This window comes from Vreelandella arcis, assembly GCF_900103865.1.
Taxonomy (GTDB): Bacteria; Pseudomonadota; Gammaproteobacteria; order Pseudomonadales; family Halomonadaceae; genus Vreelandella; species Vreelandella arcis.
Genome location: NZ_FNII01000004.1, coordinates 1 through 57,671, shown reverse-complemented (window position 1 = coordinate 57,671; position 57,671 = coordinate 1). Strand labels below are relative to the sequence as shown.

Genomic DNA, 57,671 nt, shown 5'->3' with positions numbered 1-57,671 from the left:
GGCTGAAAAATAGCGCTAAAACCAGTGCCGCCAGAATCATCTGGCGGCGAAACACTTGGCTGCGATAGAAGGCGCGCCCCTGAGAGGCGCGCTCGGTGGCAATGCTTTCAGTCGTCATTTAATGACACCCAATAGCCCGGCGCGTAGTCGATGGGCAAGAAGCGTTCGTGCAGTTCAGCCATGGTGGCTTCCGGCTCCAGGTCGATAAACAGGTCAGGGTGTAGCCACTTCGCCAATTGCTGGATGGCGACAAAATAATAGGGGCTGTTGTAGAACTGGTGCCAGATGGCGTGGACATTATCCGACTCGACCGCCTGAATGCCGGTCATGGCAGTGCGCTCAGTGAGGGCCTCGAGCTTGGCCTGCGCCTTCTCCATGTCAGCGCCAGGCCCGACGCCGACCCAATCACCGCCCGGCACGTAGGCATCCCAGCTGCCGCCGGTTACGACCATGTGGTCTGGATTGGCGGCGATAATTTGCTCGGGATTCAACGTTCCGAAGGTGTTGGGGATAATATCCGCGGCAATGTTGGTACCACCTGCCAGGGCGACGTATTCTCCAAAGTTGGCAGGACCAAAGCTCATGCAGCACTCGTCCGAGTAGCCGCCTGCCCGGTCAATGAATACGCTGGGACGCTCGGGGTTGGCCTGCTCGATGACATCAGTGACCCTTGCCAGCTGTTCCTCGGCGAAGGTGATGAATTCCTCGGCGGCGGCTTCTTCGCCCATTAGCTTACCGATGATCCGCATAGAGGGAATGGTGTGCGCGATGGGATCTTCGCGAAAATCCACGTAAACGATGGGAATATCCAGCTCGGCCAACTTGTCGTCGTAGCCGGCGTCTTCGGTGGCGGCCTTTGCTTCAAGGTTCATCAGCACGACGTCGGGTGTCAGTGACGCGGCCTGCTCCACATCGAAGGTGCCGTCCTTGAACCCGCCAAAGGTGGGGATCGCTTCAATTTCCGGGAAGCGCTCAGCGTAGCGAGCATAGTTGTCAGGGTCTGCCTGGGAAAAGTCTTCCCGCCAGCCGACCACATGGGCAAACGGGTCTTCGGGTTCGAGTAACCCTAGCAGATAAATTTGCCGACCTTCGCCTAAGATAACTCGCTCGGCGGGGGCATCTAACGTGACTTGGCGACCGGTAACGTCGGTCACGGTGATGTCGTCAGCGGCAGCGGTGGCGCAACTCAATACGGATAGAGCACCGAGCAGAATTTTAGAGATGTGGGTAGCCATAAATGCCTTTATAACCAGTTGATAAATTAAGCTGATGGGAGAGCGTCTGCGCCATCCATCCAGACGAGCAGGTAATAAAATATGTTCTGCGTATAATTCGCATTCTCAAGGGTTGCCATTATTGCGGAAACCTCTGCGACTGTCGAGATGCGTCTTGAGGGCTGCTTCGCCGTGCATGAGCACGATCGTGAACACTTTGTTGCAGCGAACGCCCATTCGTTACTTGGCTCTTGAGTGCGCGCGCATTACGCTAATGGGTACTAACTCGCTACCGATGCGGAGAATCCCTATGCCTCTATCCCGTGCTGAAATTGCCACATCTTCTGGCGAGCGCTTGATTAACCGCTTATGCAAGCACTGGGCGCATAAGCTTGAAGTTGAACACTCAGCGCAAGAGGCAAAGATCACTTTTGCCTCGGGTACCTGCCTGATGCGGGCCGAAGAAGACTCGCTGGCGGTGGCGATTGAAACGCTTGAAGAAGAGCACCTGGATGAGTTGGAAGGCGTAGTGGAGCGTCACCTGATGCGTATGGCCGGCGATGAAGCGCTGGTCATTATTTGGGAAAACTAACCGCTGGCCAGAGGCGCGGATTCCCTTTGCGCGTCTGTTATAATCACGGCTGCCTTTAACCCCATTTTGATGCGTAGAATCGCAAGCGCAGGAGCTTTCATGACCCGAGTTGCCATTGTAGGCGTGGCTGGCCGCATGGGCCGTACGTTGGTAAATGCTGTAGAGCAGGATACTGAGGCGACCCTAGCCGGTGGCGTCGTTGAGCCAGGTAGTTCCTTGGCAGGCGCTGACATTGGCGAGCTTGCCGGTGTGGGTAAGCGCGGCGTCGTCGCGGTAGATTCTCTGGAATCGATTGTCGATGACTTCGATGTCCTTATCGACTTCACCGCCCCCAACGTTACTCTGGGCAACCTGGCGTTCTGCGCCAAGCACGGCAAGCGCATTGTGATTGGCACCACCGGCATGAGCGATGACGAGCTGGCCGAGCTTGATAGCTACCGCGACAAACTGGCGATGGTGTTTGCGCCCAATATGAGCGTGGGGGTTAATCTGACGCTGAAGCTGCTCGAAACCGCGGCCAAAGCGCTGGGCGATGAAGGCTACGATATTGAAGTGATCGAGTCCCACCACCGTCATAAAGTCGATGCGCCTTCTGGTACGGCGATCAAAATGGGCGAGGTGGTCGCGGCAAGCCTAGACCGCACGTTAAAAGAACACGGCGTGTTTGAGCGGGTTGGGCAGTGCGGCCCGCGTAGTGACAAAGAAATCGGCTTTGCCACCGTGCGTGCGGGCGATATCGTCGGCGAGCACACAGTAATGTTTGCCACCGAAGGCGAGCGCATCGAAATCACCCATAAAGCCTCCAGCCGCATGACCTTTGCCAAAGGCGCTGTGCGCGCCGCGCGCTGGGTCGCTGGCAAAGACAACGGCCGATACGATATGCAGGATGTGTTGGGGTTGATCTAAAAACTATAAATTGGAGCGGGGTGATGCAGCCGTTATGTTTAGATGATGTTACTGAGTATGTGGCTGAAAATATTGGATCTTTTCATCAGAAACGAATTGATCGACTTGCCAAGCTTAAGCTCAAGGATGTGTTGAAGCGGAAAAATCCTTATCTGTTTAAAGCCAAGAACGTCCAAACTGCAGAGCAGATCGTTCGAGGAATACTGGAAGCCCATATTTCATCGAACGAGGAAACCCTATTTGGTGATTGGCTTGAAGGATTGGCTATCTTCATTAATGGGCAGACCTATGGTGGATGGAAGTCGGGTATAGCTGGTGTGGATCTCGAGTTTGATCATGGTGGTCGTCGCCATATTGTGGCGATCAAATCAGGCCCTAATTGGGGTAATAGCTCTCAAATCGATCAGATGAAAGCAAACTTTAAGACGGCACAGAAAACACTGAGAACCAGTCAGTCGGGCTTGAATATTGTTGCCGTGAACGGTTGCTGCTATGGGAGGGATAATAACCCCGACAAAGGGGATTATTTTAAGTATTGCGGACAACGGTTTTGGGAGTTTATATCTGGGGATGCTGAATTATACGTTGAGCTGATAGAGCCGCTTGGCAGCATGGCGCGCGAGCGCAATGACGAGTTTCAGGAGTCTTACGCCCGTATGGTGAATAAATTCACACATGAGTTCATTGCTGAATTTTGCATGGAAAATGGTGCTATCGACTGGGCACGGTTGATAAAGCTAAATTCTTCTTTAGCTGGCTAAAGAAGGGGTGAGAGCCCCTTCTGCGAATTAAAAAAGCTTGTCTTAAAACAGGCTGAGGCTGGGTTGGGGCACCTGTTGCTGCCGCTCGAAGGCTTGGCTCCACTCGAAGTGCGAGGTCTCCCGGTACCTTGAGAATTTAAAACCATCAGGCGGTGCCGTCGCTTTGTTTTCGAGTAGGTCTTTTACCAGCTTGCCTACCGCATAACCTAAGCTGGCAGGCACCGCATTGCCTACCTGTTTATATTGCTGCACCAATGGCCCCGCCAGTTGCCAGCTATCGGGGAATTCTTGGATTCTTTTGTACTCTTCTATCGATAAGGGCCGATCTTCCTCTGGATGCGCCAAATCCGTAGCGGGCATGGCTGGGTGGGTGACCAGAGTAGGAGACGGTTTGCCCCAGCTTAGGCGCCTCAAAAAGCCTGTTTTTCCACCGCCGGAAAAAAAAGACTTGCCTAATGCTTCTTGCTGCATGGCGATGGGCAACGCGCGCCAATTTTGTCCGGCTCTTAGATGCCGATAATACTTTAATCGTTTTTCCGGAAAATGAAGATGCGTGTGGCTTTCCAGGCCGGCCACCGCGTCTCTGAAGGTTTTCCACTTGGGCAGCCCATGGGCACCTTCTTCAGAGTGGGTTGGCTGCAAAAAAGGGGCCGCGCTACCATCCCGCGAGCAAACTATAATGACTCTTTCGCGGGTTTGCGGGGTGCCAAAATTCGCCGAGTTATATAGATTGAAGGTGCATGAATAGCCCGCTTTTTTTAGCAGGCATAAGACGAAATTAAGTGCTCCGCCCTTCATTTCATCTAACGACAGGTCAGGAAAACCAGGGCCACGCTGATTGTGTGGCCTATGATCCATGGGGCATGATAGCAACCCGCGCACATTCTCGATGACCAGAAAGCGTGGCTTTATCTCAATAGCCAGATTGATAAACTTCAAGAAGGCATTGCCGCGATCATCATTGAAAGCCTTTCGTTTCCCTGCAGTGCTAAACGCCTGACAAGGTGGGCCGCCTACCATCAAGTCAACATTGTTTGTATCTAGCTGCGCAGCTTCTAGAATTTGTGCGGCTGAGTATTCATTTATGTCGCCGAGCAAGGCGGTGTTGGGGCGATTAAGCAGAATCGTTTGGCGGCAATATTTGTCGAACTCGCAGGCTAAGCGGATATCAAACCCGGCTGCTTCGATGCCCAGATCAAGCCCCATTGCGCCAGAAAAAAAACTCAAGGCTATCGGTTTGTCCGTATCGCCGGTGGCGTCAAAATAGGCGGGGTGATCTTTTGCGATATGCTGCTCTGCTTCTTGCTGGTAATGTTTCACGCTTTCAGCATCGACCACCCAAGTGCTGCCGATTCTTTCTGCCTTTAGCACCTGTTTCCGACACAGGGATCTTGCATGCTGAGGGCTTACTTCAAGCATTAAGGCGGCATCTTCGATGCTGATATGGGTACTCATTTTAGTTTCCTTTGCGAAACTTGGCACAAGTACCTATGGTCGACTCATTGCCGATTGGTGTCAACTCGCGCAGGGGGTAGTCTTAGCCCAGGAATTCCTGTAAAATTTCAAAAATTTTGGCCGGGTGGCTGAGAAAAAGTGAGCAAACGGCGCGCTTGTTGCGTTGGCCAGCCCAAAGCCTGTCCCGAGTACGCTAACCTATTGATAGCTTATGGCGACTCTGAAAGGCATCGAACAACAAGCGGGATGAAACCGATTCTTTTTTTATCGGCTTCGTCCCGCTTTTTTACGACCTTAGTTTTATTGGTGACAGCCTGACTAATTGAGCGTCGTGGATAATGAAGACATTGCTGAGCCTGCGCCCAACAGGCTCCCACCAGCATGGGAGAACGTGTTTTGAATAACCCCGCATTGAGCAAACCCGCGGTATTGGCTCTGGAAGATGGCAGCGTGTTCCACGGAGTCGCCATTGGCGCGGACGGATTAACCAGCGGTGAGGTGGTGTTCAATACGGCGATGACCGGTTACCAAGAGATCCTCACCGATCCCTCCTATACTCGCCAAATCGTCACGCTCACATACCCTCATATCGGCAATACCGGCGTTAACGCCGAAGACGTTGAGTCAGCGTCGATTGCCGCCGCCGGTTTGGTGATTCGCGACCTGCCATTGCTGGCCAGTAGCTTCCGTAGCGAACAAACCCTGTCGGATTATCTAAAAAGTCAAAACGTTCTAGGTATTGCTGATATCGACACTCGCCGCTTAACGCGCATTTTGCGCGATAAAGGGGCGCAAAACGGGGCGATTTTGGCGGGTGCCGATGCCGAAGGCGAGGATGCGGTCGCACGGGCGCTGGACGCTGCCAAAGCCTTCCCAGGCTTGAAGGGTATGGATCTGGCCAAAGAGGTGTCGTGTAAAGAAGCCTACGAGTGGTCAGAAGGTGAATGGGCGCTGGGTGAGGGCTATGCCGATGCTACGCAAAGCGAGCGCCCCTACCATGTGGTGGCGTACGACTACGGGGTGAAATTCAATATCCTACGTATGTTGGCCACTCGCGGCTGTCGTCTGACGGTCGTCCCCGCGCAAACGCCTGCCGCTGAGGTGTTGGCGATGAATCCTGATGGGGTTTTCCTGGCCAACGGGCCCGGCGACCCGGAGCCCTGTGATTACGCCATCAAAGCGATCCAGGATGTGCTGGAAACCGATATTCCGGTATTTGGTATCTGCCTGGGCCACCAGCTGCTGGCGCTCGCAGCAGGTGCTAAGACGGTCAAAATGAGTCACGGCCACCACGGCGCCAACCACCCGGTGCAAGACCTGGACGCTGGCACGGTAATGATCACCAGCCAGAACCACGGCTTTGCCGCCGATGAAGCGACCCTGCCCGCCAACGTGCGCGCAACGCATCGGTCGTTGTTCGACGGTACCTTGCAGGGCATCGAGCTAACTGACCGACCGGCGTTCAGCTTTCAAGGTCACCCCGAAGCGAGCCCCGGTCCGCGCGATGTGGCGCCGCTGTTTGATCGCTTTGTCGCTATGATGAAGGCGCGTCGCTAACGCGCCCAGCTGCATCATCGTATCGCCGTCTTTTGTCGCTCATCGTCACCATTTTTTGCGGGAACCGTTATGCCTAAGCGTACCGACATCAACAGTATTTTGATCATTGGCGCTGGCCCGATTGTGATCGGCCAGGCCTGCGAATTCGACTACTCCGGCGCCCAGGCGTGTAAAGCGCTGCGCGAGGAGGGTTTCCGGGTAATTTTGGTTAACTCCAATCCGGCGACCATCATGACCGATCCCTCCATGGCCGATGCTACCTACATCGAGCCGATTACCTGGCAGGCGGTGGAAAAAATCATCGAAGCCGAGCGGCCGGACGCCATCCTGCCCACCATGGGCGGCCAGACGGCGCTGAACTGTGCGCTCGACCTGGAAAAACATGGCGTGCTGGACAACTACGGCGTCGAGATGATCGGTGCCAACGCCGACGCGATTAACATGGCCGAAGACCGCGATCTGTTCGATCAGGCCATGAAGCGCATTGGTTTAGAGTGCCCGAAAGCGAAAGTTGCGCACACCATGGACGAGGCCTGGGAGATTCAGGCCGAACTGGGTTTCCCGACCATTATTCGTCCTTCCTACACCATGGGCGGCTCCGGCGGCGGCGTGGCGTACAACAAGGAAGAATTCGAGGAAATCTGTACCCGCGGTTTCGAGCTTTCCAACAACCACGAGCTGCTCATCGACGAGTCGCTGTTGGGCTGGAAAGAGTACGAAATGGAAGTGGTGCGCGATAAAAACGACAACTGCATCATCGTCTGCGCGATTGAAAACTTCGACCCCATGGGCGTGCACACGGGGGATTCCATCACCGTGGCGCCGGCGCAAACGCTGACCGACAAAGAATACCAGATCATGCGTGACGCCAGCCTCGCGGTGCTGCGCGAGATCGGCGTGGAAACCGGCGGCTCCAACGTGCAGTTCGGAATGGATCCCCAGACCGGACGCCTGGTGGTGATCGAGATGAACCCGCGGGTATCGCGCTCGTCTGCGCTGGCCTCCAAGGCCACCGGTTTCCCGATCGCCAAGATCGCCGCCAAGCTGGCGGTGGGTTACACGCTCGACGAGCTGCAAAACGATATTACCGGTGGCCGTACGCCAGCGTCCTTCGAGCCGTCCATCGACTACGTGGTCACCAAGATTCCGCGGTTTACCTTTGAGAAATTCCCCCAGGCCAATGACCGCCTGACCACCCAGATGAAGTCGGTGGGTGAGGTGATGGCGATCGGCCGTACCTTCCAGGAGTCGCTGCAAAAAGCCCTGCGCGGCATGGAAACCGGTAACGACGGGCTGGATCCGATTATTACCGACTTCACGCCGGACAACATGGCGATCATCCAGGGTGAGCTACAAGCCGCTGGTGCCGAGCGTATTTTCTATGTGGCCGATTCCATGCGCTCAGGCATGAGCGTTGATGAGGTCTTTGAGCTGACCAATATCGATCGCTGGTTCCTGGTTCAATTGGAAGACTTGGTACTGACCGAAGCCGCTGTGGCCAAGCGCTCGTTGAGCGATTTTTCCACTCGCGAGCTGTACCAGCTTAAGCGTAAAGGCTTCTCGGATGCCCGTCTGGCCAAGGTGCTGGGGGTGGCGGAGAAAGACTTCCGTAAAACCCGGCAAGCGGCGGGTATTCGTCCGGTCTACAAGCGCGTGGATACCTGTGCGGCGGAATTCGCCTCGGATACCGCCTATATGTACTCGACTTACGAAGAAGAGTGCGAGGCCGAGGTATCCGACCGTCAGAAAATCATGGTGCTGGGCGGTGGCCCCAACCGGATCGGTCAGGGTATCGAGTTCGATTATTGCTGCGTCCACGCCGCCTTCGCGATGCACGACGATGGTTATGAAACCATCATGGTCAACTGCAACCCAGAAACCGTCTCCACCGATTACGACACCTCTGATCGTCTCTACTTCGAGCCGGTGACGCTGGAAGACGTGCTGGAAATCGCCGACAAAGAGCAGCCGGTGGGCGTAATTGTTCAGTTTGGCGGCCAGACGCCGCTGAAATTGGCCCGTGAGCTGGAGGCTGCCGGCGTGCCGATTATTGGTACTACGCCGGATGCCATCGATCGCGCTGAAGACCGCGAGCGCTTCCAGCAGATGATCGATAAACTCGGTCTAAAGCAGCCGCCCAACGCCACGGCACGCAGCTTTGACGAGGCCTTCGCCAAGGCCGAAGCCATCGGCTACCCCTTGGTGGTGCGTCCAAGCTACGTGCTTGGTGGCCGGGCCATGGAGATCGTCTACGACGCCTCCGAGCTTGAGAACTACATGACCAACGCGGTGAAGGTGTCCAACGATTCGCCGGTACTGCTGGATCACTTCCTGAGCGCGGCGGTGGAGATCGATATCGACGCGGTCTCCGACGGTCAGCAGGTGGTGATTGGCGGCATCATGCAGCACGTCGAGCAGGCGGGGGTGCACTCCGGTGACTCGGCTTGTTCGCTGCCGCCTTACTCGTTGCCCGCCGACGTACAGGACGAGATGCGCAACCAGGTCAAGAAAATGGCCTTGGAGCTGGGCGTCAAGGGCTTAATGAATGTGCAGCTTGCCTGGCAGGATGGTGAGATCTACGTGATTGAGGTCAATCCGCGTGCCTCGCGCACCGTGCCGTTCGTCTCCAAGTGTATCGGTACGTCGCTGGCCCAGATTGCCGCGCGGTGCATGGCGGGTAAAACCCTTGCTGAGCAGGGTTTTGAGCGTGAAATAGTTCCACATTTTTACAGCGTCAAAGAAGCGGTCTTCCCGTTTAATAAATTCCAGGGTGTGGATCCGATTCTCTCGCCCGAGATGAAGTCGACCGGCGAAGTCATGGGGTCAGGCGATACCTTCGCCGAGGCGTTCTTCAAGGCGCAGCTGGGCGCGGGGGAAGCGATTCCTGCTTTGAGCGGAAAGCGCAAAGCGTTCCTTTCGGTGCGCGAGCCGGATAAGCAGGGGATTATCGAAGTGGCCCGTTCTCTGTTAACATTAGGGTTTACTCTTTGTGCAACGCGTGGCACGGCAGCGGCTCTTGAAGCGGCTGGCTTGGCAGTGGAGCACGTCAACAAAGTCTACGAAGGTCGTCCCCATATCGTCGATCTGCTTAAGAACGACGAAATCGCCTACATCGTGAACACAACCGAAGGTCGCCAGGCTATTAACGACTCTTCGGTTATTCGCCGTACTGCGCTTGCCCGCAAGGTGCCTTATGCGACCACCTTGGCGGGCGCTAATGCTGTTTGCATGGCGCTGGAGTACGGTAGGGAGATTACGGTGCGGCGCCTTCAGGATCTGCATGCAGGAGCAAGTCAATGAACAAGGTCCCGATGACGGTAGCGGGCGAAAAAAGTCTTCGTGATGAGCTGAATCATCTAAAGGGTGAAGCACGCCCACAGGTGATAGCGGCGATTGCTGAAGCGCGTGAGCACGGCGACCTTAAGGAAAATGCCGAGTATCATGCTGCGCGCGAACAGCAAGGGTTTATCGAAGGGCGTATTCAGGAGATTGAAAGTAAGCTCTCGGGTGCCCAGGTTATCGATGTCACAAAGCTGCCTAAAACCGGGAAAGTGATTTTTGGCGTCACGGTGTCACTGCTGAACCTAGACACCGATGCCGAAGTCACTTACCGCATCGTCGGTGAAGATGAGGCTAACATCAAAGCAGGGCGTATTTCGGTGACGTCGCCGATTGCCCGCGCACTCATCGGTAAAGAAGAAGGGGACGTGGTGGTGGTCACTACGCCTGGTGGTGACGTTGAGTATGAGATCGGCAGCGTCGAGCACCTATAAGTCTTAGCCAAAGCGCGTTATCAGGCGTGGGAGTGTGTTTTCAAGATATTCCCGTGCTAGTCATAAAAAAGCCCGCGGCACGGTGTCGCGGGCTTTTGGCGATCAGGGCGGCGTTTAACGGCGGCCGTGATGGTTCTCGAAGCGTTTAATGTTGGATAGCTTCGGATTAACCTTCGGATTTGGGCGGTAGAGTAACGCCGTTTTGCCGATGGTTTGTACCAGTTCCGCTTGGCTATCCTTGATTAGTTCGTCAAGCATGGCAGTGCGGTCGTCGCGATCAGGTAGCGCGAGCTTCACTTTGATGAGTTCGTGGTCAGTAAGTGCCCGACCGAGTTCAGCGAGTAAGTTATCGGAAACGCCATTTTCGGAAACGGTGACCACTGGATTGAGGTAGTGACCAATGCTGCGAAATGCTTTCTTTTGTGCCGGTGACAAGCTCATGGTATCTTGCGGTATCCCAGTTTGCGCTTAACGTTCCATCTTACGGTGAAACGCCACCGAGTGAAAGACATCGAGTGAAAGCGCCCATCGCACCTTACTCACTGTTAGATTTTTCCATGCAGCAAACGCCAACGGGCCGTAAGCGCCCATCAAGCAAAACCAGCGCAAGCTGGATGAAAGAGCATTTTGACGATCCTTATGTCAAACAAAGCTGGCAGGACGGTTATCGTTCTCGGGCCAGCTACAAGCTGCTTGAGATTGACGCAAAGGATAAGCTGCTGCGCCCCGGCATGACGGTCATTGACCTGGGGGCTGCGCCAGGCGGGTGGAGTCAGATTGCCGCTGAGAAGGTAGGGCCACAGGGCATGGTGATTGCTTCCGATATTCTTGAGATGGATGGGCTCGCGGACGTAGACTTTATCCAGGGCGACTTTACAGAAGAGTCAGTGCTTAATGCTATTCTTGAGCGCTTAGGAAATCGTCCCGTAGACCTTGTGATGTCGGACATGGCCCCCAATATGAGTGGTATGGCGGCAATCGATCAGCCGCAAGCGATGTATTTGGTAGAATTGGCCCTTGAGCTGGCGCGGGAAGCGCTTTCGCCGGGCGGAAGTTTGCTAGTCAAGGTGTTTCAGGGCGAAGGATTCGACAGCTATTTAAAAGAGCTGCGTAACAGTTTTAAGCGCGTTGTAACGCGTAAACCCGAGGCATCGCGAGCACGCTCCCGGGAAGTATATCTGTTAGCGGAGGGGTTTCGTGGTCAATGACCAGCGAGCGATTCATCGTCAAGATTTATCATCGCGATAGCCAGACAGACAGTTGCAAAGTGTGTCACATTGGTCTCATAGGCGAATGTGGCGCAGATGGCCCAAGGCATTATACGTCTTGGCAATGGTTGAACCCTTGAGGCTTGTGTAAGGTCTTAGTTTTAGGGTTTAACTGACAGATTCTTGTAATGAGGGTAGCCCCTTGAACGATATGGCAAAGAACCTGATTCTGTGGTTGGTCATCGCGGCCGTGCTACTGACAGTGTTCAATAATTTCAGTACAGAAAGTGCGCCCCAAACAATGAACTATACTCAGTTCGTTGAGCAGGTGCAGGAACAGCAAGTACGTAGCGTGACCATTGACGGCTACACCATCTCCGGTGAGCGTACGGATGGTTCGCAGTTCCAGACGATTCGTCCCTCAGCAGAAGATCCTAAGCTGATGGATGATCTGCTGAGCAACGACGTTACGGTCATTGGTAAAGCGCCGGAGCAGCAAAGTATCTGGACGCGTCTGCTGATTGCCAGCTTCCCGATTCTGCTGATTTTGGCCATCTTTATGTTCTTTATGCGCCAAATGCAGGGTGGTGCCGGTGGCGGTAAAGGCGGGCCAATGAGCTTTGGCAAGTCCAAAGCGAAGTTGCTCTCCCAAGACCAGATTAAGACCACTTTCTCTGACGTCGCAGGCTGCGATGAAGCCAAGGAAGAAGTGGAAGAGCTGGTTGACTTCCTACGCGACCCTACCAAGTTTCAGCGTCTGGGCGGCACCATTCCCCGTGGCGTATTGATGGTGGGCCCGCCAGGTACGGGTAAAACGCTGCTGGCTAAGTCTATCGCGGGCGAAGCCAAAGTGCCGTTTTTCTCCATCTCTGGCTCTGACTTCGTGGAAATGTTCGTAGGTGTCGGTGCATCTCGTGTGCGCGACATGTTTGAGCAGGCCAAAAAGCAGGCGCCATGCATCATCTTTATCGATGAGATTGACGCGGTCGGTCGTTCGCGTGGTGCTGGCATGGGTGGCGGTAACGACGAGCGCGAGCAGACGCTGAACCAGCTGCTGGTTGAGATGGACGGTTTTGAGGCAAACGAAGGCGTTATCGTCATCGCGGCCACCAACCGTCCCGACGTGCTTGACCCTGCGTTACTGCGCCCGGGTCGCTTCGACCGTCAGGTGACCGTTGGCTTACCGGATATTCGCGGACGCGAGCATATCTTGGGTGTGCACTTGCGTAAGGTGCCGCTGGGCGATGATGTTAAGCCGCAAATAATTGCTCGAGGTACGCCCGGCTTCTCCGGTGCTGATCTGGCCAACTTGGTCAATGAGGCGGCCTTGTTTGCTGCTCGCCGCAACAAGCGGTTAGTGAGCATGGAAGAGTTGGATTTGGCCAAAGACAAGATCTTGATGGGCGCTGAGCGCAAATCCATGGTCATGACCGATAAAGAGAAGCTTAATACGGCTTATCACGAGTCAGGTCACGCCATTATCGGCTTGGTCGCGGCTGACCATGACCCGGTGTATAAAGTGACAATTATTCCGCGGGGTCGCGCGTTGGGTGTGACCATGTTCCTTCCGGAAGAAGATCGTTACAGCCTGTCCCGTCAGCAGATTTTGAGCCAGATTTGTTCGTTATTCGGTGGGCGTATTGCCGAAGAGATGACGCTGGGGCCCAACGGTGTGACCACTGGGGCGTCTAACGATATCAAGCGTGCTACTGAGCTTGCCCACAATATGGTCGCCAAGTGGGGCTTGTCGGACGAAATGGGTCCGATCATGTACGACGAGGATGAGTCTCATCAATTCCTCGGTGCCCCGGGTCAGGGTGGCGGCAAGATGAAATCTGGCGAAACCACCACGCGCCTCGATAAGGAGGTTCGCAAGATTATCGATGACTGCTACGAGCAGGCTCGCAAAATCTTGACGGACAATCGCGATAAGCTCGACGCGATGGCGGAAGCGCTGATGAAATACGAAACCATCGACGCCGACCAACTGAAAGATATTATGGATGGTCGCAATCCGCGTCCGCCGGAAGGCTGGAATGACGGTGATTCACCGGGTGGTGGAACGCCTGCCGCCGGCGATCAGTCAGCTTCCGCTTCTGCCGATACGAGCGGTGGCGATAAGCCAGGCGACGGTGGAGACACCGATGACGAAGAGCCGCGTCGTCGGCCTTCCGACCCACTAGGCGGGCCGGCTGGCCCCTGATGGGCTGTTGAGCTAGCCGCAACGCTAAGGCGTCCCCAAGGGGACGCCTTTTTGTTATGCTGTGTAGTCTTAACGCAATACGTTTTTTTCGACCAGGCGACAGCATGACTTTTACGGCACGTCCTACCCCATCGACCCCGCTGACGCAGTCTCATTCACAGCTGCGCTGCGGTCGGCATCTGCTCGATCTGTCTTTCCCCCGTGTTATGGGGGTTTTGAACGTTACCCCGGATTCCTTCTCGGACGGCGGGCAGCATGTGGCATTAGACGATGCATTGCGTCGTGCCGAGCAAATGCTGGCTGAAGGCGCGTCGATCATTGATGTTGGCGGTGAGTCGACCCGTCCGGGCGCGACGCCTGTCAGCGGGCAACAAGAGCTTGATCGCGTCGCACCGGTGGTCGAGACGCTGGTGCACGAGTTGGATGCGCTGGTTTCAGTGGATACCAGTTGCCCGGTGGTGATGCGCGAAGCAGGGTCGCTAGGGGCTGGGATGATTAATGATGTCCGTTCGCTGGAGCGGGATGGTGCTCTGGCGGCTGCCACCGGCAGTGGGCTTCCAGTGTGCTTGATGCACCGCCAGGGCGAGCCGCAAAATATGCAACAATCGCCCGCCTACGAGAAGCCGATTGAAGAGGCGGTCGTTGAGTATCTTGCGGCGCGAGTCGCTGAGTGTGAAGCCGCAGGGTTGCGTCGTCATCGCCTGCTGGTGGATCCGGGGTTTGGCTTTGGTAAAACCGTTGAGCATAATTTGCGTTTGCTTAACCAGATGGACGTGCTGCAGTCATTGGCCCTGCCGGTTCTGGTTGGGATGTCGCGCAAAAGCATGATCGGAAAAGTGCTGGGTCGCTCGGTTGATGAGCGACTTGCAGGTGGGCTGGCGCTAGCGGCGATGGCGGTTGAACGGGGGGCTAGCATCGTGCGGGTTCACGATGTGGGGTCAACGGTAGATGCCGTCAATATGGCGTGGGCTGTGCTACAGGAGGGCTGTGAGCCAGCCGCCAATAATAAGGAGAATAACGCATGACAAGACGCTATTTTGGCACCGACGGTATTCGGGGCACGGTAGGCCAACCGCCAATTACGGCCGATTTTATGCTTAAGCTGGGGTGGGCGGCAGGACAGGTGCTGCGCCGTGAAAAGGGCCGTACTCGCGTGCTGATTGGTAAAGATACGCGTATCTCAGGCTATATGTTTGAGTCCGCGTTGGAGTCAGGGCTGTCTGCGGCGGGTGTGGACGTCGCCTTATTGGGCCCGATGCCCACGCCTGGCATTGCTTATTTAACGCGCACTTTTCGCGCCGATGCAGGCATTGTCATTTCGGCCTCGCATAATCCCTTTGAGGATAATGGCATCAAGTTTTTTTCGGCAGAAGGCAAAAAGCTACCGGACGCCACCGAAGATCGTATCGAGGCCATGTTGGAAGCGCCGTTAACGACAGCGGATGCGGCTCAGTTAGGTAAGGCGATGCGCATTGATGATGCTGCCGGCCGCTATATTGAATTTTGTAAATCGACGTTGCCGGATCGCCTTAGTCTTCATGGCTTAACCATTGTGCTCGACTGCGCTCATGGCGCTACCTATCACATAGCGCCGAGTGTGTTTCGTGAGTTGGGAGCTGAGGTTAGCGTCATTGGTGGCTCACCTGACGGCTTGAATATTAATCAGCAGGTGGGTTCGACGCATCCAGCGGCGTTACGCGCGGCGGTGATTCAGCAAGGCGCTGATCTGGGTATTGCCTTCGACGGCGATGGTGACCGGGTATTATTGGTCGATTCCGATGGTCGTGAAGTTGACGGTGACGATATTCTCTATCTGATTGCTCGGGATCGTCAGGCGCGTGGTTTGCTCGAAGGTGGCGTGGTGGGTACGCTGATGAGCAATTTTGGTTTGGCGATGGCGCTGGAAAAGATGGGCATACCTTTTGAACGTGCCAGCGTCGGTGACCGCTTCGTGATGGAGCGTATGGCGGCCAACCAATGGGAGTTGGGCGGTGAGTCATCGGGCCATATTTTGTGTAGCCATGTGCAGACGACCGGTGACGGCATCGTATCAGCGCTCCAGGTGCTTGCGCTAATGATGCGCGAACAGCAGCCGTTACCAATGCTGCTGAAAGGCTTGGAAAAAGTGCCCCAATCGCTGGTCAATGTTCGCTTACCTGCCGGTACGAATGCCAAAGAAGTGATGGCCTCTGAGCCGTTACAGCAGGCGGTCGCGGCCCTCGAAAGCGAGTTGGGTGATGAGGGGCGCGTGCTGCTTAGGGCCTCAGGAACAGAGCCGCTTATTCGCGTTATGGTAGAAGGGCGCGCGCATCTCGATGTTGACCAACTGGCTATTAAGTTGGCGGATCAGGTGAAGACGTTGCTCAAATAGCACCGTCATGCAAACAACAGCGGTTGTCTTGACAAGTCCGCTCCTATACCATTTCGCTCCACCTTGTGTGAGGAGAGTCAATGCGTACGCCATTAATCGCCGGTAACTGGAAGATGAACGGTTCGACGGCGCTGATTGATGCCTTTGGCGACGCGTTCGCCGCCGCAAAATTGCCTGATGGCGTCGACGTGGTCGTGATCCCGCCGTTTCCCTATTTGGAGGCAGCGCGTAACGCTTTTGCGAATACGCCGTTGCAACTAGGCGCGCAGACGCTTAATCCTCAACACTCAGGTGCGCATACGGGTGAAGTTAGCGGCCGGATGCTTAAAGAGTTTGATGTGGCCTACGTTCTGGTAGGACATTCAGAGCGACGCCAGCTCTATCGGGAAAGCGATGAAGAGGTGTTTGATCGCCTTATTGCCGCGTTAGAGGTGGGGATGATACCGATTCTTTGCGTGGGTGAATCGCTTGAAGAACGCGATGCAGGTAACACCATGGAGGTTGTGCTGCGCCAAGTAGGGTATGTAATGGCACGTTTGGAGCCAGTGCAACGTTACCAGGTAGTCGTCGCTTACGAGCCAGTATGGGCGATTGGAACCGGGCGCACCGCCACCCCTGAGCAGGCTCAGGACGTGATGGCCGGTATTCGTTCCTATCAGGCCTCGTTCGACAAAACGCTCGCCGAGCAGCTTAAGCTGCTTTACGGCGGCAGTATGAACGCAAACAATGCGGCTGAGCTACTTGCTCAGCCGGACATCGACGGCGGTTTAGTGGGTGGTGCTTCGCTCAAAACCGACGATTTTTACGCTATTTGTCAGTCAGCAGGATAACGCCATGCAAGTTGCAATTCTTATGATCCACGTGGTGATTGCGATCGCCTTGGTTGTTCTCATTCTGCTTCAGCAGGGTAAAGGTGCCGAAGCAGGGGCCGCTTTTGGCGGCGGTGCGTCGCAAACGGTGTTTGGTTCTCGCGGTAGCGGTAATTTCCTGTCGCGGTTCACGGCCATCCTTGCGGCGGGTTTTTTCGTCACCTCAATGGCGCTGGCCTACTTTGCTACTCAGGCAGGGCAAGCCCCGGAAGCGGGCATTCCTGATGCAAACCTGATTGAGCAGCAGCAAAATGCCCCGGTGCTTGACGACAGTGATGAAAGTTCGGGTAGTGACGCGCCAGTGCTTGACGGCAGCAATGAAAGTCCGGATAATGCCGCGCCAGTGCTAGAGGAAAGTAGCGAGTAACTGATTGATCTTGCTTTCTTCAGCCTCCCCTGATGCCGAAGTGGTGGAATTGGTAGACACGCTATCTTGAGGGGGTAGTGACCTTACGGTCGTGCGGGTTCAAGTCCCGCCTTCGGCACCATCTGATGCGCTGGTTCTCCAGTTCCCAGATATAGCTAGTGTTATCACGCGTAGCGTGAAATGGCTGTTGTTCTCGAAGCCACTGTTGTTTGCGTCATTTGCATACCAAACGTAGTGCTAGAGATAATAGTTAAGTCGATCACGATAAAAGACAGCTTGACGAATTAACCTTAAGCGTCTATTATCGTCGACCTAGATTGATGCGGGGTGGAGCAGTCTGGTAGCTCGTCGGGCTCATAACCCGAAGGTCATCGGTTCAAATCCGGTCCCCGCTACCACTTTCTGGCGATAAGCAATCATGCGTAACGCTTCAAGTAGTAGGAAGCGCTGCCATCGTTAAGGGCTTTCCCGATGCTTAACGTCATGTTGGTGTAACAGGTTTCTTTCGAAAAGCCCCTTCCTGTGAAGGGGCTTTTTGTTAGCAGCTTTTCGTTAACAAGCGTGTCTCAAGGGCGGATGTCTATCGGCTTGCCGGAGACACATTCCCGGGTAACGCCAATCAGCCACCTAGCTTTTTATATGTCTCCTGGCCAGGTGCCTGATGCAACGGCTATAGGAGCATTGTCTGTGGCCACAAAACATGCGGCGCTGCACGCGCTGATCGAACCTGTCGTCGCTGCCATGGGCTTTGAGCTATGGGGCATCGATCATCTTTCTCAGGGTAAGCACTCGCGACTAGTCATTTATATTGAGCGCGATAGCGGCGTGAATGTCGAAGATTGCGCCGATATTAGCCGTCAAGTCAGCGCGGTGCTGGACGTCGAAGATCCCATCCCAGGAGAGTATCGGCTAGAAGTGTCTTCGCCGGGCATGGCGCGCCCGCTGTATACCCTGGATCATTTTTCCCGTTTTCAAGGTCATCATATCGCGCTCAAACTGCGCGCTCCTTTTGACGGCCGACGTAAGTTTCAGGGGTTGCTGGTCGGTGTCGAGGGCGACGAAATACTACTGCAGTTGGATGGTGAAGAATTTTGTTTCCCTATTGAGGGCATCGATTCTGCTCACATCGTACCGCAGTACGACGATTAACCGGGTGGCGTGGTCGCCGGCAGGCAGCTGGCGCGATGCACATAAGGACAGGTTTTCTGGCGAGGCAAACGCATGAGTAAAGAAATTTTAATGGTCGTTGACGCGATCTCTAACGAAAAAGGTGTTTCTCGCGACGTTATTTTCGAAGCGGTAGAAGCCGCTCTTGCAAGCGCTTCGCGCAAGCGTTTTGAGCAAGAAGAAGCCAACGTGCGAGTGCATATTGACCGCCGTACAGGGGATTACGAGACGTTCCGCTATTGGACGGTCGTAGAAGACGACGAGTTTGAAACGCCGGATTACGAAATTAAACAAAGCATCGCCGAACAGCGCGATCCACCGTTGAAGTTGGGCGATGTCGTCGAAAAAAGCATCGAAAATGCCTCGTTTGGCCGTATCGCTGCACAAACGGCCAAGCAAGTGATCGTACAAAAAGTGCGTGAAGCCGAGCGTGCCGAAGTTGTTCGTCAATACACGGATCGTGAAGGAGAGCTGGTTGCCGGTATTGTAAAAAAGACCACTCGAGACGGCTTGATCATTGATTTAGGCGACAACGCTGAAGCGTTTTTGCCGCGTAATGAAATGATTCATGGCGAACGCTATCGTATGAACGAGCGGGTTCGAGCGCTGCTTGTTAAGGTCGATCCTGAGGCTCGCGGTGCGCAGTTGCAGTTATCGCGCACCAGCCCCGATCTGATTATCGAGCTATTCAAAATTGAAGTGCCTGAAATCGCTGAGCAACTGATTGAGATTAAAGGCGCGGCACGCGACCCCGGTTCACGGGCTAAAATTGCCGTGAAAACCAATGATCGACGCATCGACCCGGTGGGTGCTTGCGTGGGCATGCGTGGTTCGCGCGTTCAAGCGGTCTCTTCGGAACTGCAAAATGAGCGCGTGGATATCGTGCTGTGGGACGACAATCCCGCTCAATTGGTGATTAACGCCATGGCGCCGGCCGATGTGGCCTCTATTCTTGTTGACGAAGATGCCCATGCGATGGACGTTGCCGTTGCCCAGGATAACCTGGCCCAGGCCATTGGCCGTAGCGGCCAGAACGTGCGCTTGGCTTCTGAGCTGACCGGCTGGCGTATCAACGTCATGACGGAAGAGGAAGCTGACGCTAAGCACGACCAAGAAATAGATAGTTTGGTTGATTCCTTCGTGCAGCATTTGCAGGTCGACGACGATGTTGCCCGTCTGCTGGTAGACGAAGGGTTTACCACCTTAGAAGAAGTAGCCTACGTACCGCTAGAAGAAATGCTCGAAATTGAAGAGTTTGATGAGGATCTAGTGGAAGAACTACGCGCACGTGCGAAAGACGAGCTGCTGACGATGGCGATTGCCTCGGAAGAAGCACTAGACGGTGCTCAGCCAGCGGAAGACCTGCTGGCGATGGACGGCATGGAGCGTCACTTGGCGTTCATTTTCGCCAGTCGTGGCATTGTCACCATGGAAGATCTCGCCGAGCAGTCTGTCGACGATCTGGTCGATATCGAGGAGTTGGACGAAGCGCGCGCAGCGGCACTGATCATGACTGCCCGTGCGCCCTGGTTTGAAGTCGATGACGCATCGGATTCGAACACACAGTAAACAGGTCACGGGCTGAGGAGGGTCATTATGTCAGATATGACAGTTAAAGATTTTGCAACAAAGGTGGGCCGCGATGTGCCTCGCCTGCTAGAGCAGATGAAACAAGCGGGTTTGCAGCACGCCTCGGAAAACGATGCGGTATCCGAGGAAGATAAGCGCACGCTGCTTAATTTTCTGAAGAAAAGCCACGGTGGCGATGAAGTCGAGCCAAGCAAAGACCGTATTACCCTGACGCGTAAGACGCGCAGCCGAATTAAAACCGGCGAGCGTGGTAAAACGATTGATGTTCAGGTTCGTAAAAAGAAAACTTACGTTAAGCGTGCCGAAGAAGACAAGCCGAAAGCAGCTGAGCCCAAGCATACGGGGCCTCGTCAGCTAGTCGGTGATATGGCCGAAGCTGAAGCTGAAAGTAAAGCGCGCGAAGCGCGTGAAGCGGACGAAAAAGCGGCGGCTGAAAAAGCCAAGGCGGCTGAAGAAGCAGCGCGTAAAGAGGCGGAAAAGCAGGCTGAAACGGCTGCGCCAAAAGCGCCTAATGTCGACGTGCCCGAGCTTCAAATCGACGACACGCCGTCCAATGACGATATGCCGCCAGCGCCGCCGAAAGAAGGCCGCTCTGACCGTCGTACCGCGCCACCTAAGAAAGCCGCGGCGAAAAATAAAGGTCGTCGTGACGATGAAGACCGTGGTGATCGCGAAGAGCGTAAACGTGGTGGTGGCAAGAAAGCCAAGCGCGCCGAACGTCGTGGCGGTCGTCGCGGTGGCGCAACCGGCGGCAATGGCAAGCATGGTTTCCAGAAACCGACCCAGCCGATTGTCCGTGAAGTCTCGATCCCTGAGTCGATCAGCGTGGCGGAATTGGCCGACAAAATGTCGATTAAAGCCAATGAAGTGATCAAGGCCATGTTCAATATGGGCGCGGCGGTGACGATCAACCAAACGATCGACCAGGACACCGCGGCGATTGTCGTCGAAGAGATGGGCCATAAAGTCAAGCTGGTGAAAGATGATGCGCTGGAAACGGAAATGCTTGAGGGTATTTCCTACGAAGGCGAAGAGATCACCCGTTCACCGGTCGTGACCGTCATGGGTCACGTCGACCATGGTAAGACCTCGCTGCTCGATTATATCCGCAAGGCCAAAGTGGCGACCGGCGAAGCGGGGGGGATTACCCAGCATATCGGTGCCTACCATGTGGAAGACGAACATGGCGGCGTGACGTTCCTGGATACGCCTGGTCACGCGGCGTTCACCGCCATGCGTGCCCGCGGTGCCCAGGCGACCGACGTGGTCATCTTGGTCGTGGCGGCGGATGACGGTGTGATGCCCCAGACGGTTGAGGCGATCGAGCACTCCAAAGCGGCGGGCGTGCCGATGGTAGTGGCGGTCAACAAGATCGACAAAGAGGGTGCCGACTTCGACCGCATTCGTAACGAACTCTCGCAGCACGGCGTGATTTCAGAAGAGTGGGGTGGCGATACCCAGTTCGTCCACGTGTCCGCCAAATCCGGCGATGGCATTGAGGAACTGTTGGAAGCAATCCAACTGGTCTCGGAAGTGCTTGAACTTAAAGCGGTACCGGAAGCGCCTGGTAAAGGCGTGGTGGTCGAATCGCGTTTGGATAAAGGGCGTGGCCCCGTGGCAACCGTGCTGGTTCAAAACGGTACGCTTAAGAAAGGCGATATCGTCCTGGCCGGTCTGCACTACGGTCGTGTCCGTGCGCTGACCAACGAACTTGCCAAGCAAGTGGATGAGGTTGGCCCGGCCATGCCGGTTGAGATCCAAGGCTTGGATGGCACACCGGACGCCGGTGACGACTTCATGGTGGTTGCCGACGAGAAGAAAGCGCGCGAAGTGGCTAACTTCCGTCAAGGCAAGTACCGCGAAGTGCGTCTGGCGCGTCAGCAAAAGGCCAAACTGGAGAACATGTTCAGCCAGATGGGCCAAGACGAAGTGGCCAAGGTCAACATCGTCTTGAAAGTCGACGTACAAGGGTCGCTGGAAGCCATCAAAGGCGCATTGGAAGAACTCTCCACCGACGAAGTCGAAGTGGCGGTTGTTTCTTCCGGCGTGGGCGGTATCACCGGTACCGATGCCAACCTGGCGCTCGCCTCCGAGGCTATCGTTGTCGGCTTTAACGTGCGTGCCGACGCCGCCGCTCGCGAGATCATCGAGCGTGAAGGCCTGGATCTGCGCTACTACAGCGTCATCTACCAGCTGATCGACGAGGTCAAGCAGGCGATGAGCGGTATGCTTGCGCCCGAGTGGAAAGAAGAGATCGTCGGTATTGCCGAAGTCCGCGACGTCTTCCGTGCGCCGAAGATCGGCGCGATCGCCGGCTGTATGGTGGTCGAAGGCACCGTGCATCGTAACAAGAAGATTCGCGTGCTGCGCGATGACGTGGTGATCTACGAAGGCGAGCTCGAATCGCTGCGGCGCTATAAAGACGACGTTCAGGAAGTACGTAGCGGCGTTGAGTGTGGCATCGGCGTGAAGAACTACAACGATGTCCAGGTCGGCGACAAGATCGAAGTCTTTGACCAAGTGAAGGTCGAGCGCAGCCTCTAAGGCCGCGAGGAGCAATCATGCGCGAATTCAAGCGTACCGACCGAGTAGCCGACCAGCTCCAGAAGGAGCTGGCGGTGCTGATCCAGCGCGAAGTGAAAGACCCACGCCTGGGCATGGTCACGGTCAGCGGGGCCACCGTCAGCCGTGACCTTGGCTACGCCGATATCTACGTCACCCTACTGGGTGAGCAAGACCCCGAGCGTATCAAGGAAAACCTGCAGGTTCTGAAACGGGCCGCCGGTTTTCTGAGAAGCCAAATTGCCAAGCGCATTAAACTGCGTCACGTGCCGGAACTGCGCTTTCATTTCGACGAAAGCGTCGTGCGTGGTCAGCATCTCTCATCACTGATTGACGAAGCGGTTTCAACCGACCGTGCTCGTCAAGGTGACGATGATGATGCGGGTGAACAAGGTGAGGAGCCGCGTTAATGGCGCGTCGTCGTCGCGGCTTACCGGTTAACGGCATTGTGCTGTTGGACAAGCCTAAAGGCCTGTCCAGCAACCATGCTCTCCAGCGGGTGCGTCGTCTGTTCGACGCGCAAAAAGCGGGTCACACCGGTACGCTGGATCCGATGGCAACCGGCTTGCTGCCGATCTGTCTAGGGGAGGCTACCAAGTTCTCATCGCACTTGCTGGAAGCCGATAAGGTATATCGCACCCGGGTAGAACTGGGGGTGATCACCGATACCGGCGATGCAGAAGGCACGATGATTGAGCAGCATGAGGTTCCCAGCCTAAGCGTCGATGACGTGGAAGCGGTGCTCACCCGCTTTTGCGGTGAGATTGACCAAGTGCCGCCGATGTATTCGGCTCTCAAGCATCAAGGCAAGAAGCTTTACGAGCTGGCCCGCGAAGGCAAGCAGGTAGAGCGTGCAGCCCGGCGAGTAAGCGTGTATGATGCGCGCCTGCTTGCATTTGAAGGCTCGGCGTTCGAGTTGGAAGTAAGCTGCAGTAAAGGCACGTATATTCGTACGTTAGCCGAAGATATAGGCAAGGCATTGGGTTGTGGCGGCCACATCAGCCAACTGAGAAGGCTTAAGACAGGGCCTTTTACCGGTGATGCCATGTGGACGCTAGAAGAGCTGGAAGCATTAGCGGATCAGACAGCACGTGAAACCGAGCTGATGCCCGTCGATGTATTGGTGGATCACCTACCGCCGCTGTCGATCGATGAATCGGCCTTTGGGCGCCTTGCCCATGGCCAGTCGGCGAATATAGCGGTTGGTTCACTGGCACCCGATGCGCTGACAAGACTTTATTACGCCGAAGCGTTTATTGGTCTCGGCGTCATAAAAGGGGCCCAGGAAGTGGCACCTAAGCGGCTATTAAGTACGGTCGCTATCTCGTGACAAATGTTGCAAGGATGCAGCGATTTGCGCGAAAATTGTTCGTGCTAAAGAGTAACTTGAGACTGCAAATATGCGTGGTCTCACCCATTCATTGTTAGGCATATTGCTTACTGGAGAGACAGATGGCATTAACCGCTGAAAAGAAGGCCGAAATCGTCAACGAATACGGCCGCGGCGAGAACGACACCGGTTCCCCTGAAGTTCAGGTTGCCCTGCTAAGCGCCAACATCAACGGCCTGCAGGACCACTTCAAAACCAACAAGCAGGATCACCACTCGCGTCGTGGTCTGATCCGCATGGTAAACCAGCGTCGTAAGCTGCTGGATTACCTGAAGCGTAAAGATTTTGAACGCTATCAGTCTCTGATTCAGCGCTTAAGTCTCCGCCGCTAAGTGTTTGTTGGCGAAGATTGATAAACGGGCAGCTCCTAGGAGCTGCCCGTTTTTTTATGGGCGAATTCGACTGAACTATTATTGAGCGCTGATAGCATCACATCCGGCGATTTTGGGTTACTGGTAGCCCTATCGCCCGGCAACGCCTAGAATAGTGACGAGTCAAAACGACCTAAACGAAAAGACAAGTAGATATTAATGTTAAAGGAAGCAGCCGTGAATCCGGTTAAAAAAACGTTTCAATACGGTCGAAGCACCGTCACGCTAGAAACTGGGCGTATCGCTCGCCAAGCCACTGGTGCCGTTATGGTGACCATGGATGATACCGTCGTATTGTGTACGGTAGTCGCCAAGAAAGAAGCGAAGCCCAATCAACCCTTTTTCCCGCTCTCGGTTCACTATCAAGAGAAGACCTACGCAGTGGGTAAGATTCCTGGCGGTTTCTTCAAGCGCGAAGGGCGTCCGACCGAGAAAGAGACCTTAACATCGCGTTTGATCGACCGTCCGATCCGCCCGCTGTTTCCTAAAGGCTTCATGAATGAAGTCCAGGTTATCTGTACGGTGCTTTCAACCGATCGCAATCACGATCCGGATATCGCGGCCATGCTGGGTACCTCGGCGGCACTGGCGATTTCAGGTGTTCCGTTCAGTGGCCCGATTGGCTGCGCGCGCGTCGGTTTTAACGACGAGCAAGGCTACTTCTTGAATCCAACCGTAGAAGAACTCGTCACCTCTGAGCTCGATATGGTGGTTGCCGGTACGGAACAAGCCGTGCTGATGGTTGAGTCCGAAGCCAAAGAGTTGCTCGAAGACGAAATGCTCGGCGCTGTGCTGTTTGGTCATCAAGAAATGCAGGTGGCGATTGGCGCGATTAATGAGCTGGCCGCTGAAGCCGGTAAGCCGCGCTGGGACTGGCAACCAGCTGAAGAAAACGTTGCGCTGAAGTCGGCCATTGCGGACGCCTTTGAAGCAAAAGTCGGCGAAGCCTATCGCATCACCGACAAGATGGAACGCCAAGATGCGCTGTCGGCTCTGAAAGACGACGCAGTGGCACAGCTAGCCGCCGCCGAGGGTGAAGACACCGAGGGTAAATTTAGCGCGGATGATGTCAAAGGCGCATTTGCCGGCCTTGAGAAGCGCGTCGTTCGCTCGCGCGTCATCAAGGGCGAGCCGCGTATTGATGGCCGCGACAATGCCACCGTGCGTCCGCTGGACATTGAAGTGGGCACCCTGCCGAAAACCCACGGCTCGGCCGTCTTCACCCGCGGCGAGACCCAGGCGATCGCGATTGCGACCCTGGGTACGCTGCGCGATTCGCAGCTGATTGAGTCGCTTGAAGGCGAGCGTAAAGACCGCTTTATGCTGCACTATAACTTCCCTCCGTACTGCGTGGGCGAAGCCGGCTTTTTTGGCGGACCTAAGCGCCGTGAAATCGGCCATGGTCGTCTAGCGCGCCGTGGTGTTCAGGCCATGCTGCCCTCGGAAGACGCTTTCCCCTATACCATTCGCGTGGTCTCGGAGATCACCGAGTCCAACGGCTCAAGCTCCATGGCCTCGGTATGCGGCTCTTCGCTTGCACTGATGGATGCTGGTGTTCCGCTGAAAGCGCCGGTGGCCGGTATTGCCATGGGCCTGGTGAAAGATGAAGACGGCTACGCCGTTTTGACCGATATCCTCGGCGATGAAGATCACCTGGGCGATATGGATTTTAAAGTCGCCGGTTCTGAAGAGGGTGTCACCGCCCTGCAAATGGACATCAAGATCGAGGGCATCAACGAAGAAATCATGGAAACGGCGCTGCAACAGGCTCTCGCAGCGCGTCTGGGTATTCTTGAGCAGATGAATGCCGTCATCGCCCAGAGCCGTACGGAAGTGTCGGATAACGCTCCGTCCATGGCGACCATCAAAATCGATCCGGACAAGATCCGCGACGTGATCGGTAAGGGCGGCGCGACGATTCGTAAAATCTGCGAAGATACCGGCGCTTCTATCGATCTGGATGACGACGGCACCGTGCGTATTTACGCCGAAGATAAAACAGCGGCGAAAAAAGCTATCGACACCGTGCTGGCGATTACCGCCGAAGCCGAAATCGGCAAGCTCTACAAAGGCAAGGTCGTACGTATTGCCGACTTTGGGGCTTTTGTGAACATCATGCCGGGTACCGATGGCTTGGTGCACATCTCACAAATTGTTCAGGAGCGTGTAAATAACGTCCGCGACTTCATGAACGAAGGCGACGATGTGATCGTGAAGGTGTTGGATATCGACAACCGTAATCGCGTGAAATTGTCGATGAAAGAGATTACCGAAGAAGAGAAAGCTGCTTTCGCAGCGGAAGAAGCGGAAACCGAGACCACGATTTAAGCTTTTATTTTATAAGCTACTATCTAATCGACATGTCGGTTTCTGACACCGCCCTCGTTGCCTATGGCTGCGGGGGCGGTGTTGTTTTGTCGGTCATATAAGGATGAGAGAAAACCATGGAGCAGGTACAAACGCCGCGCTGGCGGGCAGTGATTGCCGTGATGATGGGGATCTTTTTGCTGGTGACTGCCGAGCAACTGCCCATTGGGCTGCTTTCACAAGTGGCATCGACCATGGGCGTTACCCCCGGTATGGCTGGCTTAATGGTCACCGTGCCCGGTGTGGTTGCGGCCTTTTCAGCCCCGCTGTTACCGATCGCCGTGGGGCGCTTGGATAGGCGCATCATGCTCACCCTATTGATGGCCGTGATGGTGCTCGGCAGCGTACTCTCGTCGCTAGCGAGTAACTTTGCTTTTTTGCTTGCTTCACGTGTGTTGATTGGTCTCAGCATTGGTGGATTTTGGGCGGTTGCCGGCAGTATTGCCCCGCGTTTAGTGCCCGAGGCGCAGGTGCCTAAAGCGATGACGGTGATTTTTGGTGGTGTCGCCGCCGCGTCCGTCCTGGGTGTCCCGCTGGGCACGTTGCTGGGCGATGTGAGCAACTGGCGGGTCGCCTTTGGCGCATTAGGCGGATTAAGTTTGCTAACTGCTTTGGCGCTGTGGGTTTGGCTTCCGCCGCTGCCACCCCGAGAACCCGTGCGCTTGGCCATGCTTGCTGAGCAGTTTGGCAGTCAAGGCGTTCGAGTGGCGGTTATTGTCACCGGGCTAGTGGTCGTAGGGCACTTTGCTGCTTACACTTTTATTAGCCCTGTGCTGCAGGACATTAGCGGTATCGCCCAGCGACATGTGGGTAGCTTGCTGCTGCTTTACGGGGCGGCGGGCATTCTAGGTAATATCGCGGCGGGCATCTATGCCGGGCGGCATCCCTACCGTGCAGTGTTGGCGATTCCCAGTGTGTTGCTACTGGTAGTCGCTGTCTTTCCCTGGCTGGGTGTGACGCCGACTAGTGGCGTGGCGTTGTTGATGGTTTGGGGCGCGGTGTTCGGCAGCGTGTCTGTCAGTATTCAAACCTGGATTTTGCGTACCGCGCCGAATACCGAAGCCGCCACAGCCTTGATGGCGTTTACCTTCAATCTATCGATTGGTCTGGGGTCAATGGTCGGTGGGCAGATTGTCGACGGCACTAGCCTACCAATTGCCATGTGGGCCGCATCCGGATTATTCCTGCTGGGAGCACTGTTGGTGATGAGCACTCCAGCTAAGGTGGTCGGCGTAAAGTCGCGTTGAAGCAACCTTGCTGCTCTGAACACCGCGCTGGCGAGCAGCGCGATGTTGCTAGGCCAGTACGTTGCACGCAGGGTACCTATTGCCGGGTGGAAAATAATCAAAAGCGCTGTTTCCTACTGATGATTTTTAGTTAAAGTATGGTTAATGCCTTCCTACTAGGAATCCTTCAATGATTGACTTGATAATCTTGAGAGATTTCCTAGTTTTCTGTGAGACCAAGAGTTGCAGTCGCACCGCTGAGCGTTGCCATGTGTCGGTGTCAGGACTGAGTCGCCGTATTCAGGGTCTGGAAACGTGGGCGGGAACCGTGTTATTTGAGCGTCGTAAAGGGGAGTTAGTGCTGACGGAGGCAGGCCACAGCCTGCAAACGATCGCCTCGCAAGCGCTCGGCTCCTTTGATCGGTTTCGACACTCCATTGCTGATGATATTAATGATCAGCAAAGGCGAATACGTTTTTGCTCGCCGCATGTTATATCGACGATGTTCTTTCCCCAGTGGATGCCATGCTTGCAGGCGCAGTTCACGTAGGATTGTCATGATTATCATGTTAACTGGAGAGCAAGAGGAAGCACCTAAAAGCCCCAAAGTACGGTATCGTTATCGATATAGGGGGCGTTAGCTGATTAACCGACCTATGTGGAATACCGTGATTATGGTCGGTTCATGGCGGTGGCAAGCGTATTTATGTCAACCAATCCCGGTCTGGTTTTAGCGACCGTGGCATTATCATCGACATGTCCCTGTATCTGCAACAGCGCCGACAGGCCCAATTAACGTAGGTCGAATAATGCCGGAAGTGAAGACCTGGTTCAGTTGGCAAACCTCTTGGCTACTGAACGCTCTGGTTTACATTTTTTGTGGTGGTGATCCGTAAGGATCTGATTGTCCAGAACCTCTCATTGATCTCTCTATTTTGAGCATCGAGTAAATGGAACTGTCCTTAGCTGCGAATGATCTCCGTGATATTACCTTGCTACAGGAAACGACTAGGTCAGAACTCTGGTTAGCGAGGCTATCCTATGAGCCTGTTGTGGTTAAGCGCAGCAAACACATGGTACCCGGCGTATCTCATGCAGATATGTTACGCAAAGAATTTGATCGTCTGCAGCGGTTTTCGCATACAAAACTGATCTCTGCAAAGGGGATTTCTACCTGGAATGATACCCCTGTGCTGCTGCGGGAGTATTTTGAAGGTCAACCGCTGGATCGGTTTCTGGCGGGAAAGCCCTTACCTGAACATCAATTTCTAGGCTTAGCGGTGGCGCTGACTGAGGCGGTACAGTCCATTCATGAAGCAGGATTTCTACATACCCGATTATGCCCTGATCATCTGCTTCTTAGTCCCGATCTGGCTGATTTTCGTATTCTTGGGCTGGGACAGGTCTGGCGGCGTGAATCAGGGGCGCAGTTTCAGAGTGACCCAGCGCTGCTCAATAGCCCTTATCAAGCACCTGAACAGCATCCTCGGTCAGGTGCTTTGGTGGATGAGCGCAGTGATATATATGGCTTAGGTGCGCTGTTTTATCAGATGCTAACGGGGCAGACTCCTATCGATAGACAAAAGGTGCTGTCAACGGCAATACCTGGAGGACAGCAGAGTCTGCAACGTGGCTGCCCAGGCGTTGCGCCCGTTCTGGTGCGTATACTGGAAAAAATGCTGGCGACTGATCTGGGTCAGCGGTATCAGACCCTGGAGGCGGTGGCGGTAGATTTGCGAATCTGTGATGAAATGTCGGCGCGTGGGGCACCGTTAGCGGATTTTGAAATCGATCATCTGAGTGATGTCAGCCGACTGTTCAGTCAGGGTGAACAATATGGCCGGGAAGCGCCCCTGCAGTCGTTAGTCACCACACTGCGTCAATCCGTTGGCCAGCCTATGGCGACGGTCTTGGTGCGGGGTGTATCGGGTATTGGCAAATCCAGTCTGGTTTATGCCGCACAGCAGTCTGTGGCCGATCAATACCATTTTGTCCAGGTGAAATATGACCAGTATGCCTCCAACAGTCCGTTTGAGGGGGTGTTCGCTGGGCTACAACAACTGTTACGTCAGTTGCTGTCTGAATCGTCTGAGCAGGTGCAGCGCTGGGGTGATGCCTTTCGTCTGGCCCTGGAAAACGATGCGGGCATTTTGGTAGAGGCTATGCCCGAGTTGGCCTTGTTCATTGGACAACCGCCGGAGGTGGTGGCGCTGCCCGCAGCTGATGCCAAAGTACGCCTTTATCGCTTGTTGAGTCGTTTTGTGCAAACCCTGGCAAGCATCGATCATCCGTTATGTGTGTTTCTGGATGATTGCCAATGGGCTGATACGGCTACACTGGAGTGGCTGGAAAAAACACAGCATGAGCAGCATTCAGTCGTGGTTATCCTGGCATTCCGAGAGGATGCCGATAATATGACCACTATGCTCGGCGGTTTTCTGGAGCGTCTTCAAGGGCGGCAAACGCTACAGCAGGATATCAGCCTGGAGCCACTGAGTGCTCAGGTGATCGGCAATCTGTTACAGCAGCGCCTCAGACTGTCAAGCGATGCAGCTGAAGCGTTGGCCGTTGCCATTGTTAAAAAGACCCATGGCAACCCGTTTTATATGGCGGAGTATCTGCGTCAGTGCCAACGGCACCGGGTACTCTGGTTCGATCATGCAGATCTGATCTGGAAGCTGGACTTACAGCAGCAGACCGATATACCGGTCAGTGAAAATGTTGTGCAGCTGCTGGCAAAGCGTTTGGCATTTTTGTCGAATGAGACGCAGCAGGTGTTGAAAACAGCCGCCTGTGTTGGTAACCACTTTGGTATCGACATGTTGAAGTGCTTGTTACCCGATCTGGCCATTGAGCGTCTGTTGGTCAGTGCGCAAGCCGATGGGTGGTTGGTTCGCCGGGCGACAGCAGCGGGTGAGTATGCTTTTCCTCATGACCGTATACAGCAGGCAGCCTATAGTCTTTTGGATAAGCATGCCCTTCAGCAGCTGCATTTGTCGATTGCACAATGTATCGCAGACAGCGATGCTGCGGAATCTCGGTTGTTGGAGCGCGTGCATCACTACAATGCAGCCCTGGATCAGATTAACGATACACGATTGCTGGATCAGATCGGTCAACTGAATCTGCGTGCCACCGAGGTTGCCAAGGCCAATGGTGATTTTCAGCTGGCACTGGAGTACGTCATTCTGGCGATGAAACTCTTGTTGTCGCAGCAAACTGACCCACAATTGCGTGCTGAAGTCTTTAAAGAGCGAGCTGAATGTGAGCATCTTTGTGGTCAGCAGTCGGCAGCATTAAGCTATTATCAGCAGGCGCTACAGGCCAGTACTGATGCTCGACAGCGTACCAGAATCTATGAGCTGCTGATTAAATTTCATACTGATTATGGCGAGTTTCAACACGCCTTTGAGATAGGCAGGAAAGCGCTTTCTCATCTCGATTTCAGTGTGCCGGCTGGCTTTAATCCAGTGAATTTTGCAGCCGATTATCTGCACCTCAAACGCAAACTGCGTGGCTCCACGACAGAGACGTTACTGGCTTTACCCGAGGCCAGCGATGCGCGTATTCGTGATCAGATTTTGTTGCTGTCAGCCATGCAAAAAGCGGCCTATCAGATACGCCCCGAGCTCTGTGTGGCACTGGCGGCCAAGCAAGTGCGTTTGTGCTTGCGCTACGGTAATACCCGAGAAGCCGTGGTGGGCTATATGGTGTTTGGCGTGATTTACCTGGGTGGCGTCCGTGGCCATGCCGAGGCGGGGTGCGAATATGGTCGTTTGTCTTTGGCGATGCTGGAGCGTTACAACAACCAGATGCAGAGTGCTGAAGTGCCTTTTGTTTATGGATACTTTGCCCATTCCTGGTTGCATCCGGCCAGCGATACGGAACGTTACTGGCAGCGTGCTTTCGAGCAAGGGCTCAAGGTTGGCGACTGGTTTCATGCGGGATGTGCGGCGGCAGGAATTCTTCAGAGCCAGTTGATGCGGGGGCAACCGCTAGAGCAGGTTTTGCAACAGTGTGATCATTTCCAGGCAACTATGCAGCGCATCGGAGCACTTGAACATGATCAAGTGCTGGTAGGGATTCGCCAGGTGTTACTCAACCTGCGCCATCCTTCACCCGCCTTGCCGGTGTTTAGCCACGATGGTTTTGACGAACGTGCTTATCTAAATAAGCTCAGCCAGTTTGGTTCGCGTCATTTCGCCCATCTCTACTTCATCAATAAAATGTGGGTGCTGTATTTTCACGGTTATTATGATGACGCGGCGGCAGTTGCTGTCACCAGTCAGCGTTATATGAAAGATAGCCAAGGCATGCTGCATGCGGCTGAGCATTGTTTTCTGCATGCGCTGATTCTGGCGCAAACCCTTCGCCCTCATAAAGGCCTGAAAAAACACCTCGATCGCCGGTGGATTAGACGTTATACACGGCAATTACAACGCTGGGCCAAGCAGAGTCCAGGTAATTTTCTGGATAGGGCGCAATTGCTCCAAGGGGAACAGCATCGGCTTGTGGGGCGTCTAGGAGAGGCCCATAGCTGTTATCAGGAAGCCTGTAAAACGGCTGAATTTTACGGTCATCTGAACCTCCAGATGATTGGACACCAACTGTCCGAACAGCTGTATGCCAGTCAAGCTCAACGTTTGGCAGCGCAGTGTCATCAAATGGAAAAGAGATGGTTGGCCAAAAAGTGGGGAGCGGTTAGCGGACTCCCCCAGGCTGCAAGCGCCAGTGTTGACATGCAAGCAGGTCAATTCGACCTTGAGAGTCTCGCCCAGGCTGTTGAAGTAATGAGTCAGGAGCGCCGCTTGCCTCGATTACTGGAAACCCTGATGACCATTCTTCAGGAAAATACGCTGGCTCGGCGTTGTGTGCTGTTACTCCAGGAAGATCGGCAGTACTTGATTCAGGCCGAATCCTTGTTGGAGAGGGCGGAAACCCGTGTGATGCAGAATCAACCCTATGATCAGGCAGCGGATCTGCCGCATCGGGTGATCAACTATGCGATGGCATCGCATGAGCCGATTTTATTAGATGATGCCTGCCACTATGCTGTGTTTGCTAATGATCCCTACTTTGCCCGTTATCAGGTACTGTCAGTCCTTTGTGTGCCTTTGATGATTCAAGGGCAAGTAAAAGGAATCGTCTATCTGGAAAATGACAGCGCAGCAGGCGTGTTTACACAGGATCGTTTTGCCTTATTACGTTACCTTGGCGGGCAAATTGCTATTTCGATTGAAAACGCGTTGGTTTACCAAAAGCTGGAACAGAAGGTTGGGGAGCGAACCCAGGATATCGAACGGCAGAAGCAGGAACTACAGAATCAGTACGATACCATTCGTCACCTGAACCAGCGGCTGACTGACGAAAATGATGAGCGCAAACTGGCAGAACAAAAACTGCAGAACGCCAATCAACAGCTGCAAACATTGGCGACGACCGATGGTTTGACTGGGCTGAGTAACCGTCGCCATTTCAACCAGGTTCTGCAGCAACAATACCTCTACTGTAAGCGACATGAATTGCCTTTTACATTGCTGATCTGTGATCTGGATGAGTTCAAGGCATACAACGACCATTATGGGCATCTGGCCGGAGACGAGTGCCTGATTGCGGTGGCTGAATGTTTCACCACCGTAGTCAAGCGGCCTGGGGATCTGGTAGCTCGTTATGGAGGTGAAGAGTTTGCGGTAATTTTGTCTGCTACTGATCGTGCAAGTGCTCTGCACATCGCCGAAAAGATACATCAAGCCATTGAGCAGCGCGCTATTCCACATGAAGTGTCTTCAGTCACACCTCGAGTCACCATGAGTATAGGGCTGAGTGTGGGTCTGGAAGTAGATACAGAACAACTGATTCTTCGGGCAGATAAGGCGCTATATCGCGCTAAAAGCGCAGGTAAAAATCGCACCTGTGTTTTTACTGCTAATGACTGAACCCCTGCTACAAGGTATTTAGGCGATTACCCCTGCAAGGCTCGGTGTGCATGTGTTTCCGGCATAGCACGAAAGAATGGGCGGTTTTTCATTGCAGAATTGGCAATTTTTTCGTTCAAGGTATTGGTGCCATAACCGTCTATAGAAAACTAGTCTTGTCGCGACACTCAGCCCAGTGATAGCGATGTTAGGAGAGCATGATGAAGAGGCATGTGTGCCCCAAACGACAAAGCCCCCGTCATGACGAGGGCTTTCCATTAGCAATTAGCTAAGCAGGCCGTTTAAGGGCGCTCAATCGCCAGTGCAACCCCCTGACCGCCGCCGATACACAGCGTAGCGAGGCCTTTCTTGGCATCTCTAGCCATCATTTCATGCAGCAGCGTCACGAACACACGACAGCCGGAGGCGCCGATGGGGTGGCCAAGGGCAATCGCACCGCCGTTGACGTTGACCTTGCTAACATCCCAGCCTAGCTCTTTATTGACCGAAAGCGCTTGGGCGGCGAAGGCTTCGTTGGCTTCTACCAGATCCAGGTCGTCCAGGCTCCAGCCGGCTTTTTCCAGGCAGCGGCGGGTCGCCGGCGCAGGGCCAATGCCCATGATCGCCGGGTCGACACCAGCGTTGGCGTAAGCCGCAACACGTGCCAATGGCTCAAGGCCGAGTTGCTTGGCCTTTTCTGCCGAGCAGATCATCACCACCGCCGCGCCGTCGTTCAGCGCCGAGGCGTTACCTGCGGTAACGGTGCCGTCTTTCTTGAAGGCGGGGCGCATGCCGCCAAGCTTTTCAGCGGTGACTTCGCGTGGGTTCTCATCGGTATCAAACACCATCGGGTCGCCTTTGCGCTGGGGCACTTCAACCGGCACGATTTGACCCTTGAACTTGCCCTCTCTGATGGCAGCGGCCGCTTTTTGCTGAGAGGCGGCGGCGAACTCGTCCATCGCTTCCCGGGTAATACTGTACTTCTCGGCTAAATTCTCAGCCGTAATGCCCATGTGATAGTTGTTGAAAGCGTCCCATAGGCCATCATGAACCATGGAATCAATCGCCTTCCAGTCACCCATGCGCTGGCCGTTACGCGAGTTGGGTAGAACGTGAGGAGAGGCCGACATGTTCTCCTGACCACCGGCCAAAATCAGCTCGGCATCGCCACAGCGAATTGCCTGAGTGGCCAGATGCAATGCCTTGAGGCCCGAGCCACACACTTTGTTGATGGTCATGGCTGGAACGGCCTCGGGTAGGCCGGCTTTGATCGACGCTTGCCGGGCAGGGTTTTGGCCCACGCCCGCGGTGAGTACCTGGCCCAGCAGGACTTCGTCGATTTGATCAGGGGCAACGCCGGTTGTTGAGAGAATATCTTTGATCACCAGCGCGCCCAAGTCGCTTGCGGGAATACCGGCGAGTGAACCACCAAAGGCCCCAACGGCAGTGCGGCGAGCCGCAACAATCACCACTTCTTGCATAACATGACTCCTGGTCAAAATACGCGGCGGGGAAACGCCAGCGTTTGTGTTTAGCGTTGTTGTTATCGTCTTTCTATCAGCATAGGGGAAGGGTGTGCATTGCGGCAATACGCTTTTTGGCCCAAATAAAAACGGGCCAATGACTGGCCCGTTATTCAACGTTCTTTTTGCGCGACGGTCTTACGCTAGCTGTACCGGGATCGCGTTGCTGGTGTGGCTAACGTGGTTGCCTTCCTGCAGGTACACCAAGGCAGGCTGATGGTTTTCAAGCTCAGCCTCGTCGTAATGGGCATAGCTGCAGATAATGATCCGGTGCCCCGGCGCGGCTAAATGGGCGGCGGCGCCGTTGATGGAAATCAGCCTGGAGCCTTCTTCACCGCGAATGGCATAGGTGGTGAAACGTTCACCATTTTCCACGTTATAGATCTGGATTTGTTCGTTTTCGCGGATGCCGGCCATATCCAGCAGATCGCCGTCGATAGCGCAGGATCCTTCGTAGTTGAGCACCGCGTGGGTGACGCGAGCCATATGCAACTTGGCTTTTAGCATAATGGTGTGCATGCAAACTCCTAAAATAACGAGGCTAGCCGTTAGTGGCTAGCAGATCGGGCAGCGCTGGGCAGCTGCACGCTAAGGTTGTCGATTAGCCGGGCGGGGCCAAGATGGGCCGCCGCTAGTAGGACGGCATCGCGCGTTGAGTCGTTGACGGCGCCAAGTGTGGTATCGCGCAATTCAAGGTAGTCAGGCGTGAAGCCGGCATCATACAGCGCCGCTTGGCCCTGGTGTAGCGCCTGTTCGATCGGTTCGCCGCGGCTTATTGCATCGCGCAACTCGCGGAGCGTGCGATACAACGCGGGGGCTTTAGCCCGCTCCTCGCGACTTAAATAGCCATTGCGCGATGACAGCGCCAAGCCGTCCTCAGCGCGCACAATGGGGACACCGATAATCTCGATAGGCAGGTGCAGGTCGCTAACCAGCTTGCGAATCACCGCTAGCTGTTGATAGTCCTTTTCGCCAAAGCAGGCCATATCGGGCTGCACCAGGTTAAACAGCATACTGACCACGGTCGAAACACCGTCGAAATGCCCCGGACGAGAGCCGCCACATAGGCCCTCGCCTACCACGGGTACATGGACGCGGGTCTGGGCGTCTAATCCGTTCGGGTAGAGTTCGCTGACCGTGGGGGCAAATAGAATATCGCAGCCCGCCTCGATCAGTTGTGCTTGATCGGCCTCAAAGGTGCGCGGATAACCATCCAAGTCTTCACCTGGGCCAAACTGCATTGGGTTAACAAACAGGCTGGCGACGACCACATCCGCGTGTTTTCGGGCGCTTTTGACCAAAGCCAAGTGGCCAGCATGAAGGTTACCCATGGTCGGCACCAGGGCAATCCGTTGGCCTTGTCTGCGTTGTTCACGCAGCGTGTAGCGGAGGCCGGGGATATCTCGCAAAGTATGCATAGAAGTAATGTCGTCGTTCACTGGCTTGCGGTAACTCTCGCCTAAGAACACCACTTAAAAGCAGTGTTCCGGCGCGGGAAAGGCACGTGTTTTAACCGCTTCATGGTAGTGCTGAAAGGCCGCTTGGATACTCTCAGCGTCGACCATAAAGTTTTTCACAAAGCGTGGCGTGTGGCCATGGGTAACACCGAGGACATCGTGCATGACGAGGATTTGACCGTCGGTGTCAGGGCCAGCGCCAATGCCGATCACCGGCACGTCTAAGGCGTCTGTCACCGCCTTCCCCAGACTTGCCGGAACGCATTCCAGCAAGATGACGGACGCGCCCGCCTCGACGAGCACTTTCGCATCGTTAATGATCTGTTCCGCCTGGGCGGCACCGCGTCCCTGCACTTTGTAGCCGCCAATCTGATAGACGGTTTGCGGTGTTAAACCCAAGTGCGCGCATACTGGCACGCCGCGACGCGTAAGCTCGCGGATGCCATCGGCCATCCAGGACTCACCTTCCACTTTGACCAGCTCGGCGCCGGCACGCATCAGTGCTGCTGCGTCTTCAAGCAAGCGTTCGGTGGTCGCGTTGCTCATAAACGGCAGGTCGACCATCAGCAGGCTATGGCCTTTGCCGCGGGCCGTGCAGCGGGTGTGGTAACAGATGTCGTCGATGGTCACCGGCAGGGTGCTGTTATGACCTTGCAAGACCATGCCCAGCGAATCGCCGACCAGCAATACATCAATCCCTGAATGGCTGGCAGCGTGGGCAAAGGACGCATCGTAAGCGGTCAGGCAACTGAACGTTTCGCCGGCGTGCTTGTGCGCCTGCAGTGTGCTCAGGGTGACGGTTTTCATGGCATGCTCTCATTTTTTACGTGAGGCCGACGCGGCATCGGCGTTCGGCCATTATTAACGCCGCAAGGCGGCGGGCGCTGAGTGGCGTAACCGGTAATTGTTACCTGAATGCAGGCTCGGTGTCGAGAATTGTGTCAGATGGTAGCAGTATGCGTTACGTCAGGGGCGGGCAAACGTTGTATCTCCGAGGTATCCAGGCCCGTTAACCAGTCGCTCAGGGGGCGTTGGCGGCAGAGTAGCGTCGGGTCAAGCTCGTGTAGCGGGACGAGGACAAAGGCACGTTCGTGCATGTGTAAATGCGGTACCCGAAGACGTGGATAGACGAGCGTTTGCTGGCCGTAAAGCAGCAGGTCTAGGTCGAGCGTGCGCGGCCCCCAGCGACGCTGTCTTTGGCGGCGATGACGCTGTTCCAGCGCCTGAAGCTGGTCAAGCAGCGCAAGCGGCGAGAGGTGCGTTTTAAGCGCGGCTGCCGCATTAATAAAGTCGGGCTGATTCTGGGGCCCCACCGGGGGGGTGGCGTAGAGCGATGATGCTGCCACCAATCGCGTTAGCGGCAGCGTGTCCAGTTCATCAAGCGCTTGGCGAACTTGCTCGATAGGTGAGTCAAGATTGCTACCTAAGCCGATGTAAGCGAGCTGAATTGGCACTGCTCGCTACTCTGGCGATGGTTTAGACGGTTTACGCCGTTTCTTGCGGCGACGATTGCCCTGGCTGGCCGGGTCGCCGCCGACTTTTTGCAGCAAACGGCGTTGGTCGTGTTCATCGCCTTGCTGAAAGGCGTTCCACCAGTCGCCAAGCCCACGCGGTATTTCACCGGCCTGTTCGCGTAGCAGCAGCAGGTCGTAAGCCGCGCGAAAGCGGGGGTGCTCGCGGGTTTGAAATGCCTTTTTGCCACGTCGCAAGGGTAAGCGCCCCTGTAGCTCCCAGATATCGCGCATTGGCATGCCGAAACGTTTGGGAATGGAGACGTGCTGGAGTTGCCGTGTCACGACTTGCTGAGCGGCGGTTTGCAAAGCCGGAATAGATGGCATGCCTTCGCCCTCAAGTTCGGCCTGGCGGTGCGCAACGGGAGCCCATAAGAACGCCGCCAGCAAGAAGGCAGGCGTAACAGGGCGTTCTTCGGCAATCCGCTTGTCGGTATTGGCGAGCGCATGTTCAATGAGTTCTTCTGCCCAAGCCGCATCTGCCATGGCCTCTTCGGCTTCAGGGAAGAGCATGCCAAACAACCCATAGTGGCTAAGCATTCTAAAAGTCACCAGCCCGTGACCCGACATGAATAGCTTAAGGACTTCGTCGAACAGCCGCGCCGGGGGGATCTGCAGAAGCAACGGCGCCAAGTCATACATCGGCGCTTCGGTATCTGCGTCAATGGTGAAGCCAAGTTTGGCGGCGAAACGCACGGCACGCAGCATCCGTACTGGGTCTTCCCGGTAGCGGGTGGCGGGATCACCAATCAAACGCAGTGTCCGCGAGTCAATATCCCGCGCACCGTTAGCGAAATCGTGGATGGTGAAGTCAGCGATGTTGTAGTAGAGCGCATTGACCGTGAAGTCGCGCCGTAGGGCGTCTTCTTCGATATTGCCCCATACATTGTCGCGCAGCAGCAGGCCAGCGTCGGATTGCTGGGCGATATGGTCGCCATGCTCGTCTTGGGGTTTGCCGCGGAACGTCGTGACTTCGATAACTTCGCGGCCAAAACGCACATGTACAATGCGAAAGCGCCGACCGATCAGGCGCGAATTGCGGAAAAGATCGCGCACCTGTTCGGGCGTTGCATTGGTGGCCACGTCAAAATCTTTGGGCATTTTGCCAAGCAAAGCGTCGCGAATGCAGCCGCCTACTAAATAGGCGTCAAATCCCGCGCCATTAAGGCGATAAAGAACCTTTAGAGCGGGCTCGCTGATCTGCTGACGAGAAACAGGGTGCTCGGAGCGAGGAATTACGCGAGGGCTAAGCACGCCAGAGGCGCTTTCTTGGGGTTCGAGCAGAGATTTCAATTGCTCTCCCGGGCTGTGTAATAAACGGGTAAATCCTTTAAACATGCGGCGGTATCGGTTCGGAGGATAGCGAAAAAATGGCCGTAACGTAAGCAATAAGTCGCTGAGTGTAGCCGACCCCTGGAGGCTTGCAAAGTCCTGGCTGAGCTGTAGGCAAGTTCAGTCGACTAGACGCAGAAAGGGGAGGCTATGGAAGCCTCCCCTATAAAGCTGGCAATCAACGTCCTTGCTGCTGTTTTTCTTCATGATGGCAGATCGCCCTGAATACGCACCGCAGTCGATGAACGTGGCAATCACGTGAGTCACGACCGCCTCGTATTCAAAACAATAATCCAACCGCGAACTTTTCTCCCCCCGGCGAGTTGTTGTTGGATCCGGGGTGTACACACTCACTGCTGTTGTTCTTGTTTGGGCGCAGATCTTTCGGTGTACGTCGCGTCCTTTTTTGGGCACTTGCCGTATATTGTTGTTGTTTGAAGCGCTTATTCCGCTCAGCGCGAGCAAGTAATGAGATACAAGCCTGTTGTTTTTGTTAGTCCTGTTATCTCTGCCTGGCCCTGTTGTTTTTGTTGTGGCTCAGATCGGTGCGGCGTCATGTTGTTTTTGTTGGCGACTTGCCGCATTGCCCAGTTTGTTTTTCTTACCCTGTAATAGTGCACTCGTCGTGCCACTTATTTAATAATTTATAAAATTCAACAGGTTGGGGTTTTTAGTGAGTGGCGTAGAATCTTCCGAGGAAGTAAGTGTTACCCGATTTGAGCGGGTGGCTGTGTGGGAAGGTAACAGTGTGCGGGTAGTGAGGGTAATGAATATTTTTTAAATAAATCAGTGTATTAGACGTTAGTTGTAGGTTGGAGGTGGCGGTTAATTGGGTCGACGCGCCGTTTTCTTGCGCGGTATGCCCAGGCGCTGGCGCCGCTCCCATAAGTTTTTGCGGCTAATGCCCAACTTTTGCGCCAGCTCGGTTTCACTCATCTGATCCTGATGCTCTAAGACAAAGTGTTGAAAGTAGTCCTCTAGCGAAAGGTCATCGTCTTCTGCGTTAGGCTGAGCGGCTTCTGAACCGCCCAGTGAAGGCGAAGAGCTTGCCGCCGATAGTGGACGGTGGGCTACAGGCGCGAGCCCTAAATCGTCGGGGTGAATCAAATGGCCTTCGGCCAGAATGACGCCGCGCTCCAGGGCATTTTCCAACTCACGCACGTTGCCGGGCCAGGGGTAGTCGCGCAGTTCCTGGCGCGCCGCCCGGGATAAGCGCAGCCCTTGGCGCTCATGGCGATGGCAGGCTTTGTCGAGCAATATGTCGGCAATTTCCAGCACGTCGTCTTCGCGGTCGCGCAGCGGCGGTAGCTCTATCTGCATGACGTTTAAGCGGTAGTATAGGTCTAGCCGGAAGTCACCTGTCTTTGAGAGCGCACGCAAATCCCGGTGGGTGGCGGCGATCAGCCGGACATCCACATGGCGGGTTTCCACTGAACCGATTTTGCGAATCTCGCCTTCCTGCAATACGCGCAGGAGCCTCGCTTGAGCATCAAGGGGCAGCTCGCCGATTTCGTCTAAAAACAGCGTGCCACCATCGGCGGCTTCCACTAGCCCTGTTCGTGCCGCACTGGCACCGGTAAAGGCGCCTTTTTCGTGACCAAACAGCTCTGATTCGATCAGCGTTTCGGGAATGGCAGCGCAGTTGACGCACATCAGCGGCGCCTTGGCACGCTTACTTTGCTGGTGAAGTGCGCGCGCCACGAGTTCTTTACCCGTGCCGGACTCGCCCAGAATAAGCACCGTGACATCGGCCGGGGCGGTTTTGCGAATGCGGGTATAGACCAGCTGCATGGCGGTACAGTTACCGATCATGGCTTGGCGGCCGCCCCCTTCATCGGTCACGTTGGGCGGCGGACTGTGCTGCATTGACTGCTGGTGCAGAATCCGCGAGACGGTCTCTAACAGCTCTGCGTGGTCAAAGGGTTTGGCCACGTAATCCACCGCGCCTTGTTTAAGCGCGTCGACCGCCGAGCGCATGCTGGCGTAGCTGGTCATGATCAGGACGGGCGTCGGGGCAGCGGCTTGGATAAGATGCGTACCAGGCTCGCCAGGCAGGCGTAGGTCACTGATGATCAGATCAAAGCCTGCTGGCTCAAGCTGTTCGGCCTGTTCGGCGCTGCCTGCTTCGCTGACCTCATAGCCATGACGTTCAAGCAGGCGTTTCAGTGCGCTGCGAATGATCGCTTCATCTTCAACAATCAGAATCCTAGACATGAGGCGGCTGTTCGTCCTGTTGGTAAAGCGGTAGCCAGAGGGTAATGGCGGTTCCGCGGGGCGTTCCGGGCGGTGGCGAGGCCACTTCTATCTTACCTTGATGTTCATTGATAATTTGATAGGCCAGCGACAACCCAAGCCCCGTGCCCTCGCCGGCTGTTTTGGTCGTGGTAAACGGTTCAAACAAATGGTCGCGAACCGTTGGGTCAATGCCATGGCCATCGTCGGTGACGCACCACCACGCTTGATCTCCTTGCTGACCTGTCGCGATGTGCACCCTGCCCGTCGGCTGGCAGGCATCGCGTGCGTTGCTCAGCAAATTAACCATCACTTGGGTTAAGCGCTGGGCATCACCTTGCACGATAAGCTCCTCTGCGCAGGCGTTGGTAATCGTGACATCCTCGCCCGAGCGAGCCAGGTGGATCAAGTGTAGGGCATCGTCGGTGATCGTTCTAAGGTCGACGGGTGAACGCGGCAACGCGGGCGTTGCCCGCCCTGCATGGGCAAAGCCGACCAGCGAATTGACGATTTTGGTGACCCGCTGGGTCAGTTGCTGAATATGGTCAGCGGTTTCCAGCAGCGCGGGATCCTGGGTGTCGTAGCGTAGATTTTGTGCCAGCGATGAAATGCCGGTGATTGGGTTGCCAATTTCGTGGGCAACGCCCGCCGCCAACTGACCGATGGAGGCTAAACGCGCGGCGTGGACTAATTCCTCCTCGAGCCATTTCATTTCCGTGTGGTCTTCCACCAGGATCACGCTGTCGCCGCGGCTGTCGTGACCACTCAAAACGGCTTTATGGAGGGTCAGGAAGTAGTCCTTACCGTGTAGTTGGACGGCTTGTTTATAAAGCGGCGATGTGCCTTCTTCGAGCACACTGCCCAGCAAATTCGGCCAGGGGGCGGGCAAACTATCCCGGCGAGAGCCAATCACGCTCTCACCGCTGATGCCGGAAAGCTGTGAAAGCGCTTGGTTCCACATGACCAGCTCGTCGTCATCGCCGAGCACGCACAGCCCCACCGGGAGATAGGCAAGCGTTTGACGATGGTGGCGTCGCAAGCCGTCGAGTTCTCTGGCAAGCCCTGTGAGCCGCGAACGATACGCTTCCAGACGGCTTTCCACAAAATGAATATCATCGGTCACAGGGGCATCGTCGTGGCGGTAGGGCAGGTAACGGTCGACGATATCCCGCGCTACCGAAGGGCCCATCAAACCGGACAGGTTCGCCTGAATACGGTCGCGTAGGCGGCGTAGGGCGTAGGGGCGTCGCTCCTGGGGCGTTAGGTTGAGGGCTTTGAGGGCGCGGTCGACTTCGCGGTGGGCGGCGTCATCGCCCAGCGCCTGTGCCAAGTGAGCGGGGAAATCACTCGCCGTGGCGGCTTCCAGCGGCAAGCGCTTTGAACGAATCACGGCGTCCACCGAGCAGGCCTCGGCAGCGGAATGTTCGCCTTCGGAGGTGCGCGTAAACAGCGAGACGACAATCAGTAGTAAGATATTAAGCGACAGTGACAGCAGCGTAACGCTATACCACACGGGGGCGTCAGCGGGTGTTAGCGGGGTAAAGGGGGGTGCGGGAGGCGCATAGCCTGCGACGAGAGGTAACCATAACCACCATAGCCAAACGCCGATGCCCGCCAGTAAGCCGGCCACCATGCCTTTGCGATTGGCTCCCGGCCAATAGAGCAGCGCGAGCATGCCCGGCAAACACTGCGCCATGCCGACGAAGGCGGTCAGGCCCAGGCTGGTAAGCGGGTACTGGCGGCCGATCCACTGATAAAATAGCCAGCCGCCCAGAACCACGCCGACCACTAGCCCTCGACGCAGCCACAGTAGCCAGCCATACAGGTCGCTGCGCGCTTCGGGGGGCCTGGCCACCAACACGATGTGATTGAGTACCATGCCAGATAGCGCTAAGGCAATCAGCATCATGGTACCGCTGGCAGCGGCTAAGCCGCCGATAAAGGCCAGTGCCCCGACCCACCAGTGCTCGCTTAACGCATAGGCGGCGTAGGCGCTCATGGGTATCTCATCGTTGACCGACTGGGCGGCCCACCAGATTAGCGGGACGGGCAATGCCATGAGCAGTAAAAATAGCGGCAGGGTCCAGCTTGCCTGGAGCAGGGTATGCCGCGACAGACTTTCCGCAAAGGTAATATGAAACAGGTGCGGCATCATGAAAGCAGCCGCAAAGAACAACAGCAATAAAGTGCGCCATTGCGCAGGATCAAAGCGCGCGGTTTGTGCCTGGGCAAGATAGCCAGGGCCTGCTAGCCACTGTTGCATGTCGCTCGGACCGCTGAACACCAACCATAGGGCTACCGCCCCCAGCCCCAGCATCGCCACTAATTTGACGATCGACTCAATCGCAATAGTGCTTAGTAGGCTGTTATGCCGACTATGCACATGGCTGTGGCGAGCCCCGAGAATCACCGCTAACGCGGCAATGGCGGCGCAAAACAGCAGCGCTACAGCGGGCCCTGCCTGGCTCTGAGTGAACAGGTTGGCGGCCTCACTCATGGTTTTGACTTGAATGCCGAGTAAGGGCAACACCGCCAATAGGCTAACCACCGTTACGAGCGTGCCTGCCCAGCGGGAGCGAAAACGAAACGCGAACAGGTCGGCCAGTGAAGCGAGTTGGTAGGTGCGGGTAATACGCTGAATGGGCACTAGCAGGACGGGTGCGAGCAGAAACGCCCCGGCAGCACCCAGATAGTAGGCGAGATAACCAAAGCCTGCGTTGGCGGCTAACTCTACGCTGCCATAAATCGCCCAAGCGCTGGCATATACCCCGAGCGTCAAGGTATAGACGGCGGGGTGTTGGCTGACCCGTAGCGGCACCCACCCGCGCTCGACGGCCGTTGCGCAGCCAAGCAATAGGGCGAGGTAGCCCAAGCCTAGCGATACAACACCGATTAACTCAACGCTCATCCAGCTTCCTCTTTTGCTCAAGCCACAGCGTCAGCCCGATTAGCACGCCCCAGATAACAAACGGGCGATACCAAGCCACCGTGGGGTCGCTCCAGCCATCCATGAGTAAGGGTGACAGCAGATAGCCGCCGAACACCAAAAACAGCATGATGCGGTAAACGTACATGTCATGGCTCCTGAGGGAGTTCACGATGCGCTGAAGGTGATAAACGCTCGACCGACCAATGCGTGACGGCCCAGTGTAATTGCGTGGTCACGGGCTCATGCACGAGCTCGCCGGGGGGCGCTTGATCAAGTGCCTGCAACGCCTGAAACAGCTGGTGGCGAATGCCATGCTCATCGTCGGCTAGCGCTGGCGCAAGGTTCTGTTTGGAAAGCTTTTGCCCCTCGTGATTCACGACTAGCGGCAAATGCAGATAACGTGGCTCGGGTAGCGCTAGGGCGACTTGTAGCTGGCGTTGCCAGGGTGTGTTGTCGAGCAGGTCGACGCCCCTGACGACATCGCTAATGGCCTGGTCGGCATCGTCCACTACCACGGCTAACTGGTAGGCCCAGAGCGCGTCTTTGCGTTTAAGGATCACATCGCCCAGCGTTTCAGGGTCGAATTGCTGCCAGCCTAAAAGCCGATCCTGCCATTCGATCGGACGCTTTGCCAAATCGCTGCGTAGCCGCCAGGCGACCGGCTTTTGGGGGTCACGCAGACCTTCGCGGCACCAGCCGGGATACACCGCGAACTCTTGCCACTGCTTGCGCGAGCAACTACAGGGGTAAGCCAATCCTTGGGCAGCTAGGCTGTCGAGTGCTCGCTGGTAAGTGTCATCACGATCATGCTGCCAGTAAACGGTTTCGTCCCAGTGGAGCCCAAACGCCTCCAACTGACGCAGAATTGTGCTAGCAGTGCCTGGCGGGCAGCGGGGCGGGTCGATGTCTTCAATCCGTACCAGCCAAGTGCCACCCACCGCGCGAGCGTCAAGATAGCTGCCTAACGCCGCCACCAGCGAGCCAAAATGCAGTGGTCCGGACGGTGTGGGAGCAAAACGGCCACGATAGCGAGTTGATTGCGTCATGCAAGCCTTCCAGAAACCAAAACGGGCACCTCAGGGTGCCCGCATTCCACAACAATGTGCAGGTCGGTTGCCCCTGACTTAGCCGCCGAGTTGTTTTTCCTTAAGCTCGGCCAAGGTTTTGCAGTCAACGCAAAGCGTGGCGGTGGGGCGAGCCTCAAGGCGGCGAATACCGATCTCAACGCCGCAGGCTTCGCAGAAACCGTAATCGTCTTCGTCGATTTTTTCGATTGTTTCGTTAATTTTCTTGAGCAGTTTACGCTCGCGATCCCGGGTGCGCAGCTCAAGACTAAAGCCTTCTTCTTGGGTCGCCCGGTCGGCGGGGTCGGCGTAGTTATTAGCATCTTCCTGCAGGTGGCGTACGGTTCGGTCCACCTCTTCCATGAGGTCTTGTTTCCAATCCAATAGCAGCTGGCGGAAGTGCGCTAGCTGTTGATCGTTCATGTATTCTTCACCCGCTGCTGGCTCATACGGGGTGAAGGGCTTGGACGTTTCCGGTTTTTTTTCCGCTACTGGCATGGGAGAGCCCCTTACGTATGTGACTGCTGATCAACCGTGAGTGTTTATCACGATCTCACGCCAAAGGGATGCTTATTTAGCTGAAAATTGGACGCGTTGCAAGCATAATGGCGTCCTTTATAGTTTGGTTTTGCCGCTTGTGCGGCCAAGATCATGTTTTTATTACCGCTAGGGAAAGAAATCATTATGGCCTGGAATTCGCGTGTGAGCCAAGTCGCACCCTTTCGTGTGATGCATTTACTGGAAATGGCCCAGGCTCGCGAGGCTTGCGGTCATGATGTCATTCATCTGGAAGTGGGTGAGCCGGATTTCGCTACCCCTGAGCCGATCGTGGCCGCCGGTCAGCAAGCGCTGGCGGCCGGTAAAACGCGCTATACGCCTGCTGCTGGCTTGCCCGCGCTGCGTGAAGCGATTGCCGGCCACTACGCGGAGCACTTCAATGCCTCGGTAGACCCTGCGCGTATTTTGGTCACCCCTGGCGCATCGGGCGCATTGTTGCTAGCCAGTCAGTTGCTCGTAGAAACGGGAGACCGGGTCATGATGGCTGACCCTAACTACCCGTGTAACCGCCACTTCATGGCTCTTGCCGGTGCTGATATCGATGCCATTCCGGTAGGGCGTGAAAGCGGCTGGCAGCTAGACGCCAGGCTCGTTAATCAGCACTGGCAAGAACGCACGCGACTAGCCATGCTGGCCTCGCCTTCCAACCCTACCGGCCATACACTGAGTGCCGACGCGCTGAAAGACGTGTTGACGTCGGTGGCCGCGCGCGGTGGCGAAGTGCTAGTGGATGAAATTTACCAGGGGCTTAATTACGACGATGCGCCGCTGTCGGCCACCTCGCTGACCAACGATGCCTTTGTAGTCAACAGCTTCTCCAAGTACTTCGGGATGACCGGCTGGCGCCTGGGCTGGTTGGTGGCCCCAGAGCATGCGATCGAACCGCTCACCCGACTGGCCCAAAATGTGTTTCTTGCCGCGCCGACGCCCTCGCAGCATGCCGCACTGGCCGCGTTTACCCCCGAGTGTCGCGATATTCTCGAAAACCGTCGGGCCACGCTAAAACAGCGCCGAGATGTATTGTTGGCGGGCTTGGCGAAGCTCGGTTTAGCGCCGGATTTGCCGCCCCAAGGCGCGTTTTACCTGTGGCTGGATATCGCCCGCTATAGCCGCGACAGCCAAGCATTCTGCGAACAGCTACTGCTTGAGGAGAACGTGGCAATCACCCCGGGCATCGATTTTGCCGTTCAAGGCGGCGAGCATCATGTGCGCATCGCCTTTACCAACGACGTTGAACGACTCGAAGAGGCTGTATTGCGTATCACCCGCTTTGTGAGCCGCCTATGAGCTTGTCCTACGAGGGGCTAGTGCTGGGCACGCTGCTGCGCCGTTACAAGCGCTTTCTGGCCGATGTGCGCCTGGACGACGGCCAGGAAGTCGTCGCCCACTGCCCGAATACCGGCTCGATGAAAGCGGTCAACGTGCCCGGCTGTCGGGTGTGGCTGTCGCCAAGTGATAACCCCAAACGCAAGCTGGCCTGGACCTGGGAATGGATTGAGCTTCCGCAGCCGGATGGCACCATTGCCTTGGCCTCCGTGCATACCGGGCGAGCGAATCGCATCGTGGAGGCGGCCATTGAAGCAGGTGATATCGCGCCGCTAGCGGGCTATCAAGCGCTCAAGCGCGAGGTGACGGTAGCCGGCGCGCGGCTGGATTTCCGTCTGGATGACCCTGGCCGTGGCGCTGTCTACATCGAAGTGAAGCAGGTGACGCTGAAAGAAACCGACGGGCATGGTTACTTTCCCGATTCGGTCAGCGTGCGTGGCGCCAAGCATCTGCGCTCGCTGCAGGCACTAGTCGAGCAGGGCGAGCGGGCGGTGTTGCTGTTTTGCGTGGCCCATGAGGGCATTGACGATGTGGCCCCCGCCGCGCATATCGACCCGGCTTACGCGGCGGCACTGGCGGAAGCGGCCCAGGCGGGGGTCGAGGTGCTGGCGTACGGGATAAGCGTGGAGTGGGTGGCCAGCAAGCCCGCGGCAGTACGCCTGACGCGGGCCTTGCCGGTACGCTGGCCGGCTCTCTCAGCGGCGACGCACGCGGAAAATGGCGATTTCACCGAACAGGTTGGGCCATAGGCGCGACGTCCAGTGCCCGCGGTGGTCGCCCACGCCCACCGCGCGGTCGACAATCATCAGCCCTTTGTCACGGCACAGGTGTTCAAAGTCGTTAAAGGTCGAGAGATGAATGTTGGGCGTGTCGTACCAGGCGTGGGGCAGCGACTTGGATACCGGCATATAGCCACGCAACCCCAGATGAACGCGGTGACGCCAGTAGGCGAAGTTGGGGAAGGTGATAATGCCTTCTTCAGCGACGCGCAGCATTTCATCGAGCATTTTGTCGGGGCGGCGTAGGGCCTGCAGGGCCTGGGTCATGATCACTTGGTCGTAGCTGTTATCGCAGAAACTGCCTAAGCCGTCGTCGAGGTTATGCTCGATCACATTGACGCCGCGGGCGATGCATCCGGTAATGCCGTCGTGATCGATTTCAAGCCCATAGCCGCTCACCCCTTTGTGCTTCGCCAACGCTTCGAGCAGCACGCCATCGCCGCAGGCAAGGTCAAGCACATGGGCGCCTTCGGGAACCCAGTCGTAAATCAATTCCAGATCAGCGCGCATCATGGCGTCTCCTCTGCGGCTGCTTGATCCAACTTGAGATCGCGGGCAGCGCGGTTCATGAACGCACCAAATACCGCGTCGTAGCGGGGTTCGGGCAATAAAAACGCATCATGACCATGGGGAGAGTCAATATTGGCATAGCTGACCGATTTGCCTGCCCGCGTTAGCGCATCCACCAACTCACGGGAACGCGGCGGCGGGAAGCGCCAGTCGGTGGTAAAGCTGACAATCAAGAACGGGCACTGCGCTGGAGCAAGCGCGTGGGCCAAATCCCCGCCTTGCGTCGCAGCCGGGTCGAAGTAGTCCAGCGCCTTGGTCATCAGCAGGTAGGTGTTGGCGTCAAAGGCGGTGGAAAACGTATCGCCCTGGTAGCGCAGGTAGGATTCCACCTGAAATTCAACCCCGAACCCGAAGTTGAGGTCGTTGCTACGCAGATCGCGGCCGAACTTGCTGCCCATGGCGTCTTCGGAGAGATAGGTAATATGGCCGACCATACGCGCCAGCTTGAGCCCGCGTTTGGGCACGGTGTCGTGTTCGGCATACCAGCCTTCAAAAAAGTCGGGATCAGAGCGAATCGCCTGGCGGGCGACTTCGTTAAAAGCGATGTTTTGTGCTGAAAGCCTAGGTGTTGCGGCAATCACAACGGCATTGGCCACTCGGTCGGGGTAGACCATCGTCCATTGCAGCACCTGCATGCCGCCAAGGCTCCCACCCACGGCCGCGGCCCACTTCGCGATCCCTAGATGGTCGGCAAGCCGCGCTTGGCTGGCCACCCAATCGCTCACCGTCACCATAGGGAAATCAGGCCCCCACTGCCGACCCGTTTCCGGGTTATGGCTCACCGGGCCGGTACTGCCATGGCAGCCGCCTAGGTTGTTAAGCGACACAACAAAAAAGCGGTTGGTGTCGATGGGTTTGCCGGGGCCAATGTGGGCATCCCACCAGCCGGGTTTGCGATCTTCCTCGCTGTGATAACCAGCCGCATGGTGGTGGCCGGACAAAGCATGGCAAATCAGCACTGCGTTACTACGTTCGGCGTTAAGCGTGCCGTAGGTTTCGTAAATCAGCTCGTATTCGGGCAGCACCTTGCCACAGGCGAGCGAAAGCGGCGTGTCGAACTTGGCGACATGCGGGGTGACCAGCCCGACGGTATCCGTCGGCCGGTCAGCAAAAGCAAGCGTGTCTGAATCGGGCATCGAAAGCGTAAGTCCTGCTGAGTGTGTCGTGTTGAATAAGCCTGTGAGTGCTTACAGGCCGACCAGGGCGCCAGAAATGCCAGCCGCGCGGATCAGTGAACCGACCAAAAGTCCGTCCACTAGGTTAATCGCGATAAACACCACAATGGGCGACAAATCAATCATGCCCAGCGGGGGGATTACCTTGCGCACCGGTGCCATGATGGGCTCTACCAGTTGCATGATTAATAAGGCGCCGGGATGGCTGGCGTTGGGCGCGACCCAGCTCAAAATAATCATCACAATCATGGCAAAAAAGTAGATTTTCAATATAGCGTTGGCCAACGACGCCACGCCTGCAATTAGCAGCCCGACGACGGGGGGCATGCCAACCCCGATGACCATGAAAATAGCGATGATGCTGACGACTTTAAGCACAAACCCTGCTGCCAGTGTGGCGAGATCAAAGCGGCCAGCGACCGGTCCTAAAAAGCCTTGAAAGAGGCCAACCACTGGTTGGGTGATCTTGACCACCGATTGACTTAGCGGGTTGTAATAGTCGGCCCGCGATGCTTGCAATAAAAATCGCAGCATGAGTAAGAAAATATAAATGTTAATCAACGAGTTAACTAGCATTAACCCGGCGCTGCCCAATTCGTTGCCCATCGTGGTTTCTCCTATAAATATCCGGGGTATTTAGTGACCGCTGAGTTCCTTTGACATTGCTTGGGCGCGCTTGGCGCAGGCCTGCATCGCATCGGCGATGGTCGTCCGTAGGTCGGCATCTTCCATGTGCTGAATCGCCTGTTCGGTAGTTCCGCCGGGCGACATGACATTCTGTTTTAGTGTTGCAGGGTCTTTATCGCTTTGTTGGGCCATGGTGGCGGCACCCAGTGCGGTTTGAATCGCTAGACGGCGTGCGGTGTCAGCCGGTAGGCCGAGTTTAACAGCGGCGTCTTCCATGGCTTCCAACATTAAGAAGAAGTAGGCCGGGGCGCTGCCTGATACGGCGGTTACTGCATCCAACAAAGACTCTTCATCGACCCATTCGACGATACCCACGGCTTCCATGAGCTGGGTGGCCATTTCGCGCTGCGCGTCGTTGACCCGGGCGTTAGCATACAGGCCGCTGGCACCTTGGCCTACCAGGGAAGGCGTATTGGGCATGCAGCGCACCAGGGCGTTATCACCGCCCAACCATTGGTCAATGGTGGCGGCATCGAGGCCTGCGGCAATTGAGATAACCAGAGGCTTGCGTTGTTGAATGCTGTCGCTAAGCGCTTCGCACACCTCGCGCATAATCTGTGGCTTGACCGCCAGTACCACAACATCTGCTTGGCTGACGGCGGCGTCATTATCCGTTTGCGTATTGATGCTCAAACGCGACCGCACCGCTGCCAATTCGCTTTCTCGTGGCGCGGTGGCGGTGATGTCAGAAGGTGTGACACCGCTGTCGATCAGGCCGCCAATGATGGCGCTTGCCATATTGCCCGCGCCAATGAAGGTGATCTTGCTCGCCATGTGGGTATCCTCTGTAAAAAATGGGCTGCATTGAGCAGCGTTATAGCATCTTGTCAGTGCCATGCTTTGCCGTTAAATGGGTGCCTGTTTAGGCCGTATCGCGCGCGCCAAAAATAGCGGTGCCCAAACGTACCAGCGTGGCGCCTTCTAACACGGCGGCTTCTAAATCGTCGCTCATGCCCATGGAGAGCGTGTCCAGAGGCGTGTCGGGCAAGGTTTTTTGAAGCGCTTCCAGCAGCTGGCGTAGCTCGGCAAAGGGGGCACGCTGAGCCTCTAACCCCGATGCGGGGGCAGGAATGGCCATAAGACCGCGCAGTTGAAGGCCCGGAAGCGTGGCAATCTGCTCGGCAAGTGCGGCCACGTCTTCTGGCATGACGCCTGATTTTGAGGCTTCGCGACTGATGTTTACCTGTAAGCAAACGTTGAGCGGCGGCAGATGGCTTGGCCGCTGCTCGCTGAGTCGCTTGGCGATTTTTAGCCGATCAACGGTGTGCATCCAGGCAAAATGCTCGGCGACGGCACGCGTTTTATTGGATTGTAGCGGGCCAATAAAATGCCACACAATGCCCTCTACATCAGCTAATTCGGCCTGTTTGTCCAATGCCTCTTGCAGGTAGTTTTCACCAAACTCGCGTTGCCCTAGTGTCCAGGCCTGGCGAATCATCGATGCCGGTTTGGTTTTGCTCACGGCTAACAGCGAGGCATCATTAGCCGGGCGCTTAGCGTCAATAAGGGCACTCTCTAGGCGCTTACGCGCGTGGGCAAGTGACGCTGGAAGCGCGTTATCTGTCATACTCAAGCACCTTACCGCCGCTGGGGAATAAAGATGGATATTACCGAACTGCTGGCATTCTCGGCAAAGCAGAATGCATCCGACCTGCATTTGTCCGCTGGTTTACCGCCCATGATACGGGTTGATGGCGATATCCGTCGGCTTAATGTGCCCGCCATGGATAACAGCGACGTGCGTCGGTTGATTCACGACATCATGAATGATCGTCAGCGCCGCGACTACGAAGAACACCTCGAAGTCGATTTTTCTTTCGAGGTGCCGGGCGTGGCACGGTTTCGTGTTAACGCTTTCAATCAGGCGCGGGGCGCTGGTGCCGTGTTCCGCACCATTCCCAACCATGTGCAATCGATGCAGACCCTTGGGTTAGGCGAAGTATTCGAGCGCCTATCGATGCTGCCGCGCGGCTTGGTGCTGGTGACCGGGCCGACCGGTTCGGGCAAAAGCACTACGCTTGCGGCCATGATTGATTACATTAATGATCAACGCTTTGATCATATCTTGACCATTGAAGACCCCGTCGAGTTTGTTCATGCCAGCAAGCGTTGCCTGATCAATCAGCGGGAAGTCCACCGGGATACGCATAGCTTTAAGGAGGCGTTGCGCAGTGCACTGCGTGAAGATCCCGATGTCATTCTGGTCGGCGAGCTGCGCGACCTGGAAACCATCCGTCTGGCGTTAACGGCGGCAGAAACCGGGCACCTGGTACTGGGGACGCTGCACACCACGTCGGCCGCCAAAACTATTGACCGGATCATTGATGTCTTCCCGGGCGAAGAGAAAGCCATGGTGCGCTCTATGTTATCCGAGTCGCTTCAGGCGGTGGTATCGCAAACGCTGTTGAAGCGCCAGGGCGGTGGCCGGGTGGCGGCCCATGAGATTTTGGTCGCGACCTCGGCGGTGCGTAACCTGATTCGCGAAGACAAAGTGGCGCAGATTTATTCGGCGATTCAAACCGGGGGCGGTTTGGGTATGCAGACGTTAGATGCCTCGCTGGCGCAACTGGTCAAAGACGGGCACGTCAGCGTCGACGACGCCCAGTCACAGGCCAAAGGCACGCTCGCCTCGCAGGAGACATAAGTTATGGTGAGCGACGCTGCCTCAACGCTGACGCCGACCCAATGGCTGCACCAACTGCTGGATATCATGGTGCAGCAGCAAGCCTCCGATTTACTGATTTCCGTGGGTGCGCCACCCAGCCTGAAAATGCCCAGCGGACTGGTTCCGTTAGGGCAGCAGTCGTTGAGTGCTCACCAAGTAAATGAGTTAGTGACGCATACCGTTCCTGACGGGTTTCGCGAACGTTTCAGCCAGGAACGCGAGGCGAATTTTGCGCTTGGGCTTGAGGATAAAGGACGCTTTCGGGTCAGCGCGTTTCAACAGCGTAACCATCCCGCCATGGTGATACGGCGTATTGAGCAGCAAATCCCTACCCTGGAAGCGCTGGGCGTGCCCAGCACAATCAGCTCTCTAGCCCATGCGAAGCGTGGATTGGTGCTCGTGGTTGGTGGCACTGGGACGGGGAAATCCACCACCCTGGCGGCGATGGTGCAGGAGCGCAACGAGCACGTTGGCGGTCATATCATCAGCATTGAAGACCCCATCGAGTACCTGCATCCGCACAAGCGCGCCATCGTCAATCAGCGCGAAGTGGGCATTGATACCGAGTCGTTTGAAGTGGCGCTTAAAAATACCCTGCGTCAGGCGCCCGACGTTATTCTGATCGGTGAAATACGCAGCCGTGAAACCATGGAACATGCGTTAACGTTCGCCGAAACCGGGCATCTATGTCTGGCCACGCTGCACGCCAACAATGCCAACCAGGCGTTGGAGCGGATTATTCATTTCTTTCCCCACGAGCGTCACGAACAAATCTGGATGGATCTCTCGCTTAATCTACGCGCGGTGGTGGCTCAGCAGTTGCTGCCGAATCTCAGCGGCGGACGCTGTGCGGCGGTTGAGGTCATGCTGCAGTCGTCGCGCATTGCCGATTTAATCCGCAAAGGCCGTGTAGCCGAGATTAAAGCGGCCATGGCCGCGTCGCGGGATGATGGCATGCAGACCTTTGATCAAGCGCTGTTTGATCTCCATCAGGCATCGCAAATCAGCCAAGAAGTGGCGCTTGCCCACGCCGATTCCGCCAACGATCTGCGGCTCATGCTGAAGCTGGGGGGCGATCCAGCGAATCGGCGTTCTTTAGACGAGCGCGTGCCGAGTCATTTAGCCCTGCGCGATCATGACGAGCCGTTGTGACACTAGGGCGCGTAAACACCGCCCAGTACGCGCGGCCCTTTAGCGCCGGTAACCGAGGCCACGTTGCCGGGTAGCTGGTGTAGGCGTTGATGAGCTAGCCAAGCAAATGCTCCGGCCTCGATCCAGTCCTCGGGCCAGCCGAAATGGGACGGTGATGCGAGAGTGGCGTGGGGGAGATGATCAGCGATCCGCTTCATAACATAAGGGTTATGCGCGCCGCCGCCACAGGGAATTAACGTAACCGGTTGGTCGGCCAGGGGTAATTGAGCGCTGCCTTGGGCAATGCTGATCGCGGTCAGCTCGGCAAGGGTCGCCTGCACATCGCAGGGCTGTTCATCACCGTTTAAATGCGACTCAAGCCAGGGCAAGTGAAACAGCTCGCGGCCAGTGCTGCGTGGTGGAGGTTGGTGAAAAAAAGGTTCTCGCAATAAGCGTTCCAGCAGCGGCTGATCAACTTGGCCGCTAGCTGCCCACGCACCGCCGTTATCATAGCGGCCACCCTGGTGCTTGGCATGCCAGGCATCCAGCAAGACATTGGCCGGGCCGGTGTCAAACCCAATGATAGGGTGTGTTGTGTCTTTGGGCAGCCAAGTGAGGTTGGCGATTCCACCTAGGTTTAGCACTAGCTGCTGGGTATTCTCTTGTTTGAATATGACTTGGTGAAAGGCTGGGGCCAGCGGGGCTGCTTGGCCGCCTGCCGCTAAATCTCGGCGGCGAAAATCGGCGACGACTGTGCAGCCCGTTAACTCGGCGAGCAAACTTGGATTATCCAATTGGAGCGTATAAGCGGGGCCTCCGGCATGCCCGCTGGGGGCGTGCTCGATCGTCTGTCCATGACTGCCAATCGCGTTGATTTGAGTGGCTGAGATACCCTGTTGCGCAAGTAGCTTTTTAACCGCTTGTGCTTGCTGGCGACAAAACGCATCTTCGGCGAAGGCCAAATCGGCGAAGCTCACCTGATGCGCATGACAAAGCGTTAATAGCGTCTGCTGCAGCGAGTCAGTGATGGGCTCGGCATGAGTGGCGATAAGACGTGGCGCTGATGTTGGCTCCAGAGCGACCAGCGCGGCGTCAATGCCGTCCAGGCTGGTTCCCGACATTAAGCCAATGTAATAACGGGTTGCGTCAGTAGTCGGTGTTGTCATTCCAGATGCATCCAAAGTAAGACGAAGGCTCAACCAGGGCGAACGAGCATGGTAACATCGCCCACTATTTATCATCACAACGCCAGCAAGGCGATGCTTACGTGGAGAAAAGCAATGAGTGAGGTGGATCAGGCGCTAGCGTTGTTGTCGCGCGGAACGCATGAAATTTTGGTTGAGGACGAGCTGCGCCAAAAGTTGGCTTCCGGACGCAAGTTGCGCATTAAAGCTGGTTTTGACCCCACTGCCCCTGATCTGCATTTAGGACACAGCGTGTTGCTAACTAAAATGCGCCAGTTTCAGGATCTGGGGCACACCGTTATCTTTTTGATTGGTGACTTTACCGGTCGCATTGGTGACCCCACCGGTAAAAACGTGACCCGCAAACCACTCACCGAAGAAGACGTTAAGGTCAACGCTGATACCTACAGAGAACAGGTGTTTAAAATCCTCGACCCTGAGAAAACCGAGGTGCGCTTTAATGCTGAGTGGTTTAGCGAGCTATCTGCCGCCAAAATGATCGAGTTGGCCGCCCAAAGCACCGTCGCGCGAATGCTCGAGCGGGACGACTTTGAAAAGCGCTACACGGCGAATCAGTCCATTGCCATCCACGAGTTTCTTTACCCGCTGGTTCAAGGTTACGACTCTGTCGCACTGGAGGCGGATGTCGAACTGGGCGGTACCGACCAGAAGTTCAACCTGCTGATGGGCCGCGAAATTCAGAAGCACTTCGGCCAGGAGCCGCAGGTGGTCATTACCATGCCGTTGTTGGAAGGCTTGGATGGCGTGCAGAAAATGTCCAAGTCGCTGGGTAACTATGTTGGGGTCGATGAAACGCCGGGCTCCATGTTTAACAAATTGGTTTCCATGCCGGACAGTTTGATATGGCGTTACTTCGAGCTGCTTTCATTGAAGTCTAACGAAGAAATTGACGCGCTTAAGCAGAGCGTCGAGCAAGGGGCCAATCCGCGCGATGTGAAAATGGAGCTGGCGCGCGAGTTGATTGCTCGCTACCACGGCGACGAAGCGGCGGCCAACGCGCATAAATCCGCCGGCAACCAGTTGGCGGATGGTGAGTTGCCTGACGACCTGCCCGAAGTCGAGGTTGATTTTGAAGGCAGTACTGACGCGCCGATTGCAGCGGTGCTCAACCGTTCGGGGTTAACCAAGAACAGCGCTCAGGCCAAAGACATGCTTAAAAATGGCAGTGTGAAGGTCGACGGTGAGGTCGTGGCGCAAGATGCAATGTTGCCCACTGGTAAGGCGTATGTGATTCAGGCGGGCAAGAAACGTTACGCCCGTGTGACGCTTATTTGAAATTTCTGTCACAACCCCCTTGCCAACTCGGCAGTGAAATCGTAAAGTACGCATCCGCTGCCGGGGACGCACGGCGTTGCCAGCGGTGGATGAGGTGTAAAAACCTTGGTTTGTCAGATGGTTAGGCAAATAGCTAGAAGGAAAAGCAGGTCGATTATTTCCTTCGCTTCTGCCAATCAGTGATTGACAAGCACAGCGAAGTGCGTAGAATACGTCTTCCTCGCTTAGCAGCGGCCACGTCATGTTGTATCGGCCCGCAAGCGATTGCTCTTTAATAATTTGATCAGGTAATTCATGTGGGCGCTTGCCGATGAGGGTGATAAATCACCAACTATCAAGGCAAGCGGTCATGAAAACGACAGTTTTTAAACGAAAGTTTTTAAACAAT

The 57,671-nt window shown here is 55.8% G+C and carries 48 protein-coding genes and 2 tRNA genes (1 of these 50 running past the window's edge); 29 read left to right on the top strand and 21 right to left on the bottom strand.

Annotated elements, in window-relative coordinates:
• Nucleotides 1-118, bottom strand: partial view of a FecCD family ABC transporter permease gene (locus BLR97_RS05470; RefSeq protein WP_089703302.1) — the start only. It extends 953 nt beyond the left edge of the window; 118 of the gene's 1,071 nt are visible here — the first part of the coding sequence; its start codon is at nt 116-118; its stop codon lies off the left edge, out of view.
• Nucleotides 108-1,235, bottom strand: a complete 1,128-nt coding sequence (locus tag BLR97_RS05465) for an ABC transporter substrate-binding protein (protein WP_089703300.1) — start codon at nt 1,233-1,235, stop codon at nt 108-110. The genes BLR97_RS05470 and BLR97_RS05465 overlap by 11 nt, the downstream gene beginning before the upstream one ends.
• Nucleotides 1,236-1,524: 289 nt before the next feature.
• On the opposite strand from BLR97_RS05465, the gene BLR97_RS05460 reads away from it, so the two are divergent.
• The 3 genes from BLR97_RS05460 (at nt 1,525) to BLR97_RS05450 (ending at nt 3,473) form a co-directional block, all read left to right on the top strand.
• Complete coding sequence (locus tag BLR97_RS05460; RefSeq protein WP_089703298.1) at nt 1,525-1,806, top strand: DUF2218 domain-containing protein; 282 nt, start codon at nt 1,525-1,527, stop codon at nt 1,804-1,806.
• 99 nt (nt 1,807-1,905) lie between these two features.
• On the top strand, nt 1,906-2,712 hold the full coding sequence (dapB, locus tag BLR97_RS05455) for a 4-hydroxy-tetrahydrodipicolinate reductase (protein ID WP_089703296.1): 807 nt from the start codon (nt 1,906-1,908) through the stop codon (nt 2,710-2,712).
• 23 nt (nt 2,713-2,735) lie between these two features.
• On the top strand, nt 2,736-3,473 hold the full coding sequence (locus tag BLR97_RS05450; RefSeq protein WP_089703295.1) for a PmeII family type II restriction endonuclease: 738 nt from the start codon (nt 2,736-2,738) through the stop codon (nt 3,471-3,473).
• Between the two features lie 42 nt (nt 3,474-3,515).
• On the opposite strand, the gene BLR97_RS05445 is transcribed toward BLR97_RS05450, so the two are convergent.
• The gene (locus BLR97_RS05445) at nt 3,516-4,928 is read right to left on the bottom strand and encodes a DNA cytosine methyltransferase (protein ID WP_089703293.1); all 1,413 of its coding nucleotides are present in this window, start codon (nt 4,926-4,928) and stop codon (nt 3,516-3,518) included.
• Between the two features lie 411 nt (nt 4,929-5,339).
• Here BLR97_RS05445 and carA point away from each other — a divergent pair, with 411 nt between their 5' ends.
• From carA to greA, 3 genes are all read left to right on the top strand, one after another.
• Nucleotides 5,340-6,485, top strand: coding sequence for a glutamine-hydrolyzing carbamoyl-phosphate synthase small subunit (gene carA, locus BLR97_RS05440; RefSeq protein WP_170832992.1), 1,146 nt, complete (start codon nt 5,340-5,342; stop codon nt 6,483-6,485).
• A 69-nt stretch (nt 6,486-6,554) separates the two neighbouring features.
• Nucleotides 6,555-9,785, top strand: coding sequence for a carbamoyl-phosphate synthase large subunit (gene carB, locus BLR97_RS05435; RefSeq protein WP_089703291.1), 3,231 nt, complete (start codon nt 6,555-6,557; stop codon nt 9,783-9,785).
• Nucleotides 9,782-10,258 carry a transcription elongation factor GreA gene (gene greA / locus BLR97_RS05430; protein WP_089703290.1) on the top strand — a complete coding sequence of 159 codons (477 nt, stop codon included), beginning with the start codon at nt 9,782-9,784 and terminating at the stop codon, nt 10,256-10,258. The genes carB and greA overlap by 4 nt, the downstream gene beginning before the upstream one ends.
• Before the next feature lie 114 nt (nt 10,259-10,372).
• Here the strand turns inward: greA and yhbY are convergent, their stop codons facing one another.
• Complete coding sequence (gene yhbY, locus BLR97_RS05425) at nt 10,373-10,699, bottom strand: ribosome assembly RNA-binding protein YhbY (protein ID WP_089703288.1); 327 nt, start codon at nt 10,697-10,699, stop codon at nt 10,373-10,375.
• A 116-nt stretch (nt 10,700-10,815) separates the two neighbouring features.
• Between yhbY and rlmE the strand changes: the two genes are divergently transcribed.
• The 18 genes from rlmE (at nt 10,816) to BLR97_RS05335 (ending at nt 33,885) form a co-directional block, all read left to right on the top strand.
• Nucleotides 10,816-11,466: a 23S rRNA (uridine(2552)-2'-O)-methyltransferase RlmE gene (gene rlmE / locus BLR97_RS05420; RefSeq protein ID WP_089703872.1), complete on the top strand. Its 651-nt coding sequence runs from the start codon at nt 10,816-10,818 to the stop codon at nt 11,464-11,466.
• Between the two features lie 202 nt (nt 11,467-11,668).
• Nucleotides 11,669-13,669, top strand: a complete 2,001-nt coding sequence (gene ftsH / locus BLR97_RS05415; RefSeq protein ID WP_089703286.1) for an ATP-dependent zinc metalloprotease FtsH — start codon at nt 11,669-11,671, stop codon at nt 13,667-13,669.
• A gap of 104 nt (nt 13,670-13,773) precedes the next feature.
• The gene (folP, locus tag BLR97_RS05410) at nt 13,774-14,694 is read left to right on the top strand and encodes a dihydropteroate synthase (RefSeq protein WP_244511242.1); all 921 of its coding nucleotides are present in this window, start codon (nt 13,774-13,776) and stop codon (nt 14,692-14,694) included.
• On the top strand, nt 14,691-16,040 hold the full coding sequence (gene glmM, locus BLR97_RS05405) for a phosphoglucosamine mutase (protein ID WP_089703284.1): 1,350 nt from the start codon (nt 14,691-14,693) through the stop codon (nt 16,038-16,040). The genes folP and glmM overlap by 4 nt, the downstream gene beginning before the upstream one ends.
• 80 nt (nt 16,041-16,120) lie before the next feature.
• Nucleotides 16,121-16,870 carry a triose-phosphate isomerase gene (gene tpiA / locus BLR97_RS05400; RefSeq protein ID WP_089703282.1) on the top strand — a complete coding sequence of 250 codons (750 nt, stop codon included), beginning with the start codon at nt 16,121-16,123 and terminating at the stop codon, nt 16,868-16,870.
• A gap of 4 nt (nt 16,871-16,874) precedes the next feature.
• Nucleotides 16,875-17,276, top strand: coding sequence for a preprotein translocase subunit SecG (gene secG, locus BLR97_RS05395; protein ID WP_089703279.1), 402 nt, complete (start codon nt 16,875-16,877; stop codon nt 17,274-17,276).
• A gap of 34 nt (nt 17,277-17,310) precedes the next feature.
• A tRNA-Leu gene (locus BLR97_RS05390) sits at nt 17,311-17,397 on the top strand.
• Nucleotides 17,398-17,597: 200 nt separating this feature from the next.
• Nucleotides 17,598-17,674: transfer RNA gene (locus tag BLR97_RS05385), tRNA-Met, on the top strand.
• 289 nt (nt 17,675-17,963) lie between these two features.
• Nucleotides 17,964-18,425 (top strand): ribosome maturation factor RimP, encoded by a 462-nt coding sequence (gene rimP, locus BLR97_RS05380; RefSeq protein WP_089703277.1) that lies wholly within the window; start codon nt 17,964-17,966, stop codon nt 18,423-18,425.
• 72 nt (nt 18,426-18,497) lie between these two features.
• Nucleotides 18,498-20,012, top strand: coding sequence for a transcription termination factor NusA (gene nusA / locus BLR97_RS05375; RefSeq protein WP_089703275.1), 1,515 nt, complete (start codon nt 18,498-18,500; stop codon nt 20,010-20,012).
• A gap of 27 nt (nt 20,013-20,039) precedes the next feature.
• A complete protein-coding gene (gene infB, locus BLR97_RS05370) occupies nt 20,040-22,577 on the top strand; it encodes a translation initiation factor IF-2 (protein WP_089703273.1) in 2,538 nt (845 codons plus the stop codon).
• A gap of 17 nt (nt 22,578-22,594) precedes the next feature.
• A complete protein-coding gene (gene rbfA / locus BLR97_RS05365) occupies nt 22,595-23,005 on the top strand; it encodes a 30S ribosome-binding factor RbfA (protein WP_089703271.1) in 411 nt (136 codons plus the stop codon).
• On the top strand, nt 23,005-23,925 hold the full coding sequence (truB, locus tag BLR97_RS05360; protein WP_089703270.1) for a tRNA pseudouridine(55) synthase TruB: 921 nt from the start codon (nt 23,005-23,007) through the stop codon (nt 23,923-23,925). Before rbfA ends, truB begins: the two co-directional genes overlap by 1 nt.
• A 122-nt stretch (nt 23,926-24,047) precedes the next feature.
• Nucleotides 24,048-24,317, top strand: a complete 270-nt coding sequence (gene rpsO / locus BLR97_RS05355; protein WP_089703267.1) for a 30S ribosomal protein S15 — start codon at nt 24,048-24,050, stop codon at nt 24,315-24,317.
• Nucleotides 24,318-24,515: 198 nt separating this feature from the next.
• On the top strand, nt 24,516-26,684 hold the full coding sequence (pnp, locus tag BLR97_RS05350; protein ID WP_089703265.1) for a polyribonucleotide nucleotidyltransferase: 2,169 nt from the start codon (nt 24,516-24,518) through the stop codon (nt 26,682-26,684).
• 116 nt (nt 26,685-26,800) lie between these two features.
• Nucleotides 26,801-27,970 (top strand): MFS transporter, encoded by a 1,170-nt coding sequence (locus tag BLR97_RS05345; RefSeq protein WP_089703264.1) that lies wholly within the window; start codon nt 26,801-26,803, stop codon nt 27,968-27,970.
• Between the two features lie 169 nt (nt 27,971-28,139).
• A complete protein-coding gene (locus BLR97_RS05340; protein WP_244511223.1) occupies nt 28,140-28,499 on the top strand; it encodes a LysR family transcriptional regulator in 360 nt (119 codons plus the stop codon).
• Nucleotides 28,500-28,899: 400 nt separating this feature from the next.
• Nucleotides 28,900-33,885 carry a diguanylate cyclase gene (locus tag BLR97_RS05335; protein ID WP_089703262.1) on the top strand — a complete coding sequence of 1,662 codons (4,986 nt, stop codon included), beginning with the start codon at nt 28,900-28,902 and terminating at the stop codon, nt 33,883-33,885.
• Between the two features lie 281 nt (nt 33,886-34,166).
• Here BLR97_RS05335 and BLR97_RS05330 read toward each other — a convergent pair whose 3' ends face one another.
• The 11 genes from BLR97_RS05330 to dksA form a co-directional block, all read right to left on the bottom strand.
• A complete protein-coding gene (locus BLR97_RS05330; protein WP_089703260.1) occupies nt 34,167-35,345 on the bottom strand; it encodes an acetyl-CoA C-acetyltransferase in 1,179 nt (392 codons plus the stop codon).
• A gap of 180 nt (nt 35,346-35,525) precedes the next feature.
• Nucleotides 35,526-35,906 (bottom strand): aspartate 1-decarboxylase, encoded by a 381-nt coding sequence (panD, locus tag BLR97_RS05325; RefSeq protein ID WP_089703258.1) that lies wholly within the window; start codon nt 35,904-35,906, stop codon nt 35,526-35,528.
• Nucleotides 35,907-35,935: 29 nt separating this feature from the next.
• A complete protein-coding gene (gene panC, locus BLR97_RS05320) occupies nt 35,936-36,805 on the bottom strand; it encodes a pantoate--beta-alanine ligase (protein WP_089703866.1) in 870 nt (289 codons plus the stop codon).
• Nucleotides 36,806-36,859: 54 nt separating this feature from the next.
• On the bottom strand, nt 36,860-37,651 hold the full coding sequence (gene panB, locus BLR97_RS05315; RefSeq protein WP_089703256.1) for a 3-methyl-2-oxobutanoate hydroxymethyltransferase: 792 nt from the start codon (nt 37,649-37,651) through the stop codon (nt 36,860-36,862).
• Between the two features lie 134 nt (nt 37,652-37,785).
• On the bottom strand, nt 37,786-38,292 hold the full coding sequence (folK, locus tag BLR97_RS05310) for a 2-amino-4-hydroxy-6-hydroxymethyldihydropteridine diphosphokinase (protein WP_089703863.1): 507 nt from the start codon (nt 38,290-38,292) through the stop codon (nt 37,786-37,788).
• Between the two features lie 12 nt (nt 38,293-38,304).
• Nucleotides 38,305-39,693: a polynucleotide adenylyltransferase PcnB gene (gene pcnB / locus BLR97_RS05305; protein ID WP_089703254.1), complete on the bottom strand. Its 1,389-nt coding sequence runs from the start codon at nt 39,691-39,693 to the stop codon at nt 38,305-38,307.
• 819 nt (nt 39,694-40,512) lie between these two features.
• A complete protein-coding gene (locus BLR97_RS05300) occupies nt 40,513-41,901 on the bottom strand; it encodes a sigma-54-dependent transcriptional regulator (RefSeq protein WP_089703252.1) in 1,389 nt (462 codons plus the stop codon).
• A complete protein-coding gene (locus BLR97_RS05295; RefSeq protein ID WP_089703250.1) occupies nt 41,894-44,827 on the bottom strand; it encodes an ATP-binding protein in 2,934 nt (977 codons plus the stop codon). The genes BLR97_RS05300 and BLR97_RS05295 overlap by 8 nt, the downstream gene beginning before the upstream one ends.
• Entirely contained in the window at nt 44,817-44,993 is a 177-nt protein-coding gene (locus BLR97_RS19700; protein ID WP_170832983.1) for a hypothetical protein, read from the bottom strand. The genes BLR97_RS05295 and BLR97_RS19700 overlap by 11 nt, the downstream gene beginning before the upstream one ends.
• Nucleotide 44,994: 1 nt before the next feature.
• Nucleotides 44,995-45,894 (bottom strand): tRNA glutamyl-Q(34) synthetase GluQRS, encoded by a 900-nt coding sequence (gene gluQRS / locus BLR97_RS05290; RefSeq protein ID WP_089703248.1) that lies wholly within the window; start codon nt 45,892-45,894, stop codon nt 44,995-44,997.
• A 78-nt stretch (nt 45,895-45,972) separates the two neighbouring features.
• Nucleotides 45,973-46,410 (bottom strand): RNA polymerase-binding protein DksA, encoded by a 438-nt coding sequence (gene dksA / locus BLR97_RS05285; protein ID WP_027337669.1) that lies wholly within the window; start codon nt 46,408-46,410, stop codon nt 45,973-45,975.
• Between the two features lie 186 nt (nt 46,411-46,596).
• Between dksA and BLR97_RS05280 the strand changes: the two genes are divergently transcribed.
• Entirely contained in the window at nt 46,597-47,757 is a 1,161-nt protein-coding gene (locus BLR97_RS05280) for an aminotransferase class I/II-fold pyridoxal phosphate-dependent enzyme (RefSeq protein ID WP_089703246.1), read from the top strand.
• A complete protein-coding gene (sfsA, locus tag BLR97_RS05275; RefSeq protein WP_089703244.1) occupies nt 47,754-48,545 on the top strand; it encodes a DNA/RNA nuclease SfsA in 792 nt (263 codons plus the stop codon). Before BLR97_RS05280 ends, sfsA begins: the two co-directional genes overlap by 4 nt.
• On the opposite strand, the gene metW is transcribed toward sfsA, so the two are convergent.
• The 5 genes from metW to BLR97_RS05250 all read right to left on the bottom strand — a co-directional run bounded on the left by metW (nt 48,492) and on the right by BLR97_RS05250 (nt 52,574).
• Nucleotides 48,492-49,085, bottom strand: coding sequence for a methionine biosynthesis protein MetW (gene metW / locus BLR97_RS05270; RefSeq protein ID WP_089703861.1), 594 nt, complete (start codon nt 49,083-49,085; stop codon nt 48,492-48,494). The genes sfsA and metW overlap by 54 nt on opposite strands.
• Entirely contained in the window at nt 49,085-50,281 is a 1,197-nt protein-coding gene (gene metX, locus BLR97_RS05265; protein ID WP_089703242.1) for a homoserine O-succinyltransferase MetX, read from the bottom strand. Before metX ends, metW begins: the two co-directional genes overlap by 1 nt.
• A 51-nt stretch (nt 50,282-50,332) precedes the next feature.
• Nucleotides 50,333-50,926, bottom strand: coding sequence for a YggT family protein (locus BLR97_RS05260; RefSeq protein WP_089703239.1), 594 nt, complete (start codon nt 50,924-50,926; stop codon nt 50,333-50,335).
• 30 nt (nt 50,927-50,956) lie between these two features.
• Complete coding sequence (gene proC, locus BLR97_RS05255) at nt 50,957-51,781, bottom strand: pyrroline-5-carboxylate reductase (RefSeq protein ID WP_089703237.1); 825 nt, start codon at nt 51,779-51,781, stop codon at nt 50,957-50,959.
• A gap of 88 nt (nt 51,782-51,869) precedes the next feature.
• Entirely contained in the window at nt 51,870-52,574 is a 705-nt protein-coding gene (locus BLR97_RS05250; protein WP_089703236.1) for a YggS family pyridoxal phosphate-dependent enzyme, read from the bottom strand.
• Nucleotides 52,575-52,607: 33 nt separating this feature from the next.
• Here BLR97_RS05250 and BLR97_RS05245 point away from each other — a divergent pair, with 33 nt between their 5' ends.
• On the top strand, nt 52,608-53,651 hold the full coding sequence (locus tag BLR97_RS05245; protein ID WP_089703233.1) for a type IV pilus twitching motility protein PilT: 1,044 nt from the start codon (nt 52,608-52,610) through the stop codon (nt 53,649-53,651).
• Between the two features lie 3 nt (nt 53,652-53,654).
• Nucleotides 53,655-54,824: a PilT/PilU family type 4a pilus ATPase gene (locus BLR97_RS05240; protein WP_089703231.1), complete on the top strand. Its 1,170-nt coding sequence runs from the start codon at nt 53,655-53,657 to the stop codon at nt 54,822-54,824.
• A 2-nt stretch (nt 54,825-54,826) separates the two neighbouring features.
• Here the strand turns inward: BLR97_RS05240 and BLR97_RS05235 are convergent, their stop codons facing one another.
• Nucleotides 54,827-55,969, bottom strand: coding sequence for an anhydro-N-acetylmuramic acid kinase (locus BLR97_RS05235; RefSeq protein ID WP_089703229.1), 1,143 nt, complete (start codon nt 55,967-55,969; stop codon nt 54,827-54,829).
• 114 nt (nt 55,970-56,083) lie between these two features.
• On the opposite strand from BLR97_RS05235, the gene tyrS reads away from it, so the two are divergent.
• The gene (gene tyrS / locus BLR97_RS05230; protein WP_089703227.1) at nt 56,084-57,283 is read left to right on the top strand and encodes a tyrosine--tRNA ligase; all 1,200 of its coding nucleotides are present in this window, start codon (nt 56,084-56,086) and stop codon (nt 57,281-57,283) included.
• The last annotated feature ends 388 nt before the right edge of the window (nt 57,284-57,671 follow it).

Coding starts and splice junctions, on each gene's coding strand:
- dapB (WP_089703296.1), top strand. CDS start 1,906: ATGACCCGAGTTGCCATTGTAGGCGTGGCTGGCCGCATGGGCCGTACG.
- BLR97_RS05295 (WP_089703250.1), bottom strand. CDS start 44,827: ATGAGCGTTGAGTTAATCGGTGTTGTATCGCTAGGCTTGGGCTACCTC.
- BLR97_RS05460 (WP_089703298.1), top strand. CDS start 1,525: ATGCCTCTATCCCGTGCTGAAATTGCCACATCTTCTGGCGAGCGCTTG.
- panC (WP_089703866.1), bottom strand. CDS start 36,805: ATGCATACTTTGCGAGATATCCCCGGCCTCCGCTACACGCTGCGTGAA.
- BLR97_RS05345 (WP_089703264.1), top strand. CDS start 26,801: ATGGAGCAGGTACAAACGCCGCGCTGGCGGGCAGTGATTGCCGTGATG.
- BLR97_RS05235 (WP_089703229.1), bottom strand. CDS start 55,969: ATGACAACACCGACTACTGACGCAACCCGTTATTACATTGGCTTAATG.
- BLR97_RS05250 (WP_089703236.1), bottom strand. CDS start 52,574: ATGACAGATAACGCGCTTCCAGCGTCACTTGCCCACGCGCGTAAGCGC.
- rpsO (WP_089703267.1), top strand. CDS start 24,048: ATGGCATTAACCGCTGAAAAGAAGGCCGAAATCGTCAACGAATACGGC.
- BLR97_RS19700 (WP_170832983.1), bottom strand. CDS start 44,993: ATGTACGTTTACCGCATCATGCTGTTTTTGGTGTTCGGCGGCTATCTG.
- panB (WP_089703256.1), bottom strand. CDS start 37,651: ATGAAAACCGTCACCCTGAGCACACTGCAGGCGCACAAGCACGCCGGC.
- infB (WP_089703273.1), top strand. CDS start 20,040: ATGTCAGATATGACAGTTAAAGATTTTGCAACAAAGGTGGGCCGCGAT.
- carB (WP_089703291.1), top strand. CDS start 6,555: ATGCCTAAGCGTACCGACATCAACAGTATTTTGATCATTGGCGCTGGC.
- gluQRS (WP_089703248.1), bottom strand. CDS start 45,894: ATGACGCAATCAACTCGCTATCGTGGCCGTTTTGCTCCCACACCGTCC.
- BLR97_RS05335 (WP_089703262.1), top strand. CDS start 28,900: ATGGAACTGTCCTTAGCTGCGAATGATCTCCGTGATATTACCTTGCTA.
- BLR97_RS05340 (WP_244511223.1), top strand. CDS start 28,140: ATGATTGACTTGATAATCTTGAGAGATTTCCTAGTTTTCTGTGAGACC.
- yhbY (WP_089703288.1), bottom strand. CDS start 10,699: ATGAGCTTGTCACCGGCACAAAAGAAAGCATTTCGCAGCATTGGTCAC.
- BLR97_RS05300 (WP_089703252.1), bottom strand. CDS start 41,901: ATGTCTAGGATTCTGATTGTTGAAGATGAAGCGATCATTCGCAGCGCA.
- sfsA (WP_089703244.1), top strand. CDS start 47,754: ATGAGCTTGTCCTACGAGGGGCTAGTGCTGGGCACGCTGCTGCGCCGT.
- glmM (WP_089703284.1), top strand. CDS start 14,691: ATGACAAGACGCTATTTTGGCACCGACGGTATTCGGGGCACGGTAGGC.
- BLR97_RS05465 (WP_089703300.1), bottom strand. CDS start 1,235: ATGGCTACCCACATCTCTAAAATTCTGCTCGGTGCTCTATCCGTATTG.
- rbfA (WP_089703271.1), top strand. CDS start 22,595: ATGCGCGAATTCAAGCGTACCGACCGAGTAGCCGACCAGCTCCAGAAG.
- BLR97_RS05245 (WP_089703233.1), top strand. CDS start 52,608: ATGGATATTACCGAACTGCTGGCATTCTCGGCAAAGCAGAATGCATCC.
- panD (WP_089703258.1), bottom strand. CDS start 35,906: ATGCACACCATTATGCTAAAAGCCAAGTTGCATATGGCTCGCGTCACC.
- greA (WP_089703290.1), top strand. CDS start 9,782: ATGAACAAGGTCCCGATGACGGTAGCGGGCGAAAAAAGTCTTCGTGAT.
- metX (WP_089703242.1), bottom strand. CDS start 50,281: ATGCCCGATTCAGACACGCTTGCTTTTGCTGACCGGCCGACGGATACC.
- pnp (WP_089703265.1), top strand. CDS start 24,516: ATGTTAAAGGAAGCAGCCGTGAATCCGGTTAAAAAAACGTTTCAATAC.
- pcnB (WP_089703254.1), bottom strand. CDS start 39,693: ATGTTTAAAGGATTTACCCGTTTATTACACAGCCCGGGAGAGCAATTG.
- truB (WP_089703270.1), top strand. CDS start 23,005: ATGGCGCGTCGTCGTCGCGGCTTACCGGTTAACGGCATTGTGCTGTTG.
- nusA (WP_089703275.1), top strand. CDS start 18,498: ATGAGTAAAGAAATTTTAATGGTCGTTGACGCGATCTCTAACGAAAAA.
- secG (WP_089703279.1), top strand. CDS start 16,875: ATGCAAGTTGCAATTCTTATGATCCACGTGGTGATTGCGATCGCCTTG.
- tyrS (WP_089703227.1), top strand. CDS start 56,084: ATGAGTGAGGTGGATCAGGCGCTAGCGTTGTTGTCGCGCGGAACGCAT.
- BLR97_RS05450 (WP_089703295.1), top strand. CDS start 2,736: ATGCAGCCGTTATGTTTAGATGATGTTACTGAGTATGTGGCTGAAAAT.
- metW (WP_089703861.1), bottom strand. CDS start 49,085: ATGCGCGCTGATCTGGAATTGATTTACGACTGGGTTCCCGAAGGCGCC.
- BLR97_RS05240 (WP_089703231.1), top strand. CDS start 53,655: ATGGTGAGCGACGCTGCCTCAACGCTGACGCCGACCCAATGGCTGCAC.
- folP (WP_244511242.1), top strand. CDS start 13,774: ATGACTTTTACGGCACGTCCTACCCCATCGACCCCGCTGACGCAGTCT.
- BLR97_RS05280 (WP_089703246.1), top strand. CDS start 46,597: ATGGCCTGGAATTCGCGTGTGAGCCAAGTCGCACCCTTTCGTGTGATG.
- dksA (WP_027337669.1), bottom strand. CDS start 46,410: ATGCCAGTAGCGGAAAAAAAACCGGAAACGTCCAAGCCCTTCACCCCG.
- BLR97_RS05445 (WP_089703293.1), bottom strand. CDS start 4,928: ATGAGTACCCATATCAGCATCGAAGATGCCGCCTTAATGCTTGAAGTA.
- rlmE (WP_089703872.1), top strand. CDS start 10,816: ATGCAGCAAACGCCAACGGGCCGTAAGCGCCCATCAAGCAAAACCAGC.
- proC (WP_089703237.1), bottom strand. CDS start 51,781: ATGGCGAGCAAGATCACCTTCATTGGCGCGGGCAATATGGCAAGCGCC.
- tpiA (WP_089703282.1), top strand. CDS start 16,121: ATGCGTACGCCATTAATCGCCGGTAACTGGAAGATGAACGGTTCGACG.
- BLR97_RS05330 (WP_089703260.1), bottom strand. CDS start 35,345: ATGCAAGAAGTGGTGATTGTTGCGGCTCGCCGCACTGCCGTTGGGGCC.
- BLR97_RS05260 (WP_089703239.1), bottom strand. CDS start 50,926: ATGGGCAACGAATTGGGCAGCGCCGGGTTAATGCTAGTTAACTCGTTG.